At 50.1% G+C, this 57,671-nt stretch carries 51 protein-coding genes (1 of these 51 running past the window's edge); 23 read left to right on the top strand and 28 right to left on the bottom strand.

Features of this window, described 5'->3' with window-relative positions:
• The 7 genes from ACN4EG_RS10575 to lysA form a co-directional block, all read right to left on the bottom strand.
• On the bottom strand, positions 1 to 1,020 hold the 5' end (the start) of the coding sequence (locus ACN4EG_RS10575) for an amino acid permease (RefSeq protein ID WP_431629375.1). 1,491 nt of this gene lie to the left of the window's left edge; only the first 1,020 of its 2,511 coding nucleotides appear in the window; its start codon is at positions 1,018 to 1,020; the stop codon falls past the left edge of the window.
• A 478-nt stretch (positions 1,021 to 1,498) separates the two neighbouring features.
• A complete protein-coding gene (locus ACN4EG_RS10570) occupies positions 1,499 to 2,032 on the bottom strand; it encodes a M67 family metallopeptidase (RefSeq protein WP_431629374.1) in 534 nt (177 codons plus the stop codon).
• A 112-nt stretch (positions 2,033 to 2,144) separates the two neighbouring features.
• Positions 2,145 to 2,648, bottom strand: coding sequence for a PD-(D/E)XK nuclease superfamily protein (locus tag ACN4EG_RS10565; RefSeq protein ID WP_431629373.1), 504 nt, complete (start codon positions 2,646 to 2,648; stop codon positions 2,145 to 2,147).
• 11 nt (positions 2,649 to 2,659) lie between these two features.
• Positions 2,660 to 3,415 carry a DNA-methyltransferase gene (locus ACN4EG_RS10560; RefSeq protein WP_431629372.1) on the bottom strand — a complete coding sequence of 252 codons (756 nt, stop codon included), beginning with the start codon at positions 3,413 to 3,415 and terminating at the stop codon, positions 2,660 to 2,662.
• A gap of 39 nt (positions 3,416 to 3,454) precedes the next feature.
• On the bottom strand, positions 3,455 to 5,155 hold the full coding sequence (locus ACN4EG_RS10555) for a YcjF family protein (protein WP_431629371.1): 1,701 nt from the start codon (positions 5,153 to 5,155) through the stop codon (positions 3,455 to 3,457).
• A gap of 79 nt (positions 5,156 to 5,234) precedes the next feature.
• Positions 5,235 to 6,194, bottom strand: coding sequence for a diadenylate cyclase CdaA (cdaA, locus tag ACN4EG_RS10550; RefSeq protein ID WP_431629370.1), 960 nt, complete (start codon positions 6,192 to 6,194; stop codon positions 5,235 to 5,237).
• A gap of 363 nt (positions 6,195 to 6,557) precedes the next feature.
• Complete coding sequence (gene lysA, locus ACN4EG_RS10545; protein WP_431629369.1) at positions 6,558 to 7,931, bottom strand: diaminopimelate decarboxylase; 1,374 nt, start codon at positions 7,929 to 7,931, stop codon at positions 6,558 to 6,560.
• Between the two features lie 78 nt (positions 7,932 to 8,009).
• Here lysA and rimI point away from each other — a divergent pair, with 78 nt between their 5' ends.
• The gene (rimI, locus tag ACN4EG_RS10540; RefSeq protein WP_431629368.1) at positions 8,010 to 8,621 is read left to right on the top strand and encodes a ribosomal protein S18-alanine N-acetyltransferase; all 612 of its coding nucleotides are present in this window, start codon (positions 8,010 to 8,012) and stop codon (positions 8,619 to 8,621) included.
• A gap of 8 nt (positions 8,622 to 8,629) precedes the next feature.
• On the opposite strand, the gene ACN4EG_RS10535 is transcribed toward rimI, so the two are convergent.
• Positions 8,630 to 8,794 (bottom strand): hypothetical protein, encoded by a 165-nt coding sequence (locus ACN4EG_RS10535; RefSeq protein ID WP_431629367.1) that lies wholly within the window; start codon positions 8,792 to 8,794, stop codon positions 8,630 to 8,632.
• Between the two features lie 48 nt (positions 8,795 to 8,842).
• On the opposite strand from ACN4EG_RS10535, the gene ACN4EG_RS10530 reads away from it, so the two are divergent.
• Together ACN4EG_RS10530 and mscL are read left to right on the top strand one after the other, a co-directional pair.
• On the top strand, positions 8,843 to 11,326 hold the full coding sequence (locus tag ACN4EG_RS10530; RefSeq protein WP_431629366.1) for an ATP-dependent Clp protease ATP-binding subunit: 2,484 nt from the start codon (positions 8,843 to 8,845) through the stop codon (positions 11,324 to 11,326).
• 770 nt (positions 11,327 to 12,096) lie between these two features.
• Positions 12,097 to 12,495, top strand: coding sequence for a large conductance mechanosensitive channel protein MscL (gene mscL / locus ACN4EG_RS10525; protein ID WP_431629364.1), 399 nt, complete (start codon positions 12,097 to 12,099; stop codon positions 12,493 to 12,495).
• A 261-nt stretch (positions 12,496 to 12,756) separates the two neighbouring features.
• On the opposite strand, the gene groL is transcribed toward mscL, so the two are convergent.
• The gene (groL, locus tag ACN4EG_RS10520) at positions 12,757 to 14,427 is read right to left on the bottom strand and encodes a chaperonin GroEL (RefSeq protein WP_431629363.1); all 1,671 of its coding nucleotides are present in this window, start codon (positions 14,425 to 14,427) and stop codon (positions 12,757 to 12,759) included.
• A gap of 1,186 nt (positions 14,428 to 15,613) precedes the next feature.
• On the opposite strand from groL, the gene ACN4EG_RS10515 reads away from it, so the two are divergent.
• Entirely contained in the window at positions 15,614 to 16,879 is a 1,266-nt protein-coding gene (locus tag ACN4EG_RS10515; RefSeq protein ID WP_431629361.1) for a homospermidine biosynthesis protein, read from the top strand.
• Positions 16,880 to 17,417: 538 nt separating this feature from the next.
• Positions 17,418 to 18,770, top strand: a complete 1,353-nt coding sequence (locus ACN4EG_RS10510) for an NAD(P)/FAD-dependent oxidoreductase (protein WP_431629359.1) — start codon at positions 17,418 to 17,420, stop codon at positions 18,768 to 18,770.
• 147 nt (positions 18,771 to 18,917) lie between these two features.
• Here ACN4EG_RS10510 and ACN4EG_RS10505 read toward each other — a convergent pair whose 3' ends face one another.
• From ACN4EG_RS10505 to ACN4EG_RS10460, 10 genes are all read right to left on the bottom strand, one after another.
• Entirely contained in the window at positions 18,918 to 20,018 is a 1,101-nt protein-coding gene (locus ACN4EG_RS10505; RefSeq protein ID WP_431629357.1) for a beta-galactosidase, read from the bottom strand.
• Positions 20,019 to 20,359: 341 nt separating this feature from the next.
• Positions 20,360 to 21,472: an AI-2E family transporter gene (locus ACN4EG_RS10500; RefSeq protein ID WP_431629355.1), complete on the bottom strand. Its 1,113-nt coding sequence runs from the start codon at positions 21,470 to 21,472 to the stop codon at positions 20,360 to 20,362.
• Between the two features lie 35 nt (positions 21,473 to 21,507).
• On the bottom strand, positions 21,508 to 22,263 hold the full coding sequence (locus tag ACN4EG_RS10495; protein WP_431629354.1) for a DUF3153 domain-containing protein: 756 nt from the start codon (positions 22,261 to 22,263) through the stop codon (positions 21,508 to 21,510).
• A 205-nt stretch (positions 22,264 to 22,468) separates the two neighbouring features.
• Complete coding sequence (locus ACN4EG_RS10490) at positions 22,469 to 23,008, bottom strand: hypothetical protein (RefSeq protein ID WP_431629353.1); 540 nt, start codon at positions 23,006 to 23,008, stop codon at positions 22,469 to 22,471.
• A gap of 154 nt (positions 23,009 to 23,162) precedes the next feature.
• The gene (locus ACN4EG_RS10485) at positions 23,163 to 23,690 is read right to left on the bottom strand and encodes an AAA family ATPase (RefSeq protein WP_431629352.1); all 528 of its coding nucleotides are present in this window, start codon (positions 23,688 to 23,690) and stop codon (positions 23,163 to 23,165) included.
• 78 nt (positions 23,691 to 23,768) lie between these two features.
• Entirely contained in the window at positions 23,769 to 25,064 is a 1,296-nt protein-coding gene (locus ACN4EG_RS10480; protein ID WP_431629351.1) for a glucose-1-phosphate adenylyltransferase, read from the bottom strand.
• A gap of 224 nt (positions 25,065 to 25,288) precedes the next feature.
• Positions 25,289 to 25,759 carry a hypothetical protein gene (locus ACN4EG_RS10475; protein WP_431629349.1) on the bottom strand — a complete coding sequence of 157 codons (471 nt, stop codon included), beginning with the start codon at positions 25,757 to 25,759 and terminating at the stop codon, positions 25,289 to 25,291.
• Positions 25,760 to 25,986: 227 nt separating this feature from the next.
• Positions 25,987 to 29,280: a valine--tRNA ligase gene (locus tag ACN4EG_RS10470; RefSeq protein ID WP_431629348.1), complete on the bottom strand. Its 3,294-nt coding sequence runs from the start codon at positions 29,278 to 29,280 to the stop codon at positions 25,987 to 25,989.
• Positions 29,281 to 29,567: 287 nt separating this feature from the next.
• A complete protein-coding gene (asnS, locus tag ACN4EG_RS10465) occupies positions 29,568 to 30,953 on the bottom strand; it encodes an asparagine--tRNA ligase (protein WP_431629347.1) in 1,386 nt (461 codons plus the stop codon).
• 150 nt (positions 30,954 to 31,103) lie between these two features.
• Entirely contained in the window at positions 31,104 to 31,607 is a 504-nt protein-coding gene (locus tag ACN4EG_RS10460) for a sll0565 family protein (protein WP_431629345.1), read from the bottom strand.
• 152 nt (positions 31,608 to 31,759) lie between these two features.
• On the opposite strand from ACN4EG_RS10460, the gene ACN4EG_RS10455 reads away from it, so the two are divergent.
• Positions 31,760 to 32,116 carry a DUF6439 family protein gene (locus ACN4EG_RS10455; protein WP_431629344.1) on the top strand — a complete coding sequence of 119 codons (357 nt, stop codon included), beginning with the start codon at positions 31,760 to 31,762 and terminating at the stop codon, positions 32,114 to 32,116.
• Positions 32,117 to 32,118: 2 nt separating this feature from the next.
• Here ACN4EG_RS10455 and ACN4EG_RS10450 read toward each other — a convergent pair whose 3' ends face one another.
• From ACN4EG_RS10450 to ACN4EG_RS10430, 5 genes are all read right to left on the bottom strand, one after another.
• Positions 32,119 to 32,400, bottom strand: a complete 282-nt coding sequence (locus ACN4EG_RS10450; protein WP_431629342.1) for a hypothetical protein — start codon at positions 32,398 to 32,400, stop codon at positions 32,119 to 32,121.
• Between the two features lie 727 nt (positions 32,401 to 33,127).
• The gene (locus tag ACN4EG_RS10445; RefSeq protein WP_431629341.1) at positions 33,128 to 33,679 is read right to left on the bottom strand and encodes an ATP-binding protein; all 552 of its coding nucleotides are present in this window, start codon (positions 33,677 to 33,679) and stop codon (positions 33,128 to 33,130) included.
• A gap of 521 nt (positions 33,680 to 34,200) precedes the next feature.
• Positions 34,201 to 34,803 carry a J domain-containing protein gene (locus ACN4EG_RS10440; RefSeq protein WP_431629340.1) on the bottom strand — a complete coding sequence of 201 codons (603 nt, stop codon included), beginning with the start codon at positions 34,801 to 34,803 and terminating at the stop codon, positions 34,201 to 34,203.
• Between the two features lie 324 nt (positions 34,804 to 35,127).
• Positions 35,128 to 35,724, bottom strand: a complete 597-nt coding sequence (locus ACN4EG_RS10435) for an ATP-dependent Clp protease proteolytic subunit (protein ID WP_431629339.1) — start codon at positions 35,722 to 35,724, stop codon at positions 35,128 to 35,130.
• A gap of 171 nt (positions 35,725 to 35,895) precedes the next feature.
• The gene (locus ACN4EG_RS10430) at positions 35,896 to 36,588 is read right to left on the bottom strand and encodes an ATP-dependent Clp protease proteolytic subunit (protein WP_431629338.1); all 693 of its coding nucleotides are present in this window, start codon (positions 36,586 to 36,588) and stop codon (positions 35,896 to 35,898) included.
• A 442-nt stretch (positions 36,589 to 37,030) separates the two neighbouring features.
• On the opposite strand from ACN4EG_RS10430, the gene ACN4EG_RS10425 reads away from it, so the two are divergent.
• Positions 37,031 to 37,975, top strand: coding sequence for an FTR1 family iron permease (locus ACN4EG_RS10425; RefSeq protein ID WP_431629337.1), 945 nt, complete (start codon positions 37,031 to 37,033; stop codon positions 37,973 to 37,975).
• Between the two features lie 478 nt (positions 37,976 to 38,453).
• Positions 38,454 to 39,083 (top strand): ribonuclease D, encoded by a 630-nt coding sequence (locus tag ACN4EG_RS10420; RefSeq protein ID WP_431629335.1) that lies wholly within the window; start codon positions 38,454 to 38,456, stop codon positions 39,081 to 39,083.
• A 279-nt stretch (positions 39,084 to 39,362) separates the two neighbouring features.
• Here the strand turns inward: ACN4EG_RS10420 and ACN4EG_RS10415 are convergent, their stop codons facing one another.
• Positions 39,363 to 39,503 carry a hypothetical protein gene (locus ACN4EG_RS10415; protein ID WP_431629333.1) on the bottom strand — a complete coding sequence of 47 codons (141 nt, stop codon included), beginning with the start codon at positions 39,501 to 39,503 and terminating at the stop codon, positions 39,363 to 39,365.
• A gap of 279 nt (positions 39,504 to 39,782) precedes the next feature.
• On the opposite strand from ACN4EG_RS10415, the gene ACN4EG_RS10410 reads away from it, so the two are divergent.
• The 10 genes from ACN4EG_RS10410 to ACN4EG_RS10365 all read left to right on the top strand — a co-directional run bounded on the left by ACN4EG_RS10410 (position 39,783) and on the right by ACN4EG_RS10365 (position 45,593).
• Entirely contained in the window at positions 39,783 to 39,998 is a 216-nt protein-coding gene (locus tag ACN4EG_RS10410) for a helix-turn-helix domain-containing protein (RefSeq protein ID WP_431629331.1), read from the top strand.
• A 115-nt stretch (positions 39,999 to 40,113) separates the two neighbouring features.
• On the top strand, positions 40,114 to 40,515 hold the full coding sequence (locus tag ACN4EG_RS10405; protein WP_431629330.1) for a type II toxin-antitoxin system RelE/ParE family toxin: 402 nt from the start codon (positions 40,114 to 40,116) through the stop codon (positions 40,513 to 40,515).
• On the top strand, positions 40,499 to 40,825 hold the full coding sequence (locus ACN4EG_RS10400; RefSeq protein WP_431629328.1) for a helix-turn-helix domain-containing protein: 327 nt from the start codon (positions 40,499 to 40,501) through the stop codon (positions 40,823 to 40,825). The genes ACN4EG_RS10405 and ACN4EG_RS10400 overlap by 17 nt, the downstream gene beginning before the upstream one ends.
• A gap of 71 nt (positions 40,826 to 40,896) precedes the next feature.
• Entirely contained in the window at positions 40,897 to 41,100 is a 204-nt protein-coding gene (locus ACN4EG_RS10395; protein WP_431629327.1) for a helix-turn-helix domain-containing protein, read from the top strand.
• Between the two features lie 110 nt (positions 41,101 to 41,210).
• Positions 41,211 to 41,489: a hypothetical protein gene (locus tag ACN4EG_RS10390; RefSeq protein ID WP_431629325.1), complete on the top strand. Its 279-nt coding sequence runs from the start codon at positions 41,211 to 41,213 to the stop codon at positions 41,487 to 41,489.
• A 42-nt stretch (positions 41,490 to 41,531) separates the two neighbouring features.
• Positions 41,532 to 42,518 carry a sensor histidine kinase gene (locus tag ACN4EG_RS10385; protein WP_431629324.1) on the top strand — a complete coding sequence of 329 codons (987 nt, stop codon included), beginning with the start codon at positions 41,532 to 41,534 and terminating at the stop codon, positions 42,516 to 42,518.
• Positions 42,519 to 42,843: 325 nt separating this feature from the next.
• Positions 42,844 to 43,410 (top strand): Coq4 family protein, encoded by a 567-nt coding sequence (locus ACN4EG_RS10380; RefSeq protein ID WP_431629322.1) that lies wholly within the window; start codon positions 42,844 to 42,846, stop codon positions 43,408 to 43,410.
• Positions 43,411 to 43,613: 203 nt separating this feature from the next.
• Positions 43,614 to 44,411, top strand: a complete 798-nt coding sequence (locus ACN4EG_RS10375) for a DsbA family protein (protein WP_431629320.1) — start codon at positions 43,614 to 43,616, stop codon at positions 44,409 to 44,411.
• A 63-nt stretch (positions 44,412 to 44,474) separates the two neighbouring features.
• Positions 44,475 to 44,924 carry a peptidase gene (locus tag ACN4EG_RS10370; RefSeq protein ID WP_431629319.1) on the top strand — a complete coding sequence of 150 codons (450 nt, stop codon included), beginning with the start codon at positions 44,475 to 44,477 and terminating at the stop codon, positions 44,922 to 44,924.
• 57 nt (positions 44,925 to 44,981) lie between these two features.
• The gene (locus ACN4EG_RS10365) at positions 44,982 to 45,593 is read left to right on the top strand and encodes a hypothetical protein (protein ID WP_431629318.1); all 612 of its coding nucleotides are present in this window, start codon (positions 44,982 to 44,984) and stop codon (positions 45,591 to 45,593) included.
• Between the two features lie 72 nt (positions 45,594 to 45,665).
• On the opposite strand, the gene ACN4EG_RS10360 is transcribed toward ACN4EG_RS10365, so the two are convergent.
• Positions 45,666 to 45,800, bottom strand: coding sequence for a hypothetical protein (locus ACN4EG_RS10360; RefSeq protein WP_431629317.1), 135 nt, complete (start codon positions 45,798 to 45,800; stop codon positions 45,666 to 45,668).
• A gap of 540 nt (positions 45,801 to 46,340) precedes the next feature.
• Between ACN4EG_RS10360 and ACN4EG_RS10355 the strand changes: the two genes are divergently transcribed.
• The 3 genes from ACN4EG_RS10355 (at position 46,341) to ACN4EG_RS10345 (ending at position 52,018) form a co-directional block, all read left to right on the top strand.
• Positions 46,341 to 49,562 (top strand): glycoside hydrolase family 15 protein, encoded by a 3,222-nt coding sequence (locus ACN4EG_RS10355; RefSeq protein ID WP_431629316.1) that lies wholly within the window; start codon positions 46,341 to 46,343, stop codon positions 49,560 to 49,562.
• A 61-nt stretch (positions 49,563 to 49,623) separates the two neighbouring features.
• Complete coding sequence (locus ACN4EG_RS10350; protein WP_431629315.1) at positions 49,624 to 50,880, top strand: glycosyltransferase family 4 protein; 1,257 nt, start codon at positions 49,624 to 49,626, stop codon at positions 50,878 to 50,880.
• Positions 50,881 to 50,917: 37 nt separating this feature from the next.
• Entirely contained in the window at positions 50,918 to 52,018 is a 1,101-nt protein-coding gene (locus ACN4EG_RS10345; RefSeq protein ID WP_431629313.1) for a glycosyltransferase family 4 protein, read from the top strand.
• A gap of 31 nt (positions 52,019 to 52,049) precedes the next feature.
• On the opposite strand, the gene ACN4EG_RS10340 is transcribed toward ACN4EG_RS10345, so the two are convergent.
• Positions 52,050 to 52,424 carry an EamA family transporter gene (locus ACN4EG_RS10340; RefSeq protein WP_431629311.1) on the bottom strand — a complete coding sequence of 125 codons (375 nt, stop codon included), beginning with the start codon at positions 52,422 to 52,424 and terminating at the stop codon, positions 52,050 to 52,052.
• A gap of 475 nt (positions 52,425 to 52,899) precedes the next feature.
• Between ACN4EG_RS10340 and ACN4EG_RS10335 the strand changes: the two genes are divergently transcribed.
• The gene (locus ACN4EG_RS10335) at positions 52,900 to 53,616 is read left to right on the top strand and encodes a Mo-dependent nitrogenase C-terminal domain-containing protein (RefSeq protein WP_431629310.1); all 717 of its coding nucleotides are present in this window, start codon (positions 52,900 to 52,902) and stop codon (positions 53,614 to 53,616) included.
• Positions 53,617 to 53,640: 24 nt separating this feature from the next.
• The gene (locus ACN4EG_RS10330) at positions 53,641 to 56,175 is read left to right on the top strand and encodes an alkaline phosphatase D family protein (RefSeq protein ID WP_431629308.1); all 2,535 of its coding nucleotides are present in this window, start codon (positions 53,641 to 53,643) and stop codon (positions 56,173 to 56,175) included.
• A 330-nt stretch (positions 56,176 to 56,505) separates the two neighbouring features.
• Here the strand turns inward: ACN4EG_RS10330 and ACN4EG_RS10325 are convergent, their stop codons facing one another.
• Positions 56,506 to 57,324, bottom strand: a complete 819-nt coding sequence (locus tag ACN4EG_RS10325) for a Uma2 family endonuclease (RefSeq protein WP_431629307.1) — start codon at positions 57,322 to 57,324, stop codon at positions 56,506 to 56,508.
• Positions 57,325 to 57,671: the final 347 nt, after the last annotated feature.

The following is a 57,671-nucleotide window of genomic DNA, read 5'->3' as shown; positions in this document are numbered from 1 at the left end:
GAACGTAAAGATCAGGCTGGGTTCCAGAACATCCTGCCGAGACAGGAAGGCAAAAACGGGGGGAAAGTAGTTATCTTTAGCAAGCTGATAGAGGATACGAGGGCAGTTGGAAACAGCGGTGGCGGAACTCAGAAGGCAACCAGAAGCAATCAAAAATGTGACAAGGGTAGACGCCCAAGATCCCCAAAATGGTTGAGCCGCAGCGATGAGGTGGAGGTAGGTACTGTCTCCTATACCGGATGCAGTATCCAGTTGCATCAGAACCCAAGAGCCACCGATATAGACGATCGGAATGAGGCAAGCCGTAACTGCCAAGCATTGCAGCGTTCGCTTGGGACGGCAACTGTCAGCGACAAAGGAGGAAGCGGTTTCACAGCCATAGACGGCATAGACGGCGATAAAAAACCATTTCAGCCAATCGGTCAAAGTAATACTAGTCTCGACGGTGGGCAACAAGCCTGGACTAGTCGGTGCAACAGTTAGCCAGCCTAATCCTTGGAGGCAAAAGGCAAGCACGAGTCCGATCGCGGGAAATACAAAGAAGGAATGGAGGATGCCGATCGTGCGAGTACCACGAAAGGCAACAAGAAAAGGTAAGGCTGTAAATCCAATCCTGAGCCAGATTTCAGGACAGGCAATTCCTAATGGATCGAGATTGGCTTTAATCAAATCCGTTAGGATAATGGCATTCATTGGCGGCACTGAAATCCACCCTAACCAATACCCGATCGCGCCATAGCGAGCTAGGTTAGGGAATCGCCGTAGAAGATGGGCTGCATAGTTTGGTGTACCGCCTGCAATATCGGGGAAATAGCTGCCCAACTGCTGGACTTGTAAGTTCAGTAAGACTCCCACGATCGTGCCAGGGATCCAAACCCAAAGGGCATTGGGGCCTAGGGCTGCGTGCATAGCTGGAGCGGTTCCCAGCCACAGTAAGAGTCCACTAAACCCAAACCCCCACGTTTCGAAAGAGGGTAAGCTGCGGGGCAATGGAAGAATTGAAAAGGCTGGCCTATTCATATCAGGAGAACACCAAGTCTCAGTGCGACTTAATTGTTCCCGAAAGTCATACTTAAGCATCACCTAAATGATGATTGTCATCATTTAAAGATAGCCATACTCAAGTTAGGGACATTTTTTGCTCTGTCCACGTCTTAAACTTTTTTCTATCGACATAATCCCTGACAGCGGGATCCCAGGGTTCAATATCGATCGTTGTGTTTCAAGTCTTTTTCAAGAATCTCACAATGGAAAGATTCGCGCCATAATTTGGGCGTCTTAGCGTACTTCAACCACAATTCTGTATCCCGATCGTGAAATTATCGGGAAGTTCTCTATATCCGCGCCAAGAGCAGCCTACTAAACCTGGATGACTGTTTCAACTACCGCAGAGGGGGGTAAATATGTTGCACTAATTATTTGGGCATTGCTGAACCGGGCTATGAAACAGTTGGTGAAAGCCTTGCGGATCTGTCCCCAATCTGACGAAATCATAGTGTTATTCAGCAATGCCATTTTTTGCATGAGGATCAGTAACCTGAATCATTTCTGACTCAAACTGGTGCTGTGCATTTAGCCGCCAACATTGAATATCGACAACCTGGCTTTGACTAACCGAAGCAATAATGTAGGAATATTCTGGCCAAGCCAACCGCCGATCGCACTCCGATGGAATCGCAGGATGATCAGGATGGGAATGGTAAACTCCCACAATCTCTAAATGCTGCGATCGCGCCGCCTTCATCGCTTGAAACATCACTGCTGGATCAATCCAATAGCGATCGGTTTTGCCAGTACCTGCCCCGATCATCTCCGCCACCGCTGGATTCCACGCATTTTCCGTAGGATACAAATCAACCACAATCGTGACCACCTGCAACCGCGTTCCCAACAGTAGCCCACAGCCTTCCTGAGGATACACCTGTTCCACTACAGCAGTCATCGCTTGAATATGGCTTTGGGACATTTGCAGCATGGTCATTTGAGTCGTCCAATTCCGTAATGCGATCGCAAACTCAACAAACTTCGCCAATTGCACCTAGGGAACAGCGCATAAATAAAATCCCAATTGGGTAGGGGTAGGAGAGTAAAAGGGTAGGAGGGTAGGGAAATGAAGAGGGGATATTATTTCTTTGCAAATCCCCCTACAGTAATTCCGTTTGATTGATTTCGATCGATTCCAGTTCGATCTGACGCGATCGCCAAGGCTTTTTCCCTGCCACCAACACATCCCACCAATGGAAATGCATCGCCAACAGGTGATCCAGTTCCCGCGTATCCTTACTAGAACTCAAGTTATACGCATCCGGTAAACAATAGGCGGCAATTTCAGACGCCTGCAACATGTGCAACACCCCCACCGAAAACCCACTGCCCGCATAGACAATACATCCCCCCATCGGCAATGCTTTCATATTAGCTAACGCATAGGGGATTTTTTCATCGGCTGTACCGGGGCTATCTTGAAACTTACATTCGATCGCAAATGCGGTTTGCGTTGCCTCTCCAATTAACAACATATCCAATCGACGGTTCTTTCCAATGATCGATTTACCGATATTCACTTCTCGATAAACCGTAATCCCTCGATCGTTAAAATTTTGGTACACGTAGTCCGCAATTAAATTGGCATATTCATGCCCAGTCATCGGTTTCTTAATCACAATCTCTCAGTACCTCCTGTCTTCTCTCCCGCCTGCTGAGCCGATAAATCATCGGGATACAAATCATCGGGATACAAAAACTCAGTTAACCGTTGTTGCGCAATCTCGATCGCCTCTTGGCAGATATCATTACCCCAAAAATGACAAGCCTGCCGCAACGCCGCCAATCCCACACTTCCAGACCCCATAAACGGATCAATCACCCATTCCCCCGGCACCGTACTTTGGCGGACTAACACTTCAGAGACCTCGATCGGTTTTTCCGTGGGATACCCGCGAAAAATTCGAGGATGTTCAATAATGTCCGAGATCGACAAATCATTCAGCTTCCGTTTACCCTTCTCAAAGAACAAAATAAACTCATAGCGCGATCGGTAATGGTATCCCATACCGATTTTTTGCTTATCCCAAACGATCGGCTTCCAGAACTTAAAGCCCGCCCGTTCTGCCATGGGCTTAATCACAAACATCGTTTCCGCATCACAAAAGAGATAAAAATGGCGATGGTTTTTCAACACGCGATAGATTTCTGGCAGCAATTCAGCAAAGCGATCGTTGGGAAAAATTTGAAACCACTGATTGCTCGATGCTTTGCTCTGTTTTAGTCGCGTCGTTGTTCCCACACTGCGATGTTTTTCCAAAGATTCGTAGGGCGGATCGGTAATGACCAGATCCACAGAACTATCCGGCAACGATCGCAGCCAAGTCACCGCATCCGCCTGATTTAATGTAAAGGTGACCGGAGCGCCCATAGCAGAAGAAGGATAGAACACCTGTATTCTACCGCCTACTTAACGATGGAGCATTTCTAAACTTTCTTCTTCGATCGCCAATTGCTCCGCCTCACTCAGTTCGGTTTCCGACACACTCTCTGAGCGATCGGCAGTGGTGGTTGTCGCCTGGTTCGGTAGATTCAAGCGATGTCTCACTTGGAGCGGCTGCAATTCTGCACTGGGCAACGAGATCGTTCCCTCAGATCCCTCGGCTGCTTCGGTGGGAAAGTGATGATCTGGGGCTACCGTGTTGACTTCAACGGATTCTACAGCAAGTTGCGTGGGCTGGGGAGTTGCCATTAATTGCTCGATCGCCTGCTTCACAAAACCTTGGACAAAGGCCGATCGTTGGTTTTGTTGAAACACTTGCTTCAGGATATCTTGCAGGCGATCCTTGCGCAGAGTCGTCGTATCCCCCTCCCCCTCAAAATAATTCACCAAGGCTAGTCCCGCAATGCGCGTTAAATAGGCCGCACTGACGCCCTGCAACGCGCCACCCGCCACATAGGTAATCGCATTGGTTTTCAGCACCATCCCGATCGCCTGGGTCGAAACTTCCACAATGCCCAGCTTCACCATTAATTCCGCCAGGGTTCTCGCGATCGTTTTACCCTGCTCTAAGGAGAATTTTTTCTGGTAAAGATGGCTCAGTTCCACCACCATCTGGCCACTGATCGCCGCCGTTGCCAGCAAATCCAACGCCGGAAAGGGGTTAGCAAAGGCTGTTCCCGCAATCACCCACTGCGCTCGCTCAATAATCGGCATGGCCCGATCGCGGCGCACTTGGTTGAGCTTGACCTTGGCGTCTACCTTGAGCGCTTCCACATTGCCTAGGGAACTGGCTAGAATCAACTTCTGACCTTCCGTCGCCAAAATCGCTTCCAACCGCGTTGTTAGATCCGTAATTTGCGGTTCCGGCTCCTCCAACCACTCTTGAACGGAGCCATCCTCTTGATGTTGGCGCACCTTCATTGGTCGGGGCTGACCCGCCACACTCACCACATCCTCCGGCGCAATCATGCCCCGCAGCCGATCGCGAATTTTGGTCAAAATTTCCGCTTGTTCCTTGGGTAAATACTGGTCTTGTTTATTAAAAACCACGATCGTCCGACGATGGGCCTCAGTCAGCTTTCTAATCGCTTGGAGTTGACTATCGGTGAGGTCGCCCTCCGTCACAAACAGCACCAAATCCCCACCCTTCGCCAACTGCCAAGCCGCCGCTTCCATCGACAATCCGGTATCCGCTGCGGCGAACAACTCTGGGCTATCCTGTAGGTGAATTTTTTGGGAAATGTCCCTAGCCCATTGGATTTGCAACAATTGCGTCAACGTTGTTTTACCGACTCGCTTCCCCCCCATGGCCACCAAGCGAATCTCTTCCCGTTTCAGTTCCACCAAAATTTCATGGAGCTGCGTGCGAAACTCGGATACCTGCTGGGCACTGCCCTCGATCTCCAGATCTTTTACCTCTGCGGCTAATTGGTTGACCACAGCCTCTGCTTCCACCAGCGCCGTCTTGACCCGCTCCACCGTCACAGGCCGCCGATATACCACTGGACGCTGGGGTTTGGCAAAACTCAGGTACGCCCAAGCAGCACCACTGCCTAAGACGATCGCGGGAACCCATTCCCCCAACCAATCGGTGATGCCGTCTAAGATCCAAATAGAAGCCGCTAGACCCAACCCGCCTAGCACCCACGAGCGTAACGATAATGCCATAGGTCACCCTACTGAGGTTGTGCATTCAGTGTGCATTCAGGATAGAGCATTTTACAATCGATCCGGCGGCAATGCAGGACTAATCTCGCGATCGACCACGACCCTCTACAGGGGGCAATCGTTTTTGCGGATTGAATCGCCGCCGAATTGCGGCTTTCACTTGACTAACAAGTTGAGTAAAAAAACTCTTCAAATCCCTGGGAACTTCGCGCTCGTTCACTTGACTAAATTTCGCTTCCAGAATTTCTCGAAGTTTAGTGCTGGTTAAGGGCCGATTCAACAAACCTCGCTCCGCCACCGAAATAGAGCCAGTTTCCTCCGACACCACAATGCACATACAGTTTTCCACTCGTTCGGTAATGCCCATTGCTGCCCGGTGGCGCGTCCCTAACTGGCGCGAGGCCGATCGTTCTGACAACGGTAAAATAATTCCTGCTGCAATAATCCGAGATTCACGAATTAACATCGCGCCGTCATGGAGCAACGTCGAAGTCTGAAAAATGGTTTGAATGAGTTCTCGGGAAACAGCAGCATCTAACTTCACTCCTGGAACCGAAAAATCGCGCTCATCGATCGTGCCATCGGTTTCCAAAATCAAGAGTGCTCCCGTGCGATTTTGGGACAGGTCTTTAATGGCATCTACAATTTCGTCAATAATACTGTCTGAACTAACAGGGACACGACGAATGGGCTGAAACAGTTGGGTCAGTTCTCCTCGGCCTAACAACTCTAGAAACCGACGAAACTCTGCTTGCAAAATAAAAGCCATGGCGACCGCTGAGCCAATCACCAAGTTATCGAGTACGAAGCTGAGAAGTCGAAGTTGTAACTGCCGACTCAATGCAGCTGCCAACATCAGGGCAATAAACCCCCGCACCATCCAAAGGGTACGGCGCTCGCCAATGATGAGAAGCATCACATAGATCAAGCTGAGAACCAGCCCAATATCAATCAGCGATCGTAAATTTTGCCAGAGAAAAATCAATAAAGACCCCATCAAGCCATGGTTTGCCAGCCACTGCTCTACCGTATCTGCCATTGCGTCTGGAGTCGCGAACTACAAGTGTGGAACGGGGATAAGGGGAAGTCATCCACCAGAGCAGCAGCAATGAACGTCAATCTAAACTTGATGTCCAAAACTGGTTGCCCTAGGGTGACTACAAATCTCTTCACCATTCTCAACCTTTCCTGTACCCTGTGCTTGACAAGATCTCGACAATATTTCGACGATTCGACAATATTTCGACGACTCAACAAAATGAGTCAGAATGAGTCAGACTATACAGCCAGATTATCTAGCCAGATATAGCCAACTCTCCCATCAGCCATTGCTAATTAGCGATCTCGTGAACGATCCAAATTAGTGATGGTGCATCGAGGGCGACGCAGGAAAGTTTACCGACTAACCTCGTAATCGTTCCGGTAGTCGATCCTGACGCAGCAAATCCTCAAGAGTTTCCCGTTCCAGGATAACGTTCGCCTCTCCATCGTTAACCAACACGGCTGCTGGACGAGCAATGCGGTTGTAATTGGAGGACATGCTGTAATTGTATGCACCCGTATCCATGATGATCAGGATATCTCCTTGTTCTGTCTTAGGGAGGAGAGCATCCTTGATCAAAACATCCCCAGACTCGCAGTGTTTACCGGCGATCGTGACCGTTTCCGTCAACTCCGATGCCATGCGGTTAGCAATCAGGGCGCGGTAGACGGATTGGTAGGTGATGGGTCGGGGGTTATCGGACATCCCCCCATCGACGCTGAGGTAAGTGCGAATATCGGGAATCGCCTTTTGGCCGCCAACAGTGTAAGCCGTAATGCAAGAGGTACCCACCAGCGATCGACCTGGTTCCGACAACAACTTGGGCAGGGGAATATTTTCCGACTGGCAAGCGGCAACCACAGATTCACACACCGTTTTCACCCATTCATCAATGCTGGGTGGATCATCCTGCTCCGTGTAGCGAATTCCCAGCCCGCCGCCAATATTCAGTTCAGAAATACTCAAGCCGTACTTCGTGGCCTTAGATAGCCAACCCACCATGACGGCCCCTAAATCCTCGTGGGGCTTCAGCTCAAAAATCTGGGATCCAATATGGGCATGGAGGCCGACAAAGTTTAGACCAGACTGCTGACTGACAAATTCAAAGACCTGTTCTACCTGGTTGGGATCAAAGCCAAACTTGCTATCCAGGTGCCCAGTTTTGATGTAGTCGTGGGTGTGGCATTCGATCCCCGGCGTCAGACGCAGCATGATGCGCACAGACTGACCTTCGGATAGCTTAGCCAAAGCTTGCAGTTCTTCCCAGTTGTCCACAATCACTGTGACGTGGCTGGAAATCGCCCGTTGCAATTCTTCGATCGACTTATTGTTGCCATGCATGTAAATCTTGCGGGGATCCATGCCTGCTTGCAGAGCTGTATATAACTCTCCACCGGAAACCACGTCGATCCCCAAGCCTTCGTCAGCGACGATCGCGCAGATAGCTAGACAGTTCCAAGCTTTGGAGGCAAACAGGACTAGGGACTCACCGGGATAATACTGCTGAAAGCCATCACGATACTGTTGGCAAGCCGTGCGAATCGTTTGCTCATCCACAATATAAAGAGACGTCCCAAAGCGCTGGGCTAACTCCACCACATCACAACCGCCCACTTCGAGATGACCTTGGCCATTCACCTTGGCCGTCAAGGGCAAAAGGGATTGATTAGGAGAGGTGGCATTCACCAAATAACGATGTGCCGTGTTTTGAGTAGAAAGGGGAGTCGCAACCATCGCTTTGTCCGAATTTTTTGCACAGGATTCTAGTGTATCGTCGTTTGCACACGCTATTAGCAGGAAAGATTGGAACCCATGGCCGAGCAACCGTTAGATCGGGATCTCTCCCTTGGACTCACCCTAGAACTTCAGGTGGCAACCCCCGAACTGCTGCCTGAGATTATCGATCTCGATCGCCGCTGCTTTGGCAAGCTCTGGACGAGCGATCAGTATCAACGGGAAATAGATAGTCCCAATAGTGATCTCTGGATACTCCGTCCCGTGGGCGATCCCCGAGGTTTGGGCACTGATCCCTTGGTGGGCTATGGTTGCCTGTGGTCGATCGTCGATGAAGCCCACATCACGATTCTGGCCGTTCATCCCAACTATCGCGGTCAAGGGTTGGGGCAGCGGCTACTCTGGGCCTTATTGAAATCAGCAGTGGCCCGTGGGCTAACCCGATCGACCCTAGAGGTGCGAGTTTCCAACACAGCCGCGATCGGTCTCTACAAAAAATTTGGCTTCCAAGAAGTCGGTCTGCGCAAAAAATACTATTCCGACAACCAGGAAGACGCGCTAATTCTTTGGAAAAATAAATTGCAAGAACCGGAATTCGCAGGGATTTTGGCAACAGTTGAGAGATCGTGGGTCACGCCAACCACGGAAAACAAGTCCCTGGTAAATGTAATTTTTAATACATTTCATTAGAATTTTTTTTATGGTAAATCCCCTTGACGAAAGGTGGGATTCCCTAGCACAATTTCCCCTCGGTGGTGAAATCGATCGGGCGCAGAATTCCAAGGGTTGATCCCCTCACGCCCTCGGGTTCGGTAATTGCGACCGGCTTTAGGTGCCACAAAGTAACAACTGGCCAAATTCACTGTGTTAGAATCTCCATACCGGCACGCAGCAGGTAATGGAAAAACGCCATGTTTGAACGCTTCACAGAAAAAGCCATTAAGGTGATCATGCTTGCCCAAGAGGAGGCTCGCCGCTTGGGTCACAACTTTGTGGGTACCGAGCAAATCCTTTTGGGTTTGATCGGCGAAGGAACAGGCGTTGCCGCCAAAGTTCTCAAGTCCATGGGTGTGAACCTTAAGGATGCTCGCATCGAAGTTGAAAAGATTATCGGGCGAGGCTCGGGCTTCGTCGCAGTTGAGATTCCATTCACACCAAGGGCTAAACGAGTTCTGGAACTCTCCCTGGAGGAAGCTCGCCAACTTGGACACAACTATATCGGAACGGAACACTTGCTCCTCGGGCTGATCCGGGAGGGTGAGGGCGTCGCCGCCAGAGTATTAGAAAACCTTGGCGTCGATCTCTCTAAGGTGCGAACCCAAGTGATCCGAATGCTGGGCGAAACAGCAGAGGTTGGCGCAGGGGGCGGTCAAAGTGGTCGGACAAAGACCCCAACCCTGGATGAGTTTGGGGTAAATCTAACCCAGCTTGCTGCCGACGGCAAACTTGATCCCGTTGTCGGGCGTCAGAAAGAAGTCGAACGGGTGATTCAAATTTTGGGTCGCCGAACGAAAAATAATCCAGTGCTCATCGGTGAACCTGGTGTAGGTAAAACCGCGATCGCGGAAGGCCTAGCCCAACGAATTGCCAACCAAGATGTCCCTGATATTTTGGAAGAAAAACGAGTCGTCACGCTAGACGTGGGTCTACTTGTAGCTGGGACAAAATATCGCGGTGAATTCGAAGAACGCCTGAAAAAAATCATGGACGAGATCCGTTCCGCAGGGAATGTGATTCTCGTGATTGACGAAGTCCACACCCTAATTGGGGCGGGGGCTGCGGAAGGCGCGATCGATGCAGCCAATATCCTGAAGCCCGCCTTGGCTCGGGGTGAGTTGCAATGTATTGGTGCCACCACTTTGGATGAGTACCGTAAGCACATTGAACGGGACGCAGCCCTAGAGCGGCGTTTCCAACCTGTGATGGTGGGTGAACCCACCGTTGACGAGACAATCGAAATTCTGCGCGGTTTGCGGGAACGGTACGAGCAGCACCACAAGCTGCAAATTTCCGACGAGGCGCTGGATGCGGCTGCTAAGTTGGCCGACCGTTATATTTCCGATCGATTCCTGCCCGATAAAGCGATCGACTTGATCGACGAAGCGGGTTCTCGGGTGCGGTTGCTGAAGTATCAGCGCACTCCCGCTGAGAAGGAGTTGGATGAAGAACTACGTCAAGTCCTGAAGGAAAAGGATGATGCCGTTCGCACCCAAGATTTCGATAAAGCAGGACAACTGCGCGATCGAGAAATGGAAGTGCGGGAGCAACTAAAAGCCCTCAGCCAAACCCGTAAAAATGAAGCCGCTACGGATACAGCCCCCCAACCCGTTGTAACCGAAGAGGACATTGCTCAAATTGTGGCCTCTTGGACAGGCGTTCCCGTGAACAAGCTCACGGAAACCGAGTCCGAAAAGCTCCTTCATATGGAAGAGACGCTGCATACTCGTCTGATTGGTCAAGACGAAGCAGTGAAGGCCGTTTCCCGCGCTATTCGTCGGGCACGAGTGGGCCTCAAGAACCCCAACCGACCCATTGCTAGCTTTATCTTCTCTGGGCCGACCGGGGTGGGTAAAACCGAGCTCACCAAGGCGCTGGCTGCTTACTTCTTCGGTTCAGAGGAAGCCATGATCCGGCTGGATATGTCGGAATACATGGAGCGCCATACGGTCTCGAAATTGGTGGGTTCGCCTCCTGGGTATGTTGGCTACAACGAAGGTGGCCAGTTAACCGAAGCGGTGCGCCGTCGTCCTTACACCGTAGTGCTGTTCGATGAAATCGAAAAAGCACACCCGGATGTCTTCAACCTGCTGTTGCAAATCTTGGAAGATGGTCGTCTAACCGATTCCAAAGGCCGCACAGTGGACTTCAAAAACACCTTGATCATCATGACTTCGAACATTGGGTCGAAGGTGATTGAGAAAGGTGCTAACACCCTCGGGTTTGACTTCTCCACTGAAGATCCCAACGAATCTCAGTACAACCGTCTGCGATCGCTGGTGAACGAAGAGTTGAAGCAATACTTCCGTCCAGAGTTCTTGAACCGTCTGGATGAAATCATTGTCTTCCGTCAATTAACGAAGGACGAAGTGAAGGAAATTGCCGAAATTCTGCTCAAGGAAGTCTTCAAGCGGCTTATTGAACAGGGCATTACCCTCGAAGTCACCGATCGCTTTAAGGATCGGCTGATTGAAGAAGGGTATAACCCCAGCTATGGAGCACGTCCACTACGTCGGGCTATCATGCGTCTTCTGGAAGATTCCTTGGCAGAAGAAATTCTTTCTGCACGGATCCGAGAAGGAGATACTGCGATTGTTGACGTAGATGAGGCGGGTCAAGTGAAGGTTTTGAAAGGTCAAGATAATCGGGAACTGTTGCCCCAGGGCGCAGATTCCTAAAGAGAGGCTCTTGTCTTTCAACTGACAGACCTTGAGTTACTTGACTAACTACTTACTTAATTTAAGTGGATGAACTATAAAAGCGGAGCTACTAAATAGCTCCGCTTTTTGTCTATCTTAAATATGTTGATCAACTTGGGGATCGAACGAGGAGGAGGCATCTCGTGTTGTCACGCTCTAACTTGTTGTAGCCATAGCCCATCAACTTAGGATCGTCATTTCAATTCATTCGTCCATGATGGACTAGGTTCGATCGGGCGCATCCCATCACCTAGCTAGCTCTCCCTTGCCGCTAGTGAACCTTTGTGGAAACTCACCTCCAACACGAGGCACTGATCCAAATTTTTGTAAGAGCTCCCCTTCTTTCTAGCGCAGTGACGCATACAGCCTATCAGCATGGCTTCACTAAAGCGTAGGCATTTAGGGGGATCGAACGGTTGGCAAGTAAAAATCTGATTGTCTTAACAATCTTGGCTGTGGCGATATCTCTGAAAGCGTAAAAAATATGGAGATTGTTACGCATTGAAGAAAAATGACTGGTTTTGGGAGGAGATTCTCTGGATACTGCCCTCTAAGCCTTGTCTTCCAAGGGTTGTGGGAAATTCTTGCTCCCTTGGAGAGCGATTGGTGGAGTTACAGATAGTGACCAAAAATCAGCTTTTCTCTACAAAAAAGACAAAAAATGTCCTGAAGCTGGATATTCAAGGAACTGTAACACCCCCTATAATACGCCCATAACAGATTTTCGATTTTAGGAAGGCAAAGTTTCTATGGCACGGTCTAGCTTTTGGGAAGACTTTAAGGCGTTTCTCATGCAGGGAAACGTTGTAGACCTAGCAGTTGCAGTGGTGATTGGGGGCGCATTTGGCAAAATCATTACTTCACTAGTTGAAGATATCATTACGCCAGCAATTTTGAGTCCTGCCTTGACCGCAATCAACGCCAAAAACCTAGAGGCACTGTCCTACAATGGCATTCTTTACGGTAAGTTTCTAGCAGCAGTCTTGAGTTTCCTGGTTATTGCATTGTCCATTTTCATCCTAATTCGCGTCCTGGAAGGGGCGAAGAAAAAACTGCAACGGCAAAAGGCTTTGGCAGAGGCTGCTGCTGCACCTGACCCTCAATTGGTTCTTTTGGAACGAATTGCCCGTGCGGTTGAATCACGGTAATTCCGAATTAACTGCCCATGGCGCACGCATTGAGATCGGCAGTTCGGCCCAGGATACGTGCTCATCCCTACGGTAGCCCATACCACCTAGAGTCCCCCATTTCTAATGGGACTCTCTAGGTGCTCATACAAAAGCCTCTACAAATTCGTCGATAATACGACAAATAACCAAAAGCGCGATCGCTTCCTCGAATCAGAGAGCGATCGCGCTTTTGCTATACAAACGGGTTACCAGGGACTCAAGCGGCAACGCTAAAAGGGACTACATCATCCCCATACCGCCCATGCCACCCATACCGCCCATGCCACCCATACCGCCCATGCCACCCATATCAGGCGCTGCAGCAGATTTAGGTTCAGGTTTTTCGACCACGAGAGCTTCGGTAGTCAGCACCATGGAGGCGATCGAAGCCGCATCTTGTAACGCAGACCGCACTACCTTCGCAGGATCGATCACCCCAGAAGCCACCAAGTCTTCATAGGAATCCGTCATAGCGTTGTAGCCCATGTTGAAGTCCATAGCACGGACTTTTTCAACCACAACGGAACCTTCAACCCCAGAGTTATCAGCAATTTGCTTCAGGGGGGCTTCCAGCGATCGGGCAATAATATCTACACCGATTTTCTCTTCAGGATTGGATAAACCTGCTTTGACCGCATCCAGCTTAGAAGCTAGGTGCAACAGGGTAACGCCACCACCGGGAACAGTTCCCTCCGCAACCGCAGCTTTGGTTGCATTTAAAGCATCTTCAATCCGCAGCTTGCGATCCTTCAGTTCGGTTTCAGTTGCTGCACCGACTTTGATCACCGCCACACCACCAGCTAGCTTCGCAATCCGTTCCGACAGCTTTTCTTTGTCGTATTCGGAATCCGATGCATCCAACTCGCGGCGCAGTTGCTCAACCCGCTTTTGGATATTAGCTGCATTCTCAGCCGCAGAAACGATCGTGGTTGAATCCTTGGTAATGCTGACTTTACGAGCCTTACCCAGCATATCAAGGGTGGCAGCATCCAAGCTCAAGCCCATATCTTCTGAAATCACCTGACCATCGGTGAGCACAGCGATGTCTTGCAGCATGGACTTGCGGCGTTCCCCAAAGCCTGGAGCTTTAATAGCCGCAACATTCAGAACACCCCGCAGGCGGTTGACCACCAAAGTCGTCAGGGCTTCCCCTTCAATGTCTTCCGCAATAATCAGCAAGGGTTGTCCCGCCCGTGCCACCTTCTCCAGAATGGGAACCAACTCTTGAACAGAACTGATTTTCTTGTCCGTCAGCAGAATGGCCATGTTTTCAAACTCAGCCAACAACCGCTCAACATCGGTCACAAAGTAGGGAGATAGATAACCCCGATCGATCTGCATCCCTTCGACCACATCCATGTCGGTATCGAGGGACTTGGACTCTTCAACGGTGATGACGCCATCTTTGCCCACCTTGTCCATGGCTTGGGCAATCATCCCACCAATTTCTTCGTCGTTGCCTGCGGAAATGGTTGCAACTTGGGCGATCGCATTACCCGTAACCGGCTTAGCGACGGCTTGGATTTCCTCAACTAGCGCAGCCACCGCTTTTTCCATCCCCCGCTTCAGCGCGATCGGGTTGGAACCAGCAGCCACATTTTTCATGCCTTCCCGGATCATTGCTTGAGCCAGAACCGTTGCAGTGGTGGTTCCGTCACCGGCTAGATCGTTGGTTTTAGAAGCTACTTCCCGAATGAGTGAAGCGCCAGTATTTTCGAGGGGATCTTCTAGTTCGATTTCTTTCGCAATACTGATGCCGTCGTTAACAATTTGAGGGGCACCATACTTTTTCTCCAGGAGTACATTGCGTCCTCTTGGCCCTAACGTGACTTTCACTGCATCGGCCAGCGCATTCACACCGCGTTCCAGCGCCTGACGTGAAGCTTCATCAAAAACTACGATCTTTGCCATAGTGTATGCCTTCCAGAGTTCCGTAATTGACTTTAGCACTCCATGACCAAGAGTGCTAAACATGACAGGATCGGAAAACCGTCATTGGTCAGTGGCCTACTTCTGGTCAGTGGCCGAGCTGATATTCCGGCACCGTTTCCCTTGCCAACGAGAGCATTAAAATCACCCAGTCTTTTAGGCACATCCTGATTTTCCGCGATGCATATTCTTAGGAGGCGATGGTAGGATCAACCCAAGTGATTTACAAGCAAGAGGGGCAGATACCAAGTTGTCGCACTATCCACTGATTGACTACCCTTGGCGACCCTTGTGGTACCTTGATGTGAACCTCAAGGAAAAACGCAAAACTGATCCTGCACTGTCCTGGGTTGATCGGTGTGAACCACCGAGTATGGGCTGATTCGTTCGACTATCGCTTCACGGTTGACCGCATCAGTTCTTAGTCAGATTTTATGTTTTAGTTTCACGCTTGTCAGTGGCATGCTTGTCAGTGGCATACTCACAAGTTTGACGCCCATACACTTGACCCTGGGCAGTCTGATTTCTGCCTTAGACCACTTTTGCTTAAGGAATAACGGAGTCCGCGTATTCCCCGGAAGAGGTCTGTGGAAAGTTTATCAGTGTCAGATTGAACAGTGCCAGATTTATCAGTGCCAGATTTCTTCAGTGCAAAATCTATTAACCAAACTACAAAACTCACTCAACAACTAATTTCTGGTGCTCTCCAGATCTGCATTGTTTTGATCTCAAAGTGCATTGCTTGATCTCAAAGTGCATTGCAATCAAACAACTGATTGCTGAGCCAGTCATGGTTAACCCAGTTTTGAGCACTTTCTAGATAGCACGTATGAACTGAGCCGGCTGGCATAGGAACTGATCCCGATCGGGCAACAGATTCAATCTAACCACTAAGTTGTACGAGCCAGCAAATTTGCCAGGTTTCAAAATTGAACAAGTTAGAGACCTTTTTTTTGCTCTGACATCAATTTCTGGGCATTTACCTTGTATTTCGACTATTGCATCACAACTCAATCCCATTCTCCTGATCCGGCCTCCTGTACGGACAGATGCCGGATCAGGGAAGACTGGAAATACTCTACGTCCGTTGTGTTGAGCTTTTTTGGATGGAACGCTCAAATGAAATGCTCATTGAGCGAAATGCTTTTTTACTGTCTGGAGTGCACTCATGTCAAAGTTTTATAGTCAAAAGATCACCCCGATGCCCATGCCGGAAAGCATCAATGTTGTGGATCTGGTTGATCAGTATTTCACCGCCTATAACTCAGCGCGGCTCCGGGAAACCTGTCAGTTATTAGCTCGCCAAGTGTTTCAGCCGGGAGTAACTGTTGGGCTGAGTTTGTCGGGTGCGTTGACGCCAGCAGGATTTGGAGTATCTGCGATCGCGCCGTTGATGCGGGCAGGGTTTATTGATTGGATTATCAGCACAGGAGCTAATCTGTACCATGACATGCACTATGGCCTCGGCTTAGCCCTCTATGCCAGCAATCCCTTTGTGGATGATGTGAAACTCCGACAAGAAGGTCGGATTCGCATTTATGACATTGTGTTTGACTATGATGTACTGCTCAGCACCGATGCATTTTTACGTCGAATTCTCCAGGCAGAACCGTTCCAGAAACGCATGGGCACAGCGGAATTTCACTACCTTTTAGGGAAGTATGTCTACGAGATTGAGCAGCAGGTGGGGGTTCAACAGCCATCGCTCCTGTCTACAGCCTATGAATGTGGCGTACCTATCTATACCTCTTCGCCGGGGGACAGTTCCATCGGTATGAATGTGGCAGCGGTGGCTTTGGATGGTAATGGGTTGTTCATTGATCCCATGATTGACGTGAATGAAACCGCTGCGATCGCCTATGCCGCTAGACAAACGGAGACGGGGGAAGTGGGTAAGAGTGCAGCCATTATCCTGGGCGGCGGCAGTCCCAAAAACTTTCTCCTGCAAACCCAACCTCAGTTACATGAAGTCCTCGGACTAGAAGAGCGGGGCCACGATTTCTTTATCCAGATTACCGATGCCCGTCCTGATACAGGTGGGCTTTCCGGGGCAACGCCCAGCGAAGCAGTCAGTTGGGGCAAGGTTGATCCCGAAGAGTTACCCAGTGCGATCGTCTGCTACACCGACAGCACGATCGCCCTACCCATTTTGACGGCTTACACCCTTAACCAAAGTGCGCCCCGGCCTCTGAAACGACTGTACGATAGTCGTGAAGCTATGATGGCGGAACTGCGCCGAGACTACCAGGCAGCCAAGACTGCAGCAAAGACTGCAGCAAAGGCAACCATAGAGTCCCAATCCGCCAGCATCTTGCCGCTAGAGAAAGTTGCTGAGGGGCCAAAAGTTGCTGAACAAGTTACTGAAAAATCCTCAGCTAAGGGGGCTGAGAAACCCATTGCAACCTATCCCTGTGGGACACCCATCCGACGGTAGCGATCGCGACATTGAAGCGGGCAATCTTTTAAAGAGTAGGTGACCAGTGATCTAGGAGGCTTGCCCGTCTTTCTCTCTTTTTAAGCTCTTTTGCGTTTTCTTTGCACCCATGCATTCTTTTTTTTGCACCCATGGCTACTCACCATTTTGGAGTGGAATCGAGGCTAAGAAGATGACTAGAAATGAAGTGAGGGGCTGATGGGAAACTCGATCGTTCTGTGCTTGATTGTGCTTTTTGTAAATCTTATCGATGGTATAGCTATTTCTAATCAGAATCTAGTTCCCATCAGACCGGTAGCAGGGAGTTGCCTACCACTACAGATCGATTATTCTCAGCCCCCATCAGCGCAGACAGGTCTCTTAGTTCCTACGTTTCGGACATTCCGCTCGATCGGGTGCGATCGCTATCCTGGAAAATAAAGTTCAAGAGAAGTTGATAAAGAAATATATCTTGATTATTACAATAGGTAACATTATCAATTAAGCTCAATAGCCCGTTTCCTCCTCCTGTTTCACAGTTACATCAGCGAAGGTCAACATGACAGACACTCCGGCTCGGCAGCGTGTAGTGATTATTGGCGGTGGCTTTGGGGGACTCTACACCGCAAAGGCGCTGGGCAGTACCCAATTTGAAGTCACCCTCATTGATAAGCGGAACTTCCACCTGTTCCAGCCGCTGCTCTATCAAGTTGCAACGGGGACGCTGTCTCCGGCAGATATTTCTTCGCCGCTGCGGGCGATCGTCAGTAAGCACAAAAACGTGCGGGTGTTGATGGATGAGGCGATCGACATTGACCCCGTGGCCCAAAAGGTGATTTTGAAGAGCCAAGAAATCGAGTACGACAAGCTCATTGTGGCAACTGGGGCCAGCCACCACTACTTTGGCAATGACCAATGGAAGGATGTGGCACCGGGTTTGAAAACGATCGAAGACGCGATCGAAATGCGGCGGCGCATCTTTTCTGCCTTTGAAGCAGCGGAGAAGGAAACTGATCCCGCCTTGCGGCGAGCTTGGCTGACCTTTGTGATTGTGGGTGCGGGACCTGCGGGGGTCGAGTTAGCTGGGGCGATCGCCGATCTCGCCTTTAAAACGATGAAGGATGATTTCCATCACATCGATCCGACGGAAACCCAAGTGATTTTGCTGGAAGGGCTCGATCGGGTATTGCCACCCTACCCACCGGAACTGTCTCAGAAAGCTCAGATTGCGTTGGAACGGTTGGGCGTCAAGGTTCAAGTCAGCACCCGCGTCACCAATATTGAAGAAGGTGCGGTTACGGTTCTGCAAGGCGAAGCCTCTAAGACAATTCCCGCGAAAACGGTGCTGTGGGCTGCTGGAGTGAAAGCATCTCCGATCGGCAAGGTCTTGGAAGAGCGGGCCGGAGCCACCCTCGATCGGGTGGGTCGGGTGATGGTACAGCCGGATCTGAGCCTCGCCTCTCAGCCCAATATCTATGTGATTGGGGACTTAGCTAATTTTTCCCATCAAGGAGATAAACCCTTACCGGGTGTAGCAGCAGTAGCGATGCAGGAAGGGGAATACGTTTCCGATCTGCTGCAAGCCCAGGCAAAAGGCGCAACCTTACCTGCGTTCACGTACACCGATCTGGGTAGCATGGCCGTCATTGGCGACAACGAAGCTGTCGTGGACATGGGCTTCATCAAGTTCTCTGGCTTCTTTGCTTGGTTAGCCTGGGTCGTGGTTCACATTTACTACCTCATTGAAGTCGATAACAAGATTGTTGTGATGACCCAGTGGGCTTGGAACTATTTCACCCGCAGTCGTGGGGCGCGGATTATTACCGGGACTGATTTACAAGCAGTTTCTGATTCTGTGGATAGTTCTGTAGATAGTGCTGAGGAAAAAGTCCCCGCGCTATCTGGGAAGTAGTGGATTCCCACTCAGTCTTCTCAAATTTGTCGGTTAAAACTCGGTTAAAACAGAGTACTCCGTCTTTGGCGTACTCTGTTTTTATGCAGAGTTTTATGTAGGGATTTTACACAAGTAGGCTATGGGGCAGCGTGGTTTCCGATCGACTCAAGCTTTCGGGGCTTGCAGCATTTGCTGAACTGTCCACCACCAAAGATTGCGATTATTCATCCGTTGCCAATACCAATATTCACAGCCCCACAGGAGAACGGTATTGTAATTCATGGTGGCCAAGGTATGCACCAACGATCGCATACGCGGCGGCGTTGCACTAGGATAGTGGGGCTTATCCATTGCAACCAATTTCTGCGGTTCCCAGGGTTCTGCTTGCGCCTCTGCTACCCAGGCTTCGCGATTGGAAGCTTGAATACGATTTTGCCATTGTTGTAACTGTTGCCAAAACTCCGGAGTCGGTTCTAAGTATGCACCGGAATTTCCCGCTGGAACTTTGGTATAGACATTGAACCCGATCGCTTCACTGGTGACTAAGCTGTTGAGAAATGCAGGTTCATCTTCTTCAAGCTTCGGACTGGGGAGATGAATCGCATTCGTGAGTACAATCCGTTGCTGGCCCCAAAGGCGCGATCGCACCATGGCCACTTCTCGACTCACAAATTCTGGACTGAGGAAACGACCACCTGCGATTTCCAACTGGGTAAAGGGTTCGTTTTCTACTTGCCAGTATTTGATAGCAGGAGCATAGCGACAGTGGTTAACTACCTCATTCACAAACTTGAGGGCAAGTTCTGCAACTGCGGGGCTGCGTTTGTCTAGTGGTTGATTTCCTGCACCCGTTTCATAGCGATCGCTAACCCATTGCGGGAAGTGAAACTCTGGCCACCTTGGAACTTTCATCCCAACTGCTAACACCACATCGATTTTGTGATCATGGCATTGTTCTAAAAACCAATCGAGTTGGGAAAAGTTAAGCTGATTTTCCTGGGGTTGAATTTCGTTCCAGTAGGCACAGAGGCGAATACGATCGAGCCCGAGACTGCAAATTGCTTGAAATGCTTTACGCACTTCTAACCCCATGTAGCTGCATTGTAACTGGCTAAACGTTGTTCCCAGATAGGGGGGTCTTGTACCACGGTTCAACATGGGATTAAGAGTTGCACGAGCCGGACTCCGAAAAGCTAAGGGTAACAGGCTAGCAGCAGTGGAAAGCAGGAAATTCCGCCGGGTGGTTCGAGAGGTTCGTAAAGTCACGATCGCGCAAGTACACGAGGTTTAACGGGTGTTTAAGCTTCAATTTAAAATGCACTGTAATAGCTTTACTCTGAACTGAGTTTGAGTCAAAGTTGTAGACGAAGTTTTATAGCTATAGCGAAAATTATTAGGACAATCATATTTTTGCTGGCAAACCGCTCGATTCTGCTAAATCCCTGATTAAGGGGAGGGGAGGAATCGAACCTATCGCATCAGTGAATCAATTTGATAGCACTGTCCTAACCCCATGGGCTATGGCAATATTCATCAAAAAGCTTCGTCTATCCTATCAATAGACCACCCATTTCGTCTGATTTAGGTAGAATTTGGGGCACCCATGCTTAGAGTTCATCCATCGAAGTGAGATCCTGACCTACCCCTCCTGTGGATTGAAGACTATCAACAATGATGGCAGGAGTTTTCAAACTCAGTAATGTATCGATCGTGCACTTAATGGTTCCTGCGATCGGGACTGCAATGAAGACACCGAGTAATCCCCCCACTTGCAAGCCAATTAATAAAGAAATAATAATCCAAATAGGATTTAACCCAGTAAAATCTCCCATGATTTTAGGAGCCAGTAGATTATCACGAATTTGCTGCAAAATTGTTGCTAAAACCGCCACCCAGACAGCCATCCAGAAATCCTGAAATAGAACTAGTAAGCTTACTAGACCAATTCCCAGGGCTGCACCAATAAATGGAATGAGCTCTGCAACGCCAATTAGTAAAGCAAACAGAAGTGCAAAAGGGACTTGTAATCCAAAAAAAATCGGAATCAGGGTCACCACCATAAACAAAGCTAGAGCGACCTGACTGAGAAAAAAATTATGGAAATTAAGCCGCAGTGAGGAACTAAAGGGAATGGCAAATTTGGGAGGCAGAAGGTTCATCAGTCCGGCCCACAGCTGTTCCCCATACAGCAACATATAGGAAGCAAGGACAATCACTAAAATGGTATCAACAAAACCAGATACCGTTCCTAGGGCAATTCCCAAGGCTTGTGGTGCTAAGTCCCTTAACTGATTTTCAATCTGGCTACTCAAACGCAGACTAAAGCCTTCTAGATCTAGGGGTAAGTTGCGACTTTTCGCCCATAGATCGAGCATTTCAACATTGTGGCGACTCGCATTTAGCCAATCTGGAATATTTTTGAAGAGTTGACTCATCTGGCTAACCACGATCGGAATCAGCGTCAGCCCCACGATCGATAAAATGGCCACTGTAATCAGCAACACAATCAGCACAGCGGGGATGCGTCGCACACGAACCCTTTCAAAAAAACGCACTGGATAGTCCAGCAAAAAGGCCAAGATTGCTGAGATGGTAACTAGCGTCACGAGGTGGCGGAAATAATTGACCAGCCATCCCAAAATGAATACATTTAACGCCCCGATCGGGACTAGCAATCCTAGAAACAACAAACGCTGTAAATCACGGGAAGGGCTGGCCATAGTGGATTTTTCTCTTAATTAGCAATCCAGTAAGTTCACGAACCCACTTGACGTTTGCGATAGTACAGTCCACCTGCAACCAATCCAGCAATCAGCACAGTGCCCCAACCCAAAGGCATGGGCATCCATACCACCGCTTCAATGTGATTCTTTTTGCCCGGTTGCAATTGCCAGGTTGCACCTTTTTTGCCATCTTTGCTGCTATCGTTAACACCCTTAGAAATTGGCGTTGAGCGTTGACCACCCGCACCCCACGGCCCTGTAACCCCTAGGGATAGATCAAAAATCTCTGCAGGGTTCAACAATGTATCGCTATCTGTCTCTGGCAGACTTAAGGCCGTTAAATCTACATCAAAGGCTAAGCGATCGCGCTCAAACAACAGCAAATTACTCTGCTTCACTTGCAAATTAGAAATAATTTCCGGTAGCGTCGCGCTGTCTGTGGCTTGAGTGTTCGCCGAAGGTGTAAAAAACTGATTGAATTTTTGCTCTAAGTCCTTAGCACTACTAAACGGAATCGCAATCTCGACATCTTGGCGTGACAGACGCTTGATTTGGCCTCGAACTTGGCGGGTTTGTACTTCCAGTTGGCTGAGCCAGGATTGTGCAGCAGCGGTTCCTAGCCCCTCTAGATGAATTTTTTGCGTGACCGTTCCCTGGTTAGGGCTGTCAAAGGCAATGCCCAGTTGATAGTCTACACAGCCCGTCAAACATAAACAGACTAAACAAAGGGTCCCTAGGATCCGAAGAGGGCGGAACAGGATGGCGATCGCCGCTTTTAAACGAGACATTTGCAAAACCATGACTATCCAACGGGCAGTGATTCAATGGGTATCTATAGGGAATAGGTTAGCAGGAGAACGAAGCCTCCGCCGTTTCCCTCAATTAAAGCTAACCTAACCCATCCAACGACTCTAACCCAACCCCTCAATCACCCCTCAAACCCATGCCTCGATTCCCCTCCCCAGCCCTCGGCTACCTGCCCTAGTCATGCAATCACTGCACTCCTAGCCACACCAAACTACAGACCACTACTAGAGCAGCCCCCAAAGCCCACCACAACGATCGCTCGTCACCCATCTCAACCTGACTGGGATCCGTAGGTTCAGGGATTTGATAACCGGGGGTTTCGGCGGGGGGTTTCGGTGTTGTTGGCACCAACTTAGAGGAACTCCAATTCCGCTCATCATTGCCGTCGATCGTGGCCAAATCGGGAATTTCCGTCAGCCATTCGGCCTTCATGCGTAATTTGGGGGCTTCCAGAATATAGAGCAACCGTTTGGCCTGTTTGCGGGTTTCATAGTCCGGGTGCTGCTTTACCAACTGACATAGCTCCAACGCCTGCGATCGCTCTCCTGCGGCTTCATAGGCAGTAATCAGCCAAATTTGCACATTGCCCTGCAAGGCCGTTCCCTGATCGCACAACGATCGGGCTTTTTCCAAAGCTTGGATGGAAGCGCGATAGTCTCCCCGTTCAAAGAACTGTTTCCCTCGCTGGAAGGATTCTAGAACGAACTCATGTTGCTCTGAAGTCACGATGGTTGAACTGGATACCGTTAATTTCCCATGGAACCTCGCAGCCTACCTTTTGAAGATTCGGCTGCGCTTTTCCCAGTCTAAAACGACCTGCTAAGGACAACAAGCACCCTGAATTTCCTAAATGGTTGAACCCAAATAGTTAGAGAAATCTCTATTCCCTGACCAGTCCGACCCCAGTAACGGTTACTTGCTGTAGGGGGGCATTCCAGACTAGGAGCCGATCGAACCCATCTTCGACCTGAGGGGGTGCGCCATAGAGTCGGCGGGCCATGCGTTCAATCACCGCCTCTGGCACTTGGCGTGATCGAGCTTGATTCCGCTCTAAACAAACTTGCAGGGGAAGCTCGACCCACAGTCCTACCACCGTCGTAAATCCGCATTTGCGCGCTAAGACGATCGCGGCTCGGCGCTGTTTTCGCACTGCATTTGTGGCGTCAAAAATTGCGAAAGCCCCTTGGCCTGACTGGATATCCGCTGTGGCTTGCAAAAACTGCTGACGGATTTCTAGCCAAATCTTGAGCCAAGGACCTTGAATACTTGCGTCTCCAAAAAGTTGCGCCCGGATCCCATCAGTGGAGATAACCCGAGCGCAGGGAGTTTGTTGTAACAATTGTTGCGCGATCGTGGATTTGCCACTTCCAGGCAACCCCACCAAGAGCAGCAATACCGGTCGCTGCATTAGTGGGCTGCTTAGAATGCTGGGGAGATCGTCCCAATCCATCGATCGACTCAACTCACTAGAGGAGCGATCGACCAATTAGATAATCGTGCCATCGGGAATGATGGCATTTTTCAGCACGACGACAATGCCACTGCGGATGTAGAAGCCAAGGTTTTCCCGGTTCGCTTCCTCCACCTGATCTTTATTGACAATCTGGACATTGCAGCCGATATGAACGTTTTTGTCCAAAATGGCGCGACGCACGATCGTATCTTTGCCAATGCCGACGGGGATGTAGTCACTGTGGCAATCCTGGGACTGCTCGCTAAAGGACTGGTAGTAGTCAGCCCCCATGATCATCGTGTCCTCAATAATGCATCCTTCTTCAATCCGCGATCGAACCCCCACTACCGAGTGATGGATCCGGCAGTTCTTCAAAATACAGCCTTCCCCGATAATGGATTCCGTGACATGGGTATCCAAAAATTTGCTGGGCGGCAAATAACGCTGGCGGGTGTAAATTGGCGCGTTTTCGTCGTAGAAGCTGAAGGGCGGACGGGGTTGTTGAGTGAGTGCCAGGTTGGAGTTGTAGAAGGCTTCGATCGTTCCAATGTCTTCCCAATAGTCGTTAAACAGGAAGGCTTGGATATTGTGATCTTTGGCAGCGTTCGGAATAATTTCCTTCCCGAAGTCGGTAAACTCTGGATTTTGTCGCAGCAGCTTGATCAGCACATCCCGCTTGAAGACATAGATCCCCATGGATGCAATATAAGGCGAATCTTTAGCCTCTTCTGCACTCAGACCTAGCACGGTGGTATCGACAGCCATAGACTTGAGGGCATCGCCCTTGGGCTTTTCCGAAAAATCGATCACCCGACCAGAATCATCAATCTTCATCAAGCCGAATTCCGGAGCACGGCGTTCATCCATGGGAACCACCGAGAGGGTGATATCGGCCCCGGTTTCGCGGTGGCGCTGGACAAACTCCCGATAGTCCATGCGGTAGAGATGATCCCCCGAAAGAATCACATACTCATCCACATCCCACTCCTGGAACAGCCAGAGGTATTGCCGGACTGCATCTGCTGTACCTTGGAACCAGTTGGGGTTTTCCGGAGTTTGGTTGGCAGCGAGCACCTCAACAAATGCCTCACTGGCTCCCAAACCCGACCCATTGTAAGTCCGCGAAATGTGACGGTTTAGTGAAGCGGAGTTGAATTGCGTCAGGACGTAAATCTTGTAGATGTCTGAGTTGATGCAGTTACTAACGGGGATGTCAATCAACCGATACTTACCTGCCAAAGGCACGGCAGGCTTCGCACGCTGCTTGGTCAGGGGGTATAACCGCGTTCCAGCACCGCCACCTAGAATGATCCCTAAAACTTTTTTCACGCGAAACCTCTAAAACTTGCCTATCAACTCCCACCAATAGTTTCAAACGGTGTGAGATCGTTTGCAAGGGGTTTGGGATACTTTCAGGGATCAATTTTTGTAATGATCGATCGTTGATTTTTGTGTTGAAGCACGTTATGTCATCTTCAATACCCTTTTCAACGCCACTGGAAGAGCAGTCAGGGTTGCAATTCCGAGGGTCAATCAATCACCAAACGCCAGTCCTAGCCAGCATTTTCAGAGGTTGAATCAGAAAAATCACCCTGCCCAGCTTCTAAACGACGTTTTTCCCGCTTTAATTCTTCTTCCAAAGCTTGTATTTGTTCCCGTCGCGCTTCTAGCTCTAGGGCTCGTCGATCGAGTTCTTGGCTTTGCAAGGTTAGAGATTGCCGCCACTGTTCCGCCCGTTCTCGCTCTTGGATAATAAACTCAGGAGTGATCCCACAGGTCAAGTAGCGCTGGACAATCTCTAGAATCCAGGTCTTAGCGTCGTAAATCCGCAGAATGTCCTTATTCCCAGACGTTTCCACCAAGACCAGTAGATTAGGCGAAAACTTTTCTGCTTGGCCACTGGAAAGTAAGGTTTCGCCAGATAATACCGCCCAAGCGTCTTCTGACTCCTGCACAGCAAGTAACTGAAATCCAGAGGTCTCCTCTGGCAAGTCTCTAATGGCCACTTGAGCAAGGTACAGCATGGCTAGCTTTTAGATAAGGATGAACGAACACAATCTAAGAACTCAGTGCAATGGTACCTCAGTCATCCGCAAGAAGAGACAAGTAAGCCTTCCAGCCAAATAAAAAGATGAACTCAACCGTCGATCGGTGAAGGTTGCGCCGGATCACATTTCCAGGCAACTCTCACCGATCGCGACTGAAATAACCTCACAGGTTAGCGCAGGTTAGCGTTCAGACAGCGTGAACTTTAAAGCAGCGCTAAGCGTTCCTTGAGGAGTTCTGCTTGCTTCTCCGCCTCTGCGAGGGCATCTTTTGCCCCTTGAACCACCTCGATCGGGGCTTTATCCACAAACTTGGGATTCTGCAAACGACCAGAGAGGGACTGAATTTCGGCCTCAACTTTTTTGAGGTCTTTGTCTAGCTTGGCAGTGAGGGCGGCAATATCGACCAGCCCCGCCAAGGGGATCAGAACCTGTACCGTACCCACAACGCCCGCGAACATTTGCCGATCGTTGGATAGCTCGGCGGATTTCGGTGCAGGATCCGCAGCTTCAGTCACGGGGGCAGCCTTCGGAGCAACGTCTGGGGCTAGGGCTGCGGGGGCGGTCTCCACGACAGCCGATTGGGGTAACAGTAAGCCATTGCCCAACACATCATCCTTAAGCTGGCGTAGTTTGCCAAAGGTGCGTTGGCGATCGGCGCGGGTCAGCAGGTTGTCCTTGGTATAGAGCACAGCATAGACAAGACCCAGGACTTCTAGAAGATTGGACAGAAAGGGCACCTGATACACCGTCCTCAGGGACGCTAGGGTGACGCTGAGGATGAAATAAAGCAAGCCAAAGGAACCGATCGTCAATGCAAACTTACGGTGCTGACCTAAGAAGTCAGTCACCGTGGACACGGCATCTCGGATTTCCAGTTTTTCCTGCCAGGTCTTTTCGCTCCAGGGCTTGCGGTTGGTGATCCGCAGGGTTTGGGCGGTGGGGGCAGCTGTAGAAGCCTGCGAGACTGGCGGTGCCATCGCTGGGACTGGAGTCGTGTTCGGGGCTTCCGCCGCAGGAACGATCGCCGGTGCCGACTGGGGATCCACGATCGTGAGTTGCTTCACCTTAGCCAAGTCGCGGATGTATTTCTGGCTAGCGATGAGGATTTTCCGTTCCCGATCGCTTTCCGATTGCAGGATGGCTTCAATCTTTTCACCGGGCTTGATCCCTGCCTCGGCCCGTAGGTTCCGCACCGTGCGAATCGCCCCAATGATTAACTCAAACTGCGCTTCCAAATCCCCATCAATCAAAGTCGCGTCAACGCTGGGATAGGCTTGCAACGCGAGGCTGATCCCTGTTGCCGGGTCTTTCTGGACAACGGTGTGCCAAATTTCCTCAGTGATGTGGGGCATGAAGGGATGGAGTAGCTTGATCGTCCCCTCCAGCACCAACGCTAGGGTTTGCTGGGCGACGGTACGGGAATCATTCTTGTCTCCCTGGAGACGGGACTTGACCAGTTCGATGTACCAGTCACAGAAATCGCCCCAGAAAAATTCATAGAGCAGTTTGGCCCCTTCCCCTAAACCAAAATTATCAAGATGGTGCCGCACTTCTTGGGTGACTTGGTTGTAGCGGGAGAGAATCCAGCGATCGCTCAATTCCAAACTGTTGGGATCCGGTGCACCCAATTGCTCCGGCGTTTGCCCATCCAGGTTCATCAGCACAAAGCGCGAAGCATTCCACAGCTTGTTGGTGAAGTTGCGGGAGGCTTCCACCGAGGGCGACTCATCCTTTTTGCGATCGTATTCCAGACGAATGTCCTGGCCAGCCCCGGTCACCTCCTTAATTAAGGTGTAACGCAGCGCATCGGTGCCGTATTTCTCAATCAGCACCAGTGGATCAATGCCATTATTTTTCGACTTGGACATCTTCTGGCCCTTTTCGTCCCGCACCAGGCCATGGATGTAAACATGCTTAAACGGCATCTGTCCAGTGAAATGCCCTGCCATCAGGGTCATCCGGGCCACCCAGAAAAAGATGATGTCAAAGCCCGTGACAAGGGTGCTGGTGGGATAGTAGCGCTGCAAATCTTCGGCTTCCGGATTAGGCCAACCCAGGGTGGAAAACGGCCACAGCCCCGAGGAGAACCAGGTATCTAAGACATCCGGATCCTGTTCCAACTGCACCCCTTCTCCAAATTGCTCGATCGCCTGCTGGCGAGCATCGGCTTCACTATGGGCAACAAAGAAGGGCGTACTGTCGGTAATCACGCCGCCGGTTTCGCTGACGGCATACCAGGCGGGAATTTGGTGGCCCCACCACAGTTGGCGGGAAATGCACCAATCGCGCAGGTTCGTCAGCCAGTCGCGGTAGACCTTTTTCCAACGATCGGGGACAAACTCCGGTGAGTTTTGCTCATCCAACGCTTTCAACGCCGTCTGCGCCAGCGGATCGATCTTGACAAACCACTGGGTCGAAATCATCGGCTCCACGGGCACCTTGCCGCGATCGCTGTAGGGAATCGTGGTTTTGTAATCTTCCACCTTGACCAGGCAGCCTTCCCGATCCATGGCTTCCACGACTTGCTTACGCGCTTCAAAGCGATCGATTCCTTGGAAGGCCCCCGCATTTTCATTCATCGTGCCGTCTTTGTTCATGACGTTGATGAACGGTAGGTTGTGGCGCTTGCCCATCTCAAAGTCGTTGGGGTCGTGGGCCGGGGTGATCTTGACGCAGCCGGTACCAAAGCTCGCATCCACGTACTCATCGGCAATGATGGGAATTTCCCGCAGTTGCAGCGGCAGTAGTACCGTTTGGCCGATGAGGTGTTTGTAGCGATCGTCGTTGGAGTTAACGGCCACAGCAGTATCGCCCAGCATGGTTTCGGGGCGGGTGGTGGCCACTTCGATGTAACCATCGCTTTCGGTGAGGGGATAGCGGAAATGCCAGAGATTGCCGTTAACTTCCTGGTTTTCCACTTCCAAATCCGACACAGCGGATTGGCTGGCGGGGCACCAGTTGACCAGGTAATTACCGCGATAGATCAAGCCCTCTTGGTAGAGTTTGACAAAGGCTTCCAACACGGCCTTTGACAGTCCCTCATCCAGGGTGAAGCGCTCCCGCGACCAATCCACGGAAAAACCCAGCCGCCGCATTTGGTTAGTGATGGTGCCACCGGATTCCGCCTTCCACTCCCAGGCACGGGCTAGGAATGCTTCACGACCCAGGTCATCCCGCGTTTTGCCTTCGGCTTTCAGTTGCTTTTCTAAAATGGTTTGTACGGCAATGCTGGCGTGGTCAGTCCCCGGCAGGCAGAGGGTATTTTTGCCCAACATCCGCTGGTAGCGCACGATCGTGTCGATCAAAGCGGTATTGAAGGCGTGGCCCATGTGCAGGCTTCCCGTCACGTTAGGCGGCGGAATCACCACGGAGTACATTTCTCCCGGTTGGGACGGATCGGCCTGAAAGACTGCATGTTCCTCCCAAAAGGCTTGCCATTTGGCTTCGGTGGTTTTGGATTCGTATTGGCTGGCGAGGGTGGGAATGGATGCAGTCATTGGGACAGATAGAATTTCACATTACAAAAATTGCTATCTGCCCATGATAGCGGCAAGTGGCGATCGGCGTGTGGCTCTGTGTCTGTCACTCTCATCACACCCGATCGAGCTTGCAAGTCAATAGGCTCATACTAAATTAATTGATTAATGCGATACATTCGATCCCCCCTACCCCCTTCAAAAGGGGGGATTCAGGCAAATTCTTTCAAAGTCCCCCTTTTTAAGGGGGATTTAGGGGGATCGGATCTGTGTTGCAATCAAAAGTTGATTGGGTATTAGCAATCCACCTAAAACTCAACACTTAAGGGGGTGCGTGGGAAGGGAATGACATCGCGAATGTTTTGCATCCCCGTCATGAACTGTACCAACCGCTCAAACCCCAAGCCAAACCCTGCGTGGGGCACTGTGCCAAACCGCCGCAGATCGAGGTACCACCAATAGGTCGCCGGATCTAAGCCCTGGGCTACAATCCGCCGCTCCAACACCTCCAGCCGCTCTTCCCGTTGGGAACCGCCAATAATTTCCCCAATTTTTGGAGCCAGGATATCCATCGCAGATACCGTCTTTTCCCCTTCATCCAAGCGCATGTAAAACGCCTTAATTTCCGTGGGATAGTTCGTCACGATCACGGGCTTTTTAAACAACTCTTCGGCCAAGTACCGTTCGTGTTCCGATTGCAGATCCAAGCCCCAACTAACGGGATATTCAAACGATCGATCGGCCTTTTCCAGCAATTCGATCGCTTCGGTGTAGGTCACCCGCGCAAACTCGTTGTTGATAATATTCTCCGCCGTTGCAAGAACGCTATTGTCAATCCGCTGGTTAAAGAACTCCATATCCTCCTGACAATGGTTCATCACATACTGGAAGATGTGTTTGAGAAATGCCTCGGCCAGTTCCATATCCCCTTGCAGGTCACAGAACGCCATTTCCGGTTCCACCATCCAGAATTCCGCCAAGTGCCGGGAGGTGTTGGAATTCTCGGCACGGAAGGTGGGGCCAAAGGTGTAGACATCGGAAAAGGCCATGGCCATAATTTCCGCTTCCAACTGCCCGCTAACGGTGAGATAGGTCGGCTTGCCAAAGAAATCCTGGCTGTAGTCCACTTTGCCGTTTTGCAGCGGTAGGTTGTCCAAGTTGAAGCGGGTGACGGTAAACATTTCCCCCGCCCCTTCGCAGTCACTCGCCGTCAGAATCGGCGTATGCACCCACAGGAAGCCCCGTTCTTGGAAAAACTGATGGATGGCCGTCGCGCAGGCATTCCGCACCCGAAACACCGCTCCGAGGGTATTGGTGCGCGATCGCAGATGCCCGATGTCCCGTAGGAATTCAAAGGAATGGCGTTTCTTTTGCAGGGGATAGGTTTCCGGGTCAGCGTCGCCATAGACCGTGACGGATTCTGCTTGAATTTCGATCCGTTGCCCTTTGCCTTGGGAGGGAACCAAGACCCCCACGATCGCCACCGACGCGCCCGTATTGATCCGTTTCATCGTCGCTTCGTAGTCCGGTAGCTCGGCGTTAACCACCGCTTGCAGCCCTGCCATGGAGGAGCCATCATTGACTTCTAGGAACGTGAAGGTTTTCTGTTCCCGTTTAGTCCGTACCCAACCTTGAATCGTGACCCGTTGATCCGGTTGGCCGTTGCGAATAATTTCAGCAATCCGTTTAGTCATGGCAAAGGCAAACTTGTTGAACACTGTTATTGAACACGCTTGTTGAATATTCAACCGTGATTGAACATTTGGATGCTGGAACAATCACTTTTAAATATTCACTTGCCTTCCATTCTCGCACTTTTAATTTTTAGCTGGGATTTGGCACGGCTATTTCAAAATTTCCTGCCGTTCCAAGGGTGTAGTCGGATTCGGGTTTGGCTGTTTCAGCACCCCATAGGCCAAAGTCCAGCCAATCACTAGCCCCAAACCGCCAAACCGCACCGCCTGCCAGAAATACTCCCGCACCCCTGACCAGGAAAATAAACGACTTTCTAGGGTGAATTCCAATTCGCCTAATTGCCGATCGATCGCCTCTAGTTCTGCTTTGAAGGTGGGGGCTTGAGGATCTAAGCGATCGCGCTGTTCCCCAAGCTCTGCTTTTTGGTATTGAGCAGCTTGGACTTCGTGGTAACGGGTTTTAAGTGCCTGGAGGGAAGCTTCGATCGCCTGCAATTCCTGCCCAAGATCCAACTCTGCCTCCCCACCTTGAGTCGCTATACCTTGAGTCCCTACGCCCCCAGAATGAATCGCCTTAGAAGCCATCTCTCCCGCAGGCCGATCGCCCTCAGGATTTAGGGAAATATCCGAAGAAGATGGGGGCAACGATGACATAGCACCTCTTACAGCAAAGCCTGTGTAATTAAAATTTTTAGGGTAGCTAGGGAGAACAAGTGGTTTTGGTGGTTAGGTCAGGGTCTGCGTTAGGCTGGAGAATAGTTCATGCAAAAGTTCATGCAAACCCTGTGGCTTCTGAGGATTTCACCATGACTGACCAAACCACTACTGCTGATCTCTCCCACTCGACTACCCCGATCGCGTCACAACCGATTGATCTAAGCGCGTTGAGTTCCTTAGAGCTGGCTCAAGCCCTCGCCGATCGCCTCGCGATTCGGGAACGGGATTGGCATCGTCTCAAGGGCAATCGATCGGCCCGTGCCCAGGAACAAGCTGCCGTCGCCTTGGTGTATCTGCTCAAACAGCAGTCAGAAGAGGCTTTACCCCGATTGCAACAGGCCGTGGGTTGGTTGGATAAATCTATCTCCGCGCCCCCCTGCCCGAGTCATGGCGATCGCAAGCTTCAAGCCAGTGTGATGCAAGCTAGTCCTACTTCTGAAGCTTAAGTTTACTTTTGCAGTTTAAAGAAATCAGCTTGCTGAACTTGCTTCGCATGGTAAGCCACAATACAAGATAACCCGTTAACCTGGGTGGGGTAGGCCATCAACGACGGATGGGGTGAGCTAGAACCTGTCATCGCGGTGGCCATGGGCTGCACCATTAGCGTCAACAAACAGGAACACCCCGCCAAGAGTACCAAATCTAACTGCCGGGTATTAATCCAAGCAGGTTGCCGCATAGCTACAGCACGACGGGAAACGGGTGCACGGTTAATAGATTGAGACTTCATAAGGGGGGAATGTTGACGCATCGATTACGGATTCCAAAAAGATTCCAAAGGTGACCTACGCTAAGATAGCCCAGTTTGCCAAGATTTGAACCTACGGACTCAAGTCAGGGTATCCGAACATAGGGTGAGGGTTACTAGGTTGCCATCCCATTGAATAGAGTCAGCAACTAGTCCAGAATACCCATTGCCATGACCAGAACGGACAGCGTCCTGAGAGACGATCGAGAGCATCGCAAAAACGGACTACTCCCTGGGCTCAACTCTCTCAGTACCACGCCACTCTTGCTCTACCGCAATTGACCATAGTAAGAAACCAATTAACGCGAGTCCCGCAACTCCATCCAGCCAAATTAGACTGTGCATTTTGAAGGACATGGGTGCAACCCTTGGAAAAAGGTAGTGCCCCGGACTCGATACACTGGTAATTGAATATATTCCTAAAAATAAGAATGCTAGCCAGAATAAGCGTCTGATGTATAGCAGCCAGTAACCCAATAGTCCAATTGGAGTCATCCCAATTACAGTAGCCAGAACGCCGCTTGGCGTAAACCAGTCTGGCCCAGGATACTGATTTAGAAATAGAGCATTGTCCGTGTAGTGGAGCCCAGTGGATAGGAGATTCAGAACGATGATGATTAGTAGAACCTGTTGAGGGCGGCTTCGGAAGATTCATTTAGGACTCCTTCCTCAGGCAGCAGATAGCAAGCACATCATGCTAAAACGTCAGCTAAGAAAAAATAGGGTTGCGCCGACCTTCTCGGAGCTGTTTAGAAAGACGCAACTCTGTGCCTTGAGAGTTCCACTGGACTTGGTCAAAAATCTGATGCAATATAAATAATCCTCGTCCACACTCCTGATCATCACAGAGGTCTTCGTCGTAGACCTCACAGCGGGAACAGGGCGGCGTAAAGCCACAGCCTTGGTCACAAATTACCCATTCACAACGCTCAGAGCTAGCAGAAAAGTAAACTTGAATTGTCTTATCCGGATCAAGTTGGTTGCCATGTTTTGCGGCGTTTACCAACGCTTCCTGTAAGCCTAGGCGAACTTCTGGCTGCCAGACATGGGGGACATGATCTAAAAGCAGGTCTAGGACTGGAACAAGATACAAGGTTGAGGGGAAACTAAGAGTCATCCAATTCCGTTCAGCCAAACGAGGCAACATCGAGAACACAATCAACCTCGCACTGTGAGTGGGACGCCATACCGTCAAAAACCACATACCTTCCCACCGTTGACCAACCAGCAACAGGAGCACCCCGGTACTGAAAAGCCCCACGATCGCGGTAAGGAGCAAGCTTTTTTATGATTCTTTCAAAACTATGATTTTTAGCACTCTTATGTATAAACATTATACCAAAGTTTTTAGGCAACCGTCAGCACCTTTCTATCGCTATGAGGGTTGTAAGACGCGACGAGAGCGCTTTGGAGTAAAGTCTTAGGTCAATGGATAGAAATCATTAATGTTAGTAATTGACTTATATTAATTGACTTATGCTGGTCGATCTGTATTAACTGAGTTCTGCGATCGAGCCCATAATCAACCAAGCGGGATATAGAGCCTATTTGAAATCTATGGCGAGAACCTTAACTTCCCAAAGCTCTTAACATGATTCGAGGAGATACCTTAGAAATGAGTTCCCAGAAGGAATTAGAACCAAGATCCCAAATGGGTTCTCTGGGCAAAGCAGGACATAACCCCAACAAAAAGCCCAATCATTAAGTTTGATTACTTTTTAAAACGAAATATTTTCGATAAATCGTGCCCTGCATGGCACAAATATCTGGAGGATGTCCCTTTCAACCCAGTTGAGAAGGGGGGCGTTGGGCAAAAGACTGAGGTTTAGGGTGCTGGACTTGTTCAGGAGATCGGGCGGGATTGGAGCGTAGCTTTTCCAACTGGTCGAGGTCGCGATAAATTGCAGCTTGTAACGATCGATTGTGGGGATCGGTGCGCAGGGCCTTCTGTAGGTAGCGTTGGCCTTGTTCCCATTGCCGTTGCGCAATCAGCCGATTCCCCCACTGGTGGTAGGTCAGCGCCTGCCACTGCCGAATTTCCTGATCCTGAGGCAACCGCTGGGCCAGTCCTTCCACCAGTGCGATCGCGTTGGGAAACTTTTGGGCTTTAAATAACGCTTGCAGTCGTTGATAGGCATCCTGCTTCAACTGCACGTCTGGAGAGAGGGGAAGCGGGTCGGGCTGGGCAGGGTCAAGTTTTGCGTGAGCTAGGAGATACTTGTAGGCTGCTGTGACTTGGATAAAGCGAGTCTTTCGCGTTAAATCTTGTTCTAACCCAGTATCAGGATGCAATTGACGCGCTAAACGACGATAGGCTCCCTTGATATCTTCATAGGAAGCCCCTGGTTTTAACTCCAGCACTCGATAGCAGTCATGCAAATTCATGGTTTCTGACTAGGATCCAATTTCGGATTATCCATGCTGGTCAATCGCCTTTGTCAACATCCTCATCACAACTGTCGTCTGAAAAACATTTCGTCTGAACAACAACTATTGGCCAATACATCATTGGCCAAGGATGCCCCCAATACATTCAGTCTCCATCGAATAGTGATCTCTATAGAAATGGCAGAACTCCTCAGAATTCTGCCATCATTTACTCTGAAATCAAAAAAATCGCGATTCCAGGCTGGGTAATGCTGACTTAGTTAATCAATTAAAGCTAATCAATTAAAGTTAATCGATCAAAGTTAACAGATCAAACTCAGATTACTTAAGAGTTTCAATCACTTGATCAATCAAGCCATAGTCCTTAGCTTCCTGAGCAGACATGAAATAGTCACGATCGGTGTCCTTATCGATTTTCTCAACGGACTGCCCTGTACGATCGGCCAAAATTTGATTCAACAAAGCACGGATCCGCAAGATTTCCTTCGCTTCAATTTCAATATCTGAAGCTTGACGGCGACCAGTGCCACCCAGAGGTTGGTGAATCATGATCCGAGCGTGGGGCAGGGCCAAGCGCTTGCCCTTGGAGCCAGCAGCCAACAGAAAAGCACCCATGGATGCCGCAAGTCCAACGCAAATCGTTACAACCTCCGACTTGATGTATTGCATCGTGTCGTAAATTGCCATGCCTGCGGTTACCGATCCACCGGGCGAATTGATGTAGAGGTAAATTGGCTTAGTGGAATCTTCCGAATCAAGGTACAGCATAGCCGCAATGATGGAATTGGCCAGCGAGTCGGTGACCTCTTGCCCCAGGAAGATAATACGCTCTTGATTGAGGCGAGTGTAAATATCAATCCAGCGCTCGTAGGTGCTACCTGGCAAGCGATAGGGAACGCTGGGAACGCCGATAGGCATAGGTCTTGCTCCTTTCAGTCAGTATGAGTTCAGCAATGGGAGTTCAGCCAAGACGGCTTGAGCTAAGGGTGAAGATGGGTACGGTGACTGGAGGAGTGCTCCTCAATGTGTGCAAATCAATCTGCAAGTCAATCTGCAAGTCAATCCGCCCAGCTTGTTACTCACGAATTCTTAGGTCAAGACTGAAGCGACGGGCTTGGGTAAATCCTTAGGACTTTCTAAGACACGATCGATTAACCCATACTCTTTTGCATCGTAGGGCGTCATATAGAACATGCGATCGGTATCCTTCGACAGCTTTGTGATCGGCTGTCCGGTATTTTTCGCCAGAATATCCAGCATTGCCATTTTGTTGGCTAATACTTCCTGGGCCCGAATTTGAATATCCGTTGCTTGTCCTTGGGCACCTGTTCGCGCTTGATTGAGCACGATCGTGGCGTGGGGCAAACTAGCTCGGAAGCCCTTAGTTCCTGATGACAGAATCATTGCGGCTGTCCCCATCGCCTGTCCCAAGCAAATGGTGTGTACGGCGGGCTTGATGTATTGAATAGTGTCACAGATGGCAAAGGCTTCGGTTTCGTAGCCGATCGCATCGCCATCGTACCAGGAGGTACCCGTTGAGTTGATATAGAAGTAAATTGGCTTTTCGGGATCATCAAACTGCAGGTACAGCAGTTGAGCAATGATCAACTCAGTGACATCAATGCCCACCCGGCGTTTTACATCATCTGAGGAAAACAAAGGCATCCCGAGGTAGACAATCCGCTCCTTCAGCAGCAGAGACGGCATATCTGGCGGTGGGGTGCGATAAACCGCATCGCCACCATAGTAGGGCGCTTGAACAGCCTGAATCGGTGAACTCATCGCAATTATTCCGGTGCCTGAACCTGTTGCCTAAATCAATGTACACGAACACGTCAGTTTGCCTAAACCGCGTATCGCGTTTTTCTATAGTAACCTGCAAAGACTAGTCAGGGGCGGTTTTGGGGTGGGGAGATCCGAACGGGATGCCATGGGCGATCGAGTCAGGGCGATCGGGGAAGTCGTGTTTTGTGAGGGTGACCATTCACACTAGACAAAACTGACCGACAACCGGGATGGTTAATTTTGATAGGAATTTTTGGGTCTTATCACTTCAGCAACCGCTCTAAACCACTGACCGACTAGACCCCTGACTGATTAGATACCTAGCTGACTAGACCACTGGCTGACTAGACCACTGGCTGACTAGACCACTGGCTAATTAGATAACTGACTTAGCAGATACCTGACCTATCCATTGACCTATCAAACGACGAACCAACCTATGAATTTCACGGCCCTGTTACCGACCTTTTTGATTACCTTGCGCGAAGGCGTTGAGGCCGCCCTAGTGGTGGGGATTGTCATGGCTTATCTCAACAAATCGGGAAAGGCGGCATTCAATCGCTGGGTCTACTTGGGAATCGGTCTAGGTATTCTCACAAGTTTGGGCATTGGAATTGTCTTTAACGGTACTTTGTGGGCTTTGTCCCGATCGACCCAAGTCTATGCCCCTGTTGTCAAGCAATTTCTGGAGGGGGGCTTGGGAATCGTTGCGATCGGGCTCTTGAGCTGGATGTTGGTTTGGATGACCCAGCAGGCCAAATCCCTTAAAAAAGGCATTGAGGGAGAGCTTTCTTCCGCTTTACAAACGTCCAACGGAGCCGGTTGGGGGATTTTTGGCATTATCTTTTTTGCGGTGCTACGGGAGGGGTTTGAGACGGTCGTGTTCATCGCAGCTCAATTTCAGCAGGGCTGGTTGCCAGTAGGTGGAGCGGTGCTGGGATTGCTGGGGGCAACCTTGATTGGCATCCTCCTGTTTAAATGGGGGATTCAGATCAATCTCAAGCAATTTTTTCAGGTAATGGGGGTCTTCCTACTGTTAATCGTAGGGGGACTCGTGATTGGGGCGTTGGCACACCTCGATCGAGGTCTGGGTCTGCTGAATGGATTGCTAGCACCCACACAGAGCCTTTGTTTCACTGATCCAGGGCAACTCAATGCATCTTGTTTCCTGGGGCCGCAGGTGTGGAACGGCCAACAGGTTTTGCCCGATCGGCAATTTCCTGGCATCGTGCTCAAAACGTTATTGGGCTATCGCGATCGGCTCTACCTAGGGGAAATGGTTGCTTACTTAGTATTTTGGATTACGGTGGGCACTTATTATCTGCGTACAATTTCTGAGACTGTCTCCTCTAACGCTTCTGTCCCAAAATCCCCACAGTCCTAAGGGAAGCCCAAGCAAAAAATAAGGGCTATGGATAAGTTCCTAGCCCCCGATTGCACCTTATGTTTGATGTCCTGAGAGAGGATCACAACCGACCATCTCACCATAGAGTTTCTGGAGAAATCCAACGCACCTCAGCTGACCTGGGAAGGAACACTGAAGTAACGACGCTTCAATAAAGTTTCAGTATAGCTCGTTCCGTATATTCCCTATACTAATCGCCCCAGTAAACAACGTCATTTTCTAAGTATTCTTTTTAACTCAAGCTTTACACAAATACGAGTTCCGTAAAGCTACGGAGAGATTCTATCTCGATGGTAGAAAAATGGATGGATTACACTCGATCTCTGGATCCCTAGCTCGGACAGGGGAACCGCTATGGAATCAGACAGTGGACTCTACAAGTGGACTCTACAAATTGACTAATTTAGCTGAACGCTTGATACACTGGCGAGCAGCGATTAGACGGGAACTGATATCCATGGACGCTTTAGACTTTCAGATTTTTGATGAAGACTTGTCTACCGATCGATTGAATGACTACCTTCAGGAAACCGCCATTGCGGTGGATACGGAGACGATGGGACTGCTGCCCCTGCGCGATCGCCTTTGTTTAGTGCAACTGTGTGACAGTCACGATCGGGTAACGGTTATTCGCATTGCCAAGGGCCAAACATCTGCTCCCAATCTCAAGCAGTTGATGGAAGCTCCTTCAATTACCAAAATTTTTCATTTTGCCCGCTTTGATATCACCACGCTTTGGCATTACTTGGCGATCGAGGTGAATCCGATCTTTTGTACCAAAATTGCCAGCAAACTCGTCCGCACCTATTCCCCGAAACATGGCCTCAAGGATTTGCTGCAAGAGGTGGTTGGTATGGAGTTGGATAAAACTGCACAAAGTTCCGATTGGGGCAATGCGGCCAATCTCAGCGAAACTCAACTGCGCTACGCCGCTAACGATGTACGGTTTTTGATTCCGGCACGGGAGAAACTGATGGAGATGCTGCTCCGCGAAGATCGGCTCGCCCTTGCGGAAGAATGCTTTGGCTGTCTGCCCACCTTCACCAAACTAGATTTGTTGCAATATCAAAATTTATTTGAACATTAACCAGTCGAGATTTGGCTGGCTAAACCATTTCACGGGCGCATTCATCACTTAATAGTGGTGTAAATGCCTCCGAAATGGGAACGATCGTAGGAAAAGCATGATTGAATGTAAAGTTAATACAACAAGTTTGCAACCTAAGAAATAAGTAGAATTCATTGGACAGGAGCCAGTCGATCGAATGGAACTCAAGTAATTCTGGATCACGCGATCGACTTCTACCAAAATCCCGTCTTTTCGATCGCCTATCTACGTTACAAAGCTTTTGCAAAAGTCGGGATTTTACCCCCGATCGACTTCAAAGACGATTTCGTAATTCCCTTGGGGATACAAGCGCCGCAAAACCTTTAAATGTTCCGAGGCATCATTGCGTTTGCGAAAGCGAGCGACGGTGAGTCGTTGGCAGTTGGGTAAATGTTGCACAATGCACCATGGCCATAGCAAATCACGGTAAGACTGTCCTGATCAAGCGGGTCGATCGGAGGCTAATTCATAGCAAAACTGAGCCGCGTTGAACGGCTGAGAGACTGGTATCATAGGTGAATCACTCCCGTAATGGGGGTAAGAAGTGCGATCGCTCACGAGTTTTCCAGGCAAGGGAGCGATCGCGTTTAGTGTTAAAGACCAAAAATCGAGATCTCGACACAGGCTTGTCAATATTAAAAATCGAGATCTCGATAATGTCAATAGGCGAAATATCTTGTGTTTAAGTTGCGGATCAAAGAGTTGGCAGCAAAACGAGGGTGGACGCTGAAAGAGGTGTCAGAGTTGGCGGGATTGCCCTATAGTACAGTTGCAACCTATGCCAACTCGTCCGGTATGGTCATGGTCAATCTCATTTCGTTACGAAAACTAGCCCAGGTCTTTGAAGTGTCGATCGAAGACCTGATGGAAGTTCTGGAAGACCTAAATAGCTGATTTTTTGGAACCGATTAGCCAATCAGGGGGCAGCATTCAGCCTGCGACATGGGCTATTTATCACAAAATTGCTATATAATGATTATCAAGATGAATCATGACTTTGTGAAATGCTGTGCCTAAAACGCGAGTCATATTTTATCAAGCAGAGCCAGAAGAGGCACCAGTTCTTCAATGGCTTCAAGTTTTGTTGAAACAGAATCGCAAAGCCTATGCCAATTGTGTAGTTCGAATCCAACAATTAGCCGAGGTGGGCTATGAGCTTCGCCGCCCCGCAGCAGACTATCTACGGGATGGAATTTATGAATTACGAGCTAAGCATATCCGTGTCCAATACCGTATTCTCTACTTTTTTCATGGACAAAATATAGCTATTTTGGCTCATGCGATTACAAAAGAAGGTGATCAAGTTCCATCATCTGCGATCGAGATTGCCATTCAGCGAAAGGCAAAATTTGAACTGAATCCAGAAACTCATACTTATACAGAGGAAGTAGAAAATGGCAAAAACGAATGATGCGCTGAAAATCTTACAGAAAATGACTGCCGGTGATTCAGAAATGGAGGCGATGATCCAGGAGTCTTCATTCAATGCAGAATTAGCACAACTAATTTACAACGCTAGAAAGCAGGCAGGATTAACCCAGAAACAATTAGCCGATCGGATTGGAACAAAACAATCTGTGATTGCGCGCCTTGAGGATGCGGATTACCAAGGACATTCATTGTCAATGCTCCACAAAATTGCCCAAGCACTCAATCAACGTCTGGAAGTACATTTAATCCCCCTCACTCAACAACAATCGATCGACCAGCAACCTGCATAAATGTACTTCTGCTATACTGGTACTCTCTTTTCAAGGTTATCTTTCCAATCTACGTCTTTGTCAAGTTGCTCATGGGGCTGGTTAGACTACGAATTCGGGAACTCGCAAACGCAGTCGCAGAGCGAGCAGGGGTCAACTACAGCACCCTGAAAAGCTATGTCCAGCGAGGTGCCCTCAATACGGTTGATCTATCCGCCGTTTACAAAATTGCCCAGGTCTTTGAAGTGTCGATCGAAGACCTGATGGAAATTCTGGAAGACGAGACTGGCCCATAATTGGCACAGTGGGAACGGTAGACTGCGATCGTTAGATCCGCTGTAGAAAAGGGCATAGTAGACCAGAGCAAGTTCACTGGTCAGTGGCACAGGGGTTGCTGTCAACAAAAATGAAGCAACATTCAATCTGGTCTTTCCCCCTTCTACCGTTCCAATGGTTGACTCAATGGTGGGTTAAATTGTCAAAGAGCAAGTCCCCTAAATTCTTCCTTATCGCAGTTGCCCTATCGGTATTTATTGCCGAACTATTGATCATGCTGGGCTTTACGGTACTTCCTTCGATGCCTGAATTGCTCGAAGCGATTGTCGATGCAACTGGCTTGTCACTGCTGATAGCCCCTGTGCTCTACTACTTTACCTATAAACCCTTAAGAACGGAAAATCACTAACGGGAATTCATTGAGCAAGAACTCCGACGATCGGCCCAACAGTTGCAATCCCAAGCAGAACAACTTCAGGAATATAACCAAAAGCTCGAGCAAAAAGTTACCGATCGAACCCAAGAACTTAGCCGCAAAAATAGTGAACTTGAAGCATTGCTGAAACAACTACACACTACGCAAGTTCAAATTATTCAAAATGAAAAAATGACATCCCTAGGGCAATTGGTTGCAGGAATTGCCCACGAAATTAATAACCCAGTTAGCTTTATCCACGGCAATATTAAACATCTCAATCGCTATGTGCAAGACTTACTGGGAATTGTTCAAGCCTACCAAACCTATTACCCAGAGCCACCCGAAGTCCTTCAGGTCATTTTAGATGATCTCGATCTTGCATTTGTGAAGCAGGATTCCAGCAAAACGCTACAATCCATGCAGACTGGAACTGAACGAATTCAGCAAATCGTTTTGTCTCTTCGGAACTTCTCCCGATTGGATGAAGCCGAGTTTAAACCCGTTGATTTGCATCAAGGACTTGATAGTACTCTCTCAATTTTGCAGCATCGCTTGCTAGAAAAGACAAATTGCCCAGCAATTCAGGTGGTTAAAGAATACAGTGAATTGCCCTTAATCCAATGCTATCCAGGGCTGCTGAACCAAGTCTTTATAAATTTAATTCTCAACGCGATCGATGCGATAGAAAATAAAAATCAACAACAGTTTAAGACTGGCCAATCCCCACAATCACTGACAATTTGGATATCCACTCAAGTCAAGTCAAAGGAATGGATTGAAATCATCATTGCAGATAATGGTTTCGGGATTGCGGAATCGATTCGATCGCGCATTTTTGATCCTTTCTTCACCACGAAACCGATCGGCAAGGGAACGGGCCTAGGGTTATCCATCAGCTACCAAATTGTGACGGAAAAACATCATGGGAAACTTTGGTGCGACTCCACCCCCGGCCAAGGCTCCAAATTTGTCATTGAAATCCCCATCAACCCACCAGCCCCCCCTGATTGCCCAGCGTAGACCGTTAACCGAGAATTCATCGATCGCCCTTCAGGAAACAGCGTACCAATCAAATCTCCGGTAAAAGCGGGGTGGATGGGTAGGAGGGTAGGAGGGTAGATGAATAGGGGATCTGATAGCTTAGCAAATCCCTAAACGCGATCGCCCCTAAATCGCTCTCCAGTGCCGCCCCATCGGACATTAGTCCTAGGCAGTCCTTGACCGATCGCTCCAAAAATTAGGACTTTCGCTTCAAGCCCGTAAACCATACAATCCCCTACGATTGCAGCATCAACCCACGGGTACTCCTACCCAACGCTTACACCCAACTTCTGAGGTTCCTCTGATGCAATCGATCGATCCCTCCCACGCCCAAACCCTCCAACCCCTATCCCATACTGGCTTAGGTAAACTTTTCTCGGTTCCCAACTTTTTAGACCGAGTCGATCGAATCGGCGATCGACTCGGGATCAACGTTCCCACTGTAATTCACCTAGAGGAACTGCGTCAGCTTCCCGCCGGAACCCTTGGCTGCTGCGTCGTTGAATTTCTAGAACAGCACCACCTACAACCCCTCACCACTGGGCCCCGCCGCAAACAACTTCACGATATTGTCCATGTCGTCACGGACTACGGCACCGACCCGATCGGCGAAGCGGAAGTCCAAGCCTTTCTCCTAGGTGCTCAGTTTCGCCTAGCCCACGCCATCATCGGGTTGGGACTGCTCCGCATCATCCACCACCAGCGCCACGCCCTCAATGTTTCCCCCCAGCAACTCCAGCAGCGCCTCTGGGCCGCCTACCGCCGGGGCCATGCCTCCCGGTTAGACGTGGGTACCTGGCAACCGGAAGCCGTTTGGCATCTCCCCTTGGCAGACGTAAAAACTATCCTCAACATTCCACCTCTGGCCTAACTCCCCCACTCCCCAATCGCTGCCATCTTGAACGCCATTGGTGGGATCTCCTGGGATCTCCGTTGCCCGCGATCAGCCTCCTTCCCGATCGCCCATCTCCATCCCACCAATCTCTCCAGCAGACGCTGCGAATGTCCATGCAAATGTTCATTTTCAACCTCGACCGAGTTGCCTATACTGAAAAAGCTGCTTGAGAAAAAACGATGGTTAAAGTTGCGTGGCTGGGAAAAAATACGTGGAAAAACAATAACTGGGTGAGTCGGAAAAGCGCGATCGCGGGGCTTTTAGCGGTCTGCATTGCCCTCTTCAGTTGCTCCAAAGTCCCCGTCCAGGCTGAAACTAAGATCGATCCTCAATTCGAGCAGCAGGTTCTAGAAGTCTTGCGCAAGCATCCCGAAGTGATTTTGGAATCTGTGCGCAAATACCAGCAAGATCAGGCAAAGCAAGCCCAACAGGCCCAACAGGCTCTACTTAAGCAGCTAAAAACCAACCCCAAAGCCGCGATCGGATCCTCCCCCACTCTGGGTGCGCCTCTGGGGAAAGTCGTTCTCTTTGAGTTCTCCGATTTTCAGTGCCCCTACTGTGCTGGCGTCATTCCCACCCTCAAGGAATTTGTCAAAAAGTATCCCGACAAAGTCACCCTGGTCTACAAGCACTTTCCCCTTAGCTCCATCCATCCGGAAGCCGTGAACGCCGCCAAAGCAGCCTGGGCCGCTCAGCAACAGGGGAAGTTCTGGGAATACCACGATGCACTCTTCGCCCAACAAAAATCCCTGAACTCAGCAACCTATTCCGCCATTGCCACGTCGTTGAAGCTAGATCTCACTAAATTTGAACGCGATCGCACTAGTGCAGCAGCAGCGGAGGCGGTCGCCAAAGATCAAGACCTTGGGGATCAACTTGGCATTGACGGCACGCCCTTCTTCGTCATGAATGGACAAGCCTTTTCCGGCGGTGTTCCCTTGGCAGAATTAGAAAAGAGAATGGCACAAGCGCAATAACTTTATCTGTTGATGCTCTGGTTGATGCTCGGTTTGTTGGATGTTGAGTTGCGGTGGTTCTCTATGCGGTATTTCCTAAAAAGCGCGATCGTGTCCAGTCTAGCCCTAGCGACGATCGGCGTTGGGAGCATCCGTCCTGTGCTGGCGGAAAATCGGGTCTATGTCCCCATTCGCCTCACCCCAGGGCAGGAAGTGCGGGATAGTTTGACCGATCGAGATATTCCTACGGGCCAAGGGGGATTCGCACGGGATTACCTCGTCATTTTGCAGGCAGGGGATCAAATTGCGATCGATCTGATGTCTGATGTCTTTGATCCCATGGTGATATTGATGATCCAAGACGGTACCAAAATTGGCGAAAACGACGACGGTCCCGACGGCACCCCGAACTCGTTACTGTTCATGCGCATTACCAAAACTGGGGAATACATCATTCGCGTCCAATCCTTTGGCGAAACAGCGGGGGGTCCCTTTCGGCTGATGGTGGAGCGCTTGCAAAAAGTGAAGTCCTAATCCTCAGTTCAGATCCCTAGCATCTCCCGCTATGATGACTAGCAGGAGGTGTGTTCTATGGGGTTAGGAAGAATGCAATTCTACTGGGGGATTGCCATCGCCATCGGGTTTACTGGAATGTTTACGATCGGAATCGATCCGACCTCTGCGGGACGGGCGGTGCTGAACCAATCCCCCGCAACGATCGAAAAAAGCTTTGGGCGCTACTGGACAAAATTAACCCATCGTGACCCTGACGGAATACTCCGTGTGACGTATACCTATAACCCCAGTAAACTGCGTCGCATTTTTCCGAGTTATCCCAAGGCGAAGTTTTTTGTGATTTTTGTGAACGATCGGGCCCAATCCATTCATTTGACGATGGATGATAACGAAAATGCTCAGGAATTTACCTACAACTCATCCGATGCTGCGAAGTTTTTTGAATTCATTTTCGGCTATCGTCCAGCAATTCATAAACCTTTGTTCGATCGTTTTACAGGCAACGAAACCATTCATGACTACGTGGATTGCTTGGGGGATGGCGTAGCAACGGCATATACGATTGGTGGAGCCAACCAATTCCTGCTAGGAAATGCCCAGCTTTATTACAGCCAGCGCTGTGAACCACCCTACGATCGGATTCAGCGAACCAACTTGAACCCTAATCAATCCATTCCAATGCCCTAGGAAAATTGCACTGTGAAAAGGCACTGTAAAATTTACAGGAACATTCCATCGAACTTGACTATTGCATTCTTCTCAACAGAGACTCCGCTTAACCGTACCATCGGCATAGAGTTCCATCGGAATCAATTCTGTCTTCCCCTTAACAGTAATTTTGGAGTAGACGATTTTTACTAAGGGAGCTTGCTGATCATTGTAACGGCGTGCCATAAAAAACCTCTGGTGAATTGTTTTTCGATCGATTGGATCTACGCGCTTCGATCTAAAATAAAGAGATTGAAATTTAATATTTTCTTCATTTTTTTAAAAAGTAAATCTGGAGCTTGGGATTCAGTTCGGTGGATGAAACTCCGCTCTCCGGTGCGTTTTCCAGTGATGTCAATCAATGATGAGATTTCCGGGTAGGGAGAAGTGCGGATATCCAGTATCGCCAATCCACCCTAGCCATATCGTAAAAATGAGAGTAACTTTTGGAGGACTTCAATGAAGATTGGGAGAAAGTACTTTTGAAGAGCTTGTTTTGAAAAGCTTGGCTGTTCAACCAAGTTGAGCAGTTTATTGAACAATTGGGTTGCACCGTTCGGTGATTGCCTAATTGCTGGAACTCCCAGATGACGGCCTTGGCCTGCATTGCATGTCCTTGCCCTGCGTCCCCTGGCTCCCTATACCCTGGATTACATCCATCATTTTTAAGCTTACAGTTAACTACATTTGCTCTATTCTCGATTCCCTAACCTACATAGTACTGGCATGGTTTTTTTATCTTCGGATTTGGAAGCACGTCTCGATCGCTACTACCAAGAAATCCAGACCGTGATTCTCTCGCGGCAAAATCCCATCACGGGACTGTTACCCGCCAGTACTGCGGTCAATGCCCATGGGGACTACACCGACGCCTGGGTTCGGGATAACGTTTACAGCATTTTGGCCGTTTGGGGCTTGGCACTCTCCTATCGCAAAATTGATCTCGATCAGGGCCGCACCTACGAACTGGAACACGCCGTAATCAAGCTGATGCGCGGTTTGCTGTTTGCCATGATGCGCCAGTGCCATAAGGTTGAGCGCTTTAAGCAAACCCAATCGCCCATGGATGCCCTCCACGCCAAGTACAGCACTACCAGCGGCGATACAGTTGTGCCGGACGATGGCTGGGGGCACTTGCAGGTAGACGCCACGTCAATCTTCCTGCTCATGCTGGCGCAAATGACCAGTTCGGGATTGGAAATTGTTTACACCCAAGACGAAGTCGATTTTGTCCAAAACCTCGTCTACTACATTGGCCGCGCCTACCGCACCCCGGACTATGGCATCTGGGAGCGGGGCAATAAGATTAACCACGGCAGTGTAGAACTGAATGCCAGTTCGATCGGCATGGCCAAGGCAGCCCTAGAAGCGATGAACGGACTGAATCTGTTTGGGACTAAGGGCAGCAAGGTTTCGGTGATTCATGTGTTGCCCGATGAAATTGCCCGTTGCCGCATTACCCTGAAGTCACTGTTGCCTCGGGAGTCGTTGTCGAAGGAAGTGGATTCGGCACTGTTGAGCGTGATTAGCTATCCGGCCTTCGCGATCGAAGATCCCGATTTAGTGGAACGCACCCGACAAAAAATCATTGATCTGTTGCAAGGCCACTACGGCTGCAAACGCTTTTTGCGAGACGGCCACCAAACGGTGCTTGAGGATACGAGCCGTCTGCACTATGAGCCAACGGAACTGAAGCAGTTTGAGCATATCGAGTGCGAATGGCCACTATTTTTCACCTACCTGGCACTGGATGGTCTGTTCCGGGGCGATCGACAACAAGCTACTTTTTACCTAGACAAGCTTAATGAGCTGACGATCGACCGAGATGGGATCAAACTGTTACCAGAGGTCTATTACGTCCCTGAAGCGGCGATCGAGGCAGAGAAGCAGGAGCCCCGCAGCCAGCCCCGCCTGCCCAACGACAACGTGCCGCTGGTCTGGGCACAAAGTTTATATTACCTGGCGCAAATGCTCCATGAGGGCTTGCTGGCGGTGGGCGATATTGATCCCCTGGCAATTCACACTCGAGTGGGCTACATTCGCAAAGCCACGGTGCAGATTGCCCTCCTGGCAGAGGACGAAGAGTTGCAAAATCGCTTAGCAGCTTACAACATCCCCACCCAAACCCTGAGCCAAATTGAGCCGATTCAGGTGCGCCAATCCCGCGATCTCTCCTTGGCCTATACCCAGGTCGGTAAAAATGACAAGTTAAATTTGTCGGGACGACCTTTCCGGTTAATGCGCAGTTTGACAACTTCTAAAGTTTTTCAAATGCGGGATCAAATGATGATCTTTCTGCCTGCATTTTTGGATGAACAGAAGTTCTATCTAACGTTGGATTATCACTTCCTCGTGTCAAACATTAAAAGTGAACTATCCTACATCCATCGCCATTGGCGGCAATTGGGACGCCCGATCGTTACCCTATTACTGACCCATGACATGCTGGAAAGGGGACAGGATGCGCTGTTGGGGCTGATGCAGGAGCTGCAAGATGGCCGTTGTGGAGAAGTTCCCATTACGGTCGGCAATCTCAACCAACTCATGTTGACCGCGAGTCGAGCACGACTGGACTTTTTGCCCGAGTTGGAAGATACTACCTATCTGGATCTCAATTCTCTGCGGCAATATTTGAGCTTTGATCCGGTGCGAACCAAGCCGTTGTCCAGCTTCCAGGAATTTTTGTTAGAGCAGGAAACAGATACGAAGTTACTGATACAAAAACTACGGGAAAGTCAGAACCTTTACGAACAGATTGAAATTCTCAGTACGTTAATGCGGTTGAAGGGCATTATTTTTGATACGGGACTGGTTGGCCCCGGTCAGCCAGTCGTCGTCGGTCGCCTGATTGAAGAGATTTACAACAAAGCAAGTCGCGGCGATGCCCATGGCCATCCCTATTGGGGCATTGTGCGACGGGCAGCGGGTCTGTTGGATAAGGTAGACATTGGCCTGTCCGATGCGGTGACGGATATCCTAATTCGTCAGAAGCAAGTTTCTGTAGGTCGCGCCTATAGTGAAGATGCGGTGATTACGCAACCGCTGCCGTTGCATGATCTGTTGGATAAAATTCGTCATTTCTGTCGGGAAGATATTCGCGATCGAGTGCTAACTCAAGAAATTTTGATTTATCTGAGTCTATTGATCAAGGCGGAACCGACGCTGTTGAAAGGCTTGCTGACTGCACGGGTAGGGTATCTGATTATTCTGCTGACCAGTGACTTGGCGCGGGAATTACAAGTGACCCAAGATGAAGCCTACGAAGCGTTATTGCAACTCAGCCCCTATGACATCTACAAGCGGCTGCATCACATCTTAGAAGGCTACGATACGCTGAATCAAAGTTTATTCAGTCAGGAATCGTTGCACTTAAAGGTGCAGGATCAGGAAATTGATTGGATTGTACCAACGGAAACCGATCGAGAAAGCGATCAAGATTGGCTACGCATTCGGCAACGGGAAGGGGGAAGGGGTACAATTCCACGGGATTTCTATCGCAATGTATGGCAAGTACTAAACCACTGTAAGGGTCTGGTGATTGGGGATAAACTGGAGCGGCGGAATCGCTTGGATAGTGAGTTGCTGATCAGTGAGATGACACCGGGAGAAACGAATTTTGCGCTACGGGTAGAACATCTGATTAACAAGATTCAAGCACCAGAATATCGGCAAGTGAATATCGAAGCACTGATGGAGTTGGCGGCGATCGCCCAGAAAAACCCTGACTTCAAGATTGAAGAGTATCTAGTGTTGGATGTGTTAATCGGGCACGCGGTGCGGTTGGCTTGGTTGCAGAAGTATCCCCACCATGCCAGTTCCTACGATGAACATAAGGCTTCGGCTTGGAGTACGTTCTATAAGAGTTCGCCCTATGAATGTGCCAATGCGATCGCGAGCGCAATGAAGTTCCTGACCACTCTAGGACAAGCAGAAGCGATCGGAATTTAGCGATCGGAATTTAGCGATCGGGACTGAAACAAAAGGGGGGGAGAGACTGCTTTGAGGCTCTATGGAGCCGCTCTCCCTAACCCTGCAATCCCTGCAACGATCGCCCTGCGCCAATTGGCCCAGCATCGATTACGCTGGAGAATGGTTTTCCCCTGTGCAGCGTAACCCTATGTTTAGCGTCACGATCGATGCAACCTCCGTCTTGCCCAAACCCAGCGGCATTGGGCTCTATACCCTCAACCTGATCCAAGAACTCGATCGGCTCCGCCAACCCGAAAACTTTGAACTGCGTATCTCCTTCCAACCCAGCCTTAAAGGACTGCTGAAAGGCCAATTCAACTACCCTGAACAACTCCGCCCCTACAGCCCCCTCATTCGCACCTTTCCCTTCCCTGTGCGTTTCTCCAACTGGTTTCTGCGCTTTCCCCAACTGTTTCCCTTCGTGGAGTCTCAGTTTGGTAAACCCGACATTTACCATGGCACCAACTACATGGTCTTTCCCTTTCGCCATAGTAAACGAGTTGCCACAGTCTACGACCTCACCTTTATCAAATATCCCCAATTCGCCACCGCTACTGTCAAAGCCTACGCCCAGCAATTGCGCCGCTGTTTACGCTGGACCGACTTAATCGTGACCATTTCCGAGAGTTCCAAACGCGATATTGTCGAATACCTCGGTTTTCCCGCCGATCGCATCGTTACCACCTATCCCGCCAGCCGCCTCACCACCGCCGACATTCCCAGCCCCAGCGCGATCGCCGACGTGCCCTACCCCTTCAGCAAACCCTACATCCTCTTCGTCAGCACGATCGAACCCCGCAAAAATATCGCCACTTTAATTCAAGCCTTCGAGCAACTCAAAGCCCGCGATCGTATCAACCATGATTTAGTCTTAATTGGTCAAAAAGGGTGGTTATACGAATCGATTTTTGACCAGATCACGCGATCGCCCTATCGTGACCAGATTCACCACCTCAGCTACCTCAGCGATGCCGCCGTCGCCTACTTCCTCGCCCAGGCCAATGTCTTCGTTTACCCGTCGCTCTACGAAGGCTTTGGACTCCCCGTCCTAGAAGCCATGACCCTCGGTGCCCCCGTCGTCACCAGCAACACCTCCTCCATTCCTGAAGTAGCAGGTAACGCCGCCCTCTTGGTCGATCCCCAAGATGTAGACGCCCTAAGCCACGCGATCGGTCAAGTCATCGGCGATCGCACCCTGCGGCAACAACTGATCACCCAGGGGTACCAGCAGGCGACTAAATTCTCCTGGGCCGAAACCGCCAAACAAACCCTAAATGCCTATAGACTGTTGGCGTAATCAGCTAGTTCGCGTGCATTGGGATAGGGGAGAAACCATGGGATTGCTGGTGAATTTGGCATTTCTGACGACCAAACCAACGGGGCACACCGTCTATGCCCAAAATCTTGTGCCGCAGTTGCGCGAGTTCCATCCCAAACTGCTGATTAGCCTAGAATCTCTGCCCCAATGGCAAGCCCGCCCCCCCGAGGACGGCGGCAAGCTCGATTACTTCCCCGTTTCCGGCAGAATGAACCCCGACCACGGCAGCAAAGGCCACCTACGACGCTTGATCTGGACTCAGTTCAAACTACCCCGCCTCTATCGCAAATTCCAGGGCAGCCTGCTATTTTCCCCGATCCCTGAAATGCCTCTTGGTCGCCGGATTCCGACGATCGTCACCCTGCATGACCTGATTCCCCTGCGCTTCCCCCGCAAGCGATCGCCCCTCACCCTTTACTTCCGACACTACATCCCACGGGTTCTGCGGCAGGCCAAGCATGTGCTGTGCGATTCCGCCGCCACCGCCCGCGACGCCATGGAGTTCTACAACATTCCCGCCAGCCAACTCACCCCCGTCCCCTTAGCCTACGACGCCAGTAACTTCCGCTTTCTAGACCTGCCCCGCAAACCCTACTTCCTCTACCTAGGCCGCCACGACCCCTACAAAAACCTCTCTAGAGTCCTGTCCGCCTTTGCCCAGGTGCCCAACCACCAGGACTATGAACTATGGATTGCAGGGCCAGCGGATCCTCGCTACACTCCCCAGTTGGAAGGCCAAGCCTGGGATCTCGGCGTCCGGTTGCAGTTCCTCAACTATGTACCTTACCGGGAATTGCCCGTTTTGCTGAATAACGCGATCGGCCTCGTTTTTCCCACCCTGTGGGAAGGCTTTGGGTTGCCCGTGCTGGAAGCCATGGCCTGCGGAACCCCTGTAATTACCTCTAATCTGTCCTCCTTGCCAGAAGTGGCGGGGGATGCGGCATTGTTAGTCGATCCCTACGATGTCAACGCGATCGCCCAAGCCATGACCGAGTTAATCTCCGATGAACAAACCTGGCAACAATTGCGGCAACGGGGTTTAGCCCGTGCTCAACAATTCAGTTGGCAAAAAACGGGAAAACTCACAACGGAGATTTTGAGCCAATTTATGGCCTGAATTCCAGGCGGCAAAGAGTGCGAAACGGTCTCTAGTTAGAGGTCGATCGAGTCAGCAACACAACCCCTAAAAAGATGAAAGCAATGCCAATGTACTGCACCAGCGTCAATTTCTCTTTGAAGAAAAACAAACCCAACAAAACCGCAAAGACATAGCTCAAAGCCAACAGGGGACTGGCAATGCTGAGATTCACCTTATTCAGCAGCAGAATATACGTCACCACCCCCAAACCGTAGCAGACCAGACCCACCAGGATTTGCCACTTCGTGATCATGCTGACAATCGCCAAGAGAACGTTGCTGGAATCGATCGTCCCCAATGCCAAAGCGCCCTGCTTAAGGAAAAATTGGCCGCCCACACTCGCTGCCACCGAGGCCATCAAAAGACAGAACGCCGCGAAGGACATGGCTTCTCCTGAGATACAAATACCTGCTCAGTTGTAGCAGACTGGGTTACCTTAGCACAATCTAAGGAACACCCCAGGAAACAATGGCGTTTCTATAGCGTATTACGAGAAAACTAGCCGTATTACGAGAGAACTGGCATTGAGGGAAAACGTGCATTAATCTTCACTACGCCACAGCCGCAAAGATCTCAAGACATCACGCCTGCATCGACTTCACGGAGTCTGAATGTCCCCAGCCTAGGGGCGACAGCTAGCAATCTCAATGTTTGCTGAGGGGTTCTGTGTGCTGTTCTGTGTGCTGTTAGGACAATTTTGACAGGTTACACCCCTGTAAATTTAACGATCATCGGAGCTCCCAATGCTTACCACCCATCAAATTTAATTTGACTGGCCCGTAGAGTCACGGAAATTCCTCGATCCCGGAAAAGCTGGATTATGATCGAAACAGAGTGACCAGAAAAAAGACTCGATCGCAATGACCATGGTAAATTCCAGTGCAAACTCCGGGACCTATACCGACGCACAAATTGAACTCTGGCTCCGAGGTCTCCTTACCTTAGCCTGGGCGGATGGCGATTTTGATGACTCGGAAAAGCAATTGATTGCATCGCTGACCCATCACGAAATTACCGCCGATGAGAGTGCCAAAATTTTTCAACCCGTTAGCCCAGAGGACCTCAAGGCTACCTTTGGGTCAGATAAAGCGCTAGCAGAAAATTTTCTGCGAACGGCAGTCATGGTGGCCCTATCCGATGGGGTGTACACCACCACCGAAGATGAGAAACTGACGGAGTTTGCTACGGCGTTGGGCAGTAGCCATGACGTATTGGATACTCTGCGACTCACGCTGTGTGATTTGGAAAGTCAGACCGCAAGTCCGTTAGTTGCAGCAGAACGTGGCCCTGCTAGCAGCCTCTATCCCTCCCAAACGCGAGAAGATTTGTTGCAACCCGTGCGGGCATGGTTGGATGGTATGGAAGTGGAGGATCCCAAGGTGGCTCGCTTTCTCTGTAAGCTAATTCCATCCCAGTGTCCCTTCGAGCGGGATGTGGTGTTGTTTGGTAAAAAGATTGTTCACATTCCCCCGATGTGTAAAATTAACCCGTTATATGAACAGTTGGTGGGGTTACGATTCCGGGCATTATCCTTTCTGGCGGATCAATGTGGCGAAGATGTTACCCCTTACATTTAGCCATCTCCTTTGTAGTCAAACAGAATGACCGATCGCTTTGCTTCCTTGCCCCTGATTTTGGCTGGCCCAATTCTCCAGCACACAGACGCTGCATCGGTGACGGTGTGGGTTGCCCTAAAATCCCCACGGTCCGTGACCTTACGCATTTATGAAACATCACACAACGGTGCAACGCTTGAGCAGATGCGGATGGAAGGGCAACGATCGACGATCTCCCTAGGGCAGTCCTTACATGTGGTAGCGATCACTGCAGTGAGTGAGATAGGCGATCGGTTAAAGGCGGGTGAAGTTTATGCCTACGATTTGGACTTTCAGCCCCTAGACAGCCCAGAAGGGGGAATCTTAACAACCCACCGATCGGAAACCCTGGGGGAAGCCCTCTGTTCTTCTGCTTTTCCGGCAGTGACGATCAGTTATTTTGATCATGGCTTCCCTACCTTTGCCCTCCCACCTCGGGAAATAGATAATCTCCGTCTGGTGCATGGTTCCTGCCGTAAGCCCCATGGGGACGGAGTTGACGCTTTAGCAACGCTAGATGATCTGATCCACCGCGCGATCGTCGCAGCAGAGCCCCGCCCCCATCAACTATGGCTCACGGGAGATCAAATCTATGGCGATGATGTGGCCGATCCCTTGCTCTGGGTGGCGACGCAGGTGGGGGATGATTTGCTAGGCTGGCGGGAGATGCTGCAACTTCGCCCTACCCCCTCAGGCCCAGAGTCCGCCCACGACGATCAAGCACAGGCAGGACGATCGCACCCACCACTGGAGACAGCCGATCCCCCTATTGCAGAGGATGAAGACGAGTCCGACCAAGCTCGAACGGAATTACTGGCTGATTTAGCGATCGCGGAAGATCTGCGCCCCGGCACCCGTAGCCAAGTGGCTACTAAAATGGCGGGTTTTACAGCAGGGCTCCTGAAAAAATCCCAAAAAGTGAACAGTCATTTACTGAGTTTGGGCGAGTTCTACGCATCCTATCTCTTGGCTTGGTCGCCCATTTGCTGGGTGACGCAATTTCCCACAGGCGTAGAGCAATTCGGTCGATCGTCATCGCGGAAAGTTGATCCCCATCGCACAGCTAAACAGGCTGCCAAACAGTGGGATCGGGAGGTGCAGGATATCCAAGCCTTTATTCAGAGCCTGTGGAAAGTTCGGCGATCGCTCGCCAATGTGCCCATGTACTGCATTTTTGACGATCACGATGTCAGCGATGACTGGTATCTCAATCAAGCGTGGTGTTTGCGGGTGCTAAGTAAACCATTGGGACGACGGGCCGTGCAAAATGCGTTGCTGGCCTATGCGGTGTTCCAAGGTTGGGGCAATACGCCGGAACGATTTGCACCGGGGCAATTGGGAGAACAGTTATTACAAGCAGCGGCCCAATGGTCTGCTTCCCAAGGGCAAGATGGTCAGACTTGGGAACGGTTGGAACAGCTCTTGGGTATGCCCCAGTTCGATCGTGCAGGAAAGCCCATCTTTGTCCAGGATGGCAAGATGTTGATCCTGAGCCGTCATCCCGATGCAATTCCTTGGCATTACTCAATGCATAGTCATTGCCATGATGTGATTGTTCTGGATACGCGAACTTGGCGCGGCTACCCGATCGCCGAACAGGAGATCGCCCCCCCGACGTTGTTATCTCCCACGGCGTTTCAGGAACAGCTACAGAAACCGTTACAGCATCCGTTACAGCAACAACTCGATCTATCAACGCCCGATATGACAATCCCAGCGTTGCCCCGAGTTACCTTTATTATTGCCCCAACGAATTTATTTGGTCTCCAAGCGATCGATTGGATTCAGCATTGGTATTTACGTCAAAATAAAGTCTTCGCCCATGATGTAGGAGATGCTTGGAATATTCGACTCCCAGCTTTGGCGAATCTGTTAACAACGCTGCTAAACCATAAGCAATCGGTGGTCGTGCTATCGGGCGATATTCACTATGGCGCGGCAGTGACGTTGGATTACTACGCTCTAACTTCAGGACAGAGACGTCATCGCCAACTGGTGCAACTGACGTCCAGTGCGTTGAAAAACGAAGAATTTATTACCCGATTGATCCAAACACGCTTAAAACAATGGCTATTGCCGGAACGCAATCGACTATGGATTGGTTGGCAAGATCCGATCGATATGCTGCCCGTGGCTAAATTTCCTGGGCCAGCCCAACCCAGCGATCGTCCCCCGCCCGATTGGTATTGCAAATTAACTTGGATTCGCCCCCGTTTACCTCGCCGAGTCGGACAGATCATGGCCCCAACCGAAGCCGATCGGCCCCGACTGTTAGCTCGGCGGCAACGGTCTTGGATCACTCGATTACAAGGGTGGATGGCCGATCGGTTCGCCCCGTTGAATCATTGGTTCCAAGCGGGTTCAGAAGTCATTGGGCATAACAATTTGGGCCATGTGCAAGTTCAGTGGGATGCCGCCCAGCAGCAGTTGATCGTGACCCAGGATTTGTATTGGCGGCGATCGGCCCAGCCCAATGTCTTGGTGTGCAGTCGGTTTTGCACATCAACCCATCCATCCAACCCTGTGACACCCTTGGATTGATGGGACATTGGATTGATGGGACGATCGTGGACAAAGTTCGCCTTGCTGCAAATCTCCAAAATTTGATCCTGATCTCTGCGTTCTACAATGAATAGAGAAATATAAGGTTACAGGATTTGTTTTGGACTTCAATTCCTGGGGACAGAGTGCACGGTGTCGGCGTTCCGTAAATGCCCACCAGCACTCTGTCCTATTTTTATGTTTCTAACAGTCTTGTTGAATCGATCAATGCAACAGGTTGTAAACCGCTGGTAGAGGCTACCCCTGTTGCAATTTACTGGGGATGTTGTCCAGCTACAGAAAGCTTTTCGTTTCTTTTTAAGAAAACATCTACTCCAAGTCATTGATAGAAATGCCAAGGAGCGCAAGTTGCTCAGCAGTCAGCGATCGCAGCTTTTCCGCCAATTGTTGACGTTTCTCCCGTTCCCGATCGCGTTCTTCTAAAGCTTGCTCTTTTTCTTCTAGGGCTTGCTGGGCGGCTTCCTGTCCTGTTGGTAGCAAATTCCCCTGCAAATCCCACCAGCGTAGCCATTGCATGGTTTGATTTTGGTAGGCTCCCTCCCAGACGCCCAATTCCACTTGCATTGGTGTAATTTCGTAATGCCCACGGGAATTTGGCATCATCGGTTCATAGGCGGCATTCACCAAGTTGTACATCTCTAAGCGGCCACGATTGGGTAGATAAATCCCGTAATAGGGAATCCGCATAATTTGCTCGTAAACCCAGAATTTCCCAGGCTTTTGGGTGCCATTGACAACGCCTAGAGGTGTGTTGTCCCGTTCTTCGCTGCCGTCGCCACTGGCAAACTCTAGGGCAATCAAGGGCAGACGAAATTCCCGACGCAGGACATAGGAACGGCGAATTTGACCATCGAGCAAGGGCGGTACGCCTGGAACATAAAACCAGTCGGGGGCTTCTGCACCTTTCTCCGGGGGATCGGTTTCACGCCAATAGATGCCGCAGTCTTGCCCGATCGCGTAATGGCCATCGGGATGAAGCTGTTGCAAGACGGGGCCAATGGAATCGGTGAGCAAAATGCTTTGGGGATGCTCCTGAAAATTTTTCACGAAGGTACCGTCGGACTCCGGCAGTTGCGTATGGTCTGGGAAGGGAGTGAGGGGTAAGTCGGTGGCGAGGAGATCTGTCATAGGCTAGAGGCTGGTGAGAACTGCAACCGATGGATCTATTATCCGCGATCGCCCTGCCGATCAACGTGATCGATCTGAAGATGAGGGGGCGATCGCTACAAATTAGGGGTTGATGGACGAGCCCTTTGAGTTCTCAATACTTACAAACACTGACGGCTTTGTTGCATGATTAGAAAAACGGTCAGGTTCGCCTTGAGAGTGTCCTGGTATTAACCTTCAACCTTGTAGCTATCGGGTTTAACGATCTGAATCATCCGATTGAGCGCAACACATTTGATGAATAGCTCCACGGCTTGATTATCAAATTTACGCGCACTGAGATTGCCTCCAAAGATCGTTTTGAAACG

It is taken from the genome of Alkalinema pantanalense CENA528, assembly GCF_050753345.1.
Lineage (GTDB): Bacteria > Cyanobacteriota > Cyanobacteriia > Leptolyngbyales > Leptolyngbyaceae > Alkalinema > Alkalinema pantanalense.
This window is presented reverse-complemented; position numbering and strand designations above follow the sequence as displayed.

What these genes read in the sequence shown, in the direction of transcription:
- ACN4EG_RS10565 (WP_431629373.1), bottom strand. Translation starts at nt 2,648, where the DNA reads ATGACTGGGCATGAATATGCCAATTTAATTGCGGACTACGTGTACCAA.
- ACN4EG_RS10560 (WP_431629372.1), bottom strand. Translation starts at nt 3,415, where the DNA reads ATGGGCGCTCCGGTCACCTTTACATTAAATCAGGCGGATGCGGTGACT.
- ACN4EG_RS10555 (WP_431629371.1), bottom strand. Translation starts at nt 5,155, where the DNA reads ATGGCATTATCGTTACGCTCGTGGGTGCTAGGCGGGTTGGGTCTAGCG.
- cdaA (WP_431629370.1), bottom strand. Translation starts at nt 6,194, where the DNA reads ATGGCAGATACGGTAGAGCAGTGGCTGGCAAACCATGGCTTGATGGGG.
- lysA (WP_431629369.1), bottom strand. Translation starts at nt 7,931, where the DNA reads ATGGTTGCGACTCCCCTTTCTACTCAAAACACGGCACATCGTTATTTG.
- rimI (WP_431629368.1), top strand. Translation starts at nt 8,010, where the DNA reads ATGGCCGAGCAACCGTTAGATCGGGATCTCTCCCTTGGACTCACCCTA.
- ACN4EG_RS10530 (WP_431629366.1), top strand. Translation starts at nt 8,843, where the DNA reads ATGTTTGAACGCTTCACAGAAAAAGCCATTAAGGTGATCATGCTTGCC.
- mscL (WP_431629364.1), top strand. Translation starts at nt 12,097, where the DNA reads ATGGCACGGTCTAGCTTTTGGGAAGACTTTAAGGCGTTTCTCATGCAG.
- groL (WP_431629363.1), bottom strand. Translation starts at nt 14,427, where the DNA reads ATGGCAAAGATCGTAGTTTTTGATGAAGCTTCACGTCAGGCGCTGGAA.
- ACN4EG_RS10515 (WP_431629361.1), top strand. Translation starts at nt 15,614, where the DNA reads ATGTCAAAGTTTTATAGTCAAAAGATCACCCCGATGCCCATGCCGGAA.
- ACN4EG_RS10510 (WP_431629359.1), top strand. Translation starts at nt 17,418, where the DNA reads ATGACAGACACTCCGGCTCGGCAGCGTGTAGTGATTATTGGCGGTGGC.
- ACN4EG_RS10500 (WP_431629355.1), bottom strand. Translation starts at nt 21,472, where the DNA reads ATGGCCAGCCCTTCCCGTGATTTACAGCGTTTGTTGTTTCTAGGATTG.
- ACN4EG_RS10495 (WP_431629354.1), bottom strand. Translation starts at nt 22,263, where the DNA reads ATGTCTCGTTTAAAAGCGGCGATCGCCATCCTGTTCCGCCCTCTTCGG.
- ACN4EG_RS10485 (WP_431629352.1), bottom strand. Translation starts at nt 23,690, where the DNA reads ATGCAGCGACCGGTATTGCTGCTCTTGGTGGGGTTGCCTGGAAGTGGC.
- ACN4EG_RS10475 (WP_431629349.1), bottom strand. Translation starts at nt 25,759, where the DNA reads ATGCTGTACCTTGCTCAAGTGGCCATTAGAGACTTGCCAGAGGAGACC.
- ACN4EG_RS10470 (WP_431629348.1), bottom strand. Translation starts at nt 29,280, where the DNA reads ATGACTGCATCCATTCCCACCCTCGCCAGCCAATACGAATCCAAAACC.
- asnS (WP_431629347.1), bottom strand. Translation starts at nt 30,953, where the DNA reads ATGACTAAACGGATTGCTGAAATTATTCGCAACGGCCAACCGGATCAA.
- ACN4EG_RS10460 (WP_431629345.1), bottom strand. Translation starts at nt 31,607, where the DNA reads ATGTCATCGTTGCCCCCATCTTCTTCGGATATTTCCCTAAATCCTGAG.
- ACN4EG_RS10455 (WP_431629344.1), top strand. Translation starts at nt 31,760, where the DNA reads ATGACTGACCAAACCACTACTGCTGATCTCTCCCACTCGACTACCCCG.
- ACN4EG_RS10450 (WP_431629342.1), bottom strand. Translation starts at nt 32,400, where the DNA reads ATGAAGTCTCAATCTATTAACCGTGCACCCGTTTCCCGTCGTGCTGTA.
- ACN4EG_RS10440 (WP_431629340.1), bottom strand. Translation starts at nt 34,803, where the DNA reads ATGAATTTGCATGACTGCTATCGAGTGCTGGAGTTAAAACCAGGGGCT.
- ACN4EG_RS10435 (WP_431629339.1), bottom strand. Translation starts at nt 35,724, where the DNA reads ATGCCTATCGGCGTTCCCAGCGTTCCCTATCGCTTGCCAGGTAGCACC.
- ACN4EG_RS10430 (WP_431629338.1), bottom strand. Translation starts at nt 36,588, where the DNA reads ATGAGTTCACCGATTCAGGCTGTTCAAGCGCCCTACTATGGTGGCGAT.
- ACN4EG_RS10425 (WP_431629337.1), top strand. Translation starts at nt 37,031, where the DNA reads ATGAATTTCACGGCCCTGTTACCGACCTTTTTGATTACCTTGCGCGAA.
- ACN4EG_RS10420 (WP_431629335.1), top strand. Translation starts at nt 38,454, where the DNA reads ATGGACGCTTTAGACTTTCAGATTTTTGATGAAGACTTGTCTACCGAT.
- ACN4EG_RS10400 (WP_431629328.1), top strand. Translation starts at nt 40,499, where the DNA reads ATGGCAAAAACGAATGATGCGCTGAAAATCTTACAGAAAATGACTGCC.
- ACN4EG_RS10395 (WP_431629327.1), top strand. Translation starts at nt 40,897, where the DNA reads ATGGGGCTGGTTAGACTACGAATTCGGGAACTCGCAAACGCAGTCGCA.
- ACN4EG_RS10390 (WP_431629325.1), top strand. Translation starts at nt 41,211, where the DNA reads ATGAAGCAACATTCAATCTGGTCTTTCCCCCTTCTACCGTTCCAATGG.
- ACN4EG_RS10380 (WP_431629322.1), top strand. Translation starts at nt 42,844, where the DNA reads ATGCAATCGATCGATCCCTCCCACGCCCAAACCCTCCAACCCCTATCC.
- ACN4EG_RS10375 (WP_431629320.1), top strand. Translation starts at nt 43,614, where the DNA reads ATGGTTAAAGTTGCGTGGCTGGGAAAAAATACGTGGAAAAACAATAAC.
- ACN4EG_RS10370 (WP_431629319.1), top strand. Translation starts at nt 44,475, where the DNA reads ATGCGGTATTTCCTAAAAAGCGCGATCGTGTCCAGTCTAGCCCTAGCG.
- ACN4EG_RS10365 (WP_431629318.1), top strand. Translation starts at nt 44,982, where the DNA reads ATGGGGTTAGGAAGAATGCAATTCTACTGGGGGATTGCCATCGCCATC.
- ACN4EG_RS10360 (WP_431629317.1), bottom strand. Translation starts at nt 45,800, where the DNA reads ATGGCACGCCGTTACAATGATCAGCAAGCTCCCTTAGTAAAAATCGTC.
- ACN4EG_RS10355 (WP_431629316.1), top strand. Translation starts at nt 46,341, where the DNA reads ATGGTTTTTTTATCTTCGGATTTGGAAGCACGTCTCGATCGCTACTAC.
- ACN4EG_RS10350 (WP_431629315.1), top strand. Translation starts at nt 49,624, where the DNA reads ATGGAGCCGCTCTCCCTAACCCTGCAATCCCTGCAACGATCGCCCTGC.
- ACN4EG_RS10345 (WP_431629313.1), top strand. Translation starts at nt 50,918, where the DNA reads ATGGGATTGCTGGTGAATTTGGCATTTCTGACGACCAAACCAACGGGG.
- ACN4EG_RS10340 (WP_431629311.1), bottom strand. Translation starts at nt 52,424, where the DNA reads ATGTCCTTCGCGGCGTTCTGTCTTTTGATGGCCTCGGTGGCAGCGAGT.
- ACN4EG_RS10335 (WP_431629310.1), top strand. Translation starts at nt 52,900, where the DNA reads ATGACCATGGTAAATTCCAGTGCAAACTCCGGGACCTATACCGACGCA.
- ACN4EG_RS10330 (WP_431629308.1), top strand. Translation starts at nt 53,641, where the DNA reads ATGACCGATCGCTTTGCTTCCTTGCCCCTGATTTTGGCTGGCCCAATT.
- ACN4EG_RS10325 (WP_431629307.1), bottom strand. Translation starts at nt 57,324, where the DNA reads ATGACAGATCTCCTCGCCACCGACTTACCCCTCACTCCCTTCCCAGAC.